52 protein-coding genes (1 of these 52 cut by a window edge) are annotated in these 56,509 nt (G+C 59.9%); 32 read left to right on the top strand and 20 right to left on the bottom strand.

Going from position 1 to position 56,509, the window contains the following annotated elements; genetic code table 11:
* Positions 1-806: the 5' portion of a cation diffusion facilitator family transporter gene (locus GIR22_RS20275; protein ID WP_154745049.1), read on the bottom strand. It extends 88 nt beyond the left edge of the window; the window shows 806 of its 894 coding nt (coding positions 1-806); its start codon is at positions 804-806; its stop codon lies beyond the left edge, outside the window.
* A 15-nt stretch (positions 807-821) separates the two neighbouring features.
* Complete coding sequence (locus GIR22_RS20270; protein WP_154745048.1) at positions 822-1,241, bottom strand: polyribonucleotide nucleotidyltransferase; 420 nt, start codon at positions 1,239-1,241, stop codon at positions 822-824.
* Between the two features lie 121 nt (positions 1,242-1,362).
* Here GIR22_RS20270 and hrpB point away from each other — a divergent pair, with 121 nt between their 5' ends.
* On the top strand, positions 1,363-3,870 hold the full coding sequence (gene hrpB / locus GIR22_RS20265) for an ATP-dependent helicase HrpB (protein WP_154745047.1): 2,508 nt from the start codon (positions 1,363-1,365) through the stop codon (positions 3,868-3,870).
* 29 nt (positions 3,871-3,899) lie between these two features.
* Here hrpB and GIR22_RS20260 read toward each other — a convergent pair whose 3' ends face one another.
* Both GIR22_RS20260 and GIR22_RS20255 read right to left on the bottom strand, forming a co-directional pair.
* Positions 3,900-4,988, bottom strand: coding sequence for an endonuclease/exonuclease/phosphatase family protein (locus tag GIR22_RS20260; protein WP_154745046.1), 1,089 nt, complete (start codon positions 4,986-4,988; stop codon positions 3,900-3,902).
* Positions 4,989-5,028: 40 nt separating this feature from the next.
* A complete protein-coding gene (locus GIR22_RS20255; protein ID WP_154745045.1) occupies positions 5,029-5,688 on the bottom strand; it encodes a YciC family protein in 660 nt (219 codons plus the stop codon).
* A gap of 170 nt (positions 5,689-5,858) precedes the next feature.
* Between GIR22_RS20255 and GIR22_RS20250 the strand changes: the two genes are divergently transcribed.
* The 3 genes from GIR22_RS20250 (at position 5,859) to GIR22_RS20240 (ending at position 7,854) form a co-directional block, all read left to right on the top strand.
* On the top strand, positions 5,859-6,611 hold the full coding sequence (locus tag GIR22_RS20250) for a DUF2076 domain-containing protein (protein WP_154745044.1): 753 nt from the start codon (positions 5,859-5,861) through the stop codon (positions 6,609-6,611).
* A 129-nt stretch (positions 6,612-6,740) separates the two neighbouring features.
* Positions 6,741-7,217 (top strand): NYN domain-containing protein, encoded by a 477-nt coding sequence (locus tag GIR22_RS20245; protein ID WP_169997627.1) that lies wholly within the window; start codon positions 6,741-6,743, stop codon positions 7,215-7,217.
* Between the two features lie 25 nt (positions 7,218-7,242).
* Complete coding sequence (locus GIR22_RS20240) at positions 7,243-7,854, top strand: 3'-5' exonuclease (protein WP_154745043.1); 612 nt, start codon at positions 7,243-7,245, stop codon at positions 7,852-7,854.
* A 139-nt stretch (positions 7,855-7,993) separates the two neighbouring features.
* Here the strand turns inward: GIR22_RS20240 and GIR22_RS20235 are convergent, their stop codons facing one another.
* Positions 7,994-8,455: an Lrp/AsnC family transcriptional regulator gene (locus GIR22_RS20235; protein ID WP_154745042.1), complete on the bottom strand. Its 462-nt coding sequence runs from the start codon at positions 8,453-8,455 to the stop codon at positions 7,994-7,996.
* Positions 8,456-8,615: 160 nt separating this feature from the next.
* On the opposite strand from GIR22_RS20235, the gene yedA reads away from it, so the two are divergent.
* Positions 8,616-9,512, top strand: coding sequence for a drug/metabolite exporter YedA (yedA, locus tag GIR22_RS20230; protein ID WP_154745041.1), 897 nt, complete (start codon positions 8,616-8,618; stop codon positions 9,510-9,512).
* Positions 9,513-9,560: 48 nt separating this feature from the next.
* Entirely contained in the window at positions 9,561-10,892 is a 1,332-nt protein-coding gene (gene rhlE1, locus GIR22_RS20225) for an RNA helicase RhlE1 (RefSeq protein WP_154745040.1), read from the top strand.
* 60 nt (positions 10,893-10,952) lie between these two features.
* Here the strand turns inward: rhlE1 and GIR22_RS20220 are convergent, their stop codons facing one another.
* Together GIR22_RS20220 and GIR22_RS20215 are read right to left on the bottom strand one after the other, a co-directional pair.
* The gene (locus GIR22_RS20220) at positions 10,953-12,215 is read right to left on the bottom strand and encodes a TIGR03862 family flavoprotein (protein WP_154745039.1); all 1,263 of its coding nucleotides are present in this window, start codon (positions 12,213-12,215) and stop codon (positions 10,953-10,955) included.
* Between the two features lie 117 nt (positions 12,216-12,332).
* Positions 12,333-13,253 carry a histone deacetylase family protein gene (locus GIR22_RS20215; protein WP_154745038.1) on the bottom strand — a complete coding sequence of 307 codons (921 nt, stop codon included), beginning with the start codon at positions 13,251-13,253 and terminating at the stop codon, positions 12,333-12,335.
* Between the two features lie 75 nt (positions 13,254-13,328).
* Here GIR22_RS20215 and GIR22_RS20210 point away from each other — a divergent pair, with 75 nt between their 5' ends.
* Genes GIR22_RS20210 through GIR22_RS20200 form a run of 3 tightly spaced genes read left to right on the top strand, consistent with a single transcriptional unit; the run spans position 13,329 to position 15,428 of the window.
* The gene (locus GIR22_RS20210) at positions 13,329-13,898 is read left to right on the top strand and encodes a GNAT family N-acetyltransferase (protein WP_154745037.1); all 570 of its coding nucleotides are present in this window, start codon (positions 13,329-13,331) and stop codon (positions 13,896-13,898) included.
* 43 nt (positions 13,899-13,941) lie between these two features.
* Positions 13,942-14,811, top strand: coding sequence for an acyl-CoA thioesterase II (gene tesB, locus GIR22_RS20205; RefSeq protein WP_154745036.1), 870 nt, complete (start codon positions 13,942-13,944; stop codon positions 14,809-14,811).
* Positions 14,808-15,428: an HAD family hydrolase gene (locus GIR22_RS20200; RefSeq protein WP_154745035.1), complete on the top strand. Its 621-nt coding sequence runs from the start codon at positions 14,808-14,810 to the stop codon at positions 15,426-15,428. Before tesB ends, GIR22_RS20200 begins: the two co-directional genes overlap by 4 nt.
* Here GIR22_RS20200 and GIR22_RS20195 read toward each other — a convergent pair.
* The 3 genes from GIR22_RS20195 to GIR22_RS20185 all read right to left on the bottom strand — a co-directional run bounded on the left by GIR22_RS20195 (position 15,391) and on the right by GIR22_RS20185 (position 17,777).
* A complete protein-coding gene (locus tag GIR22_RS20195) occupies positions 15,391-16,365 on the bottom strand; it encodes an alpha/beta hydrolase (protein ID WP_154745034.1) in 975 nt (324 codons plus the stop codon). The two genes, GIR22_RS20200 and GIR22_RS20195, sit on opposite strands and share 38 nt — an antisense overlap.
* Entirely contained in the window at positions 16,366-17,256 is an 891-nt protein-coding gene (gene ypfJ / locus GIR22_RS20190) for a KPN_02809 family neutral zinc metallopeptidase (protein ID WP_154745033.1), read from the bottom strand.
* Between the two features lie 95 nt (positions 17,257-17,351).
* Positions 17,352-17,777 carry a membrane lipoprotein lipid attachment site-containing protein gene (locus GIR22_RS20185; protein ID WP_154745032.1) on the bottom strand — a complete coding sequence of 142 codons (426 nt, stop codon included), beginning with the start codon at positions 17,775-17,777 and terminating at the stop codon, positions 17,352-17,354.
* A 184-nt stretch (positions 17,778-17,961) separates the two neighbouring features.
* Here GIR22_RS20185 and GIR22_RS20180 point away from each other — a divergent pair, with 184 nt between their 5' ends.
* The gene (locus tag GIR22_RS20180; RefSeq protein WP_154745031.1) at positions 17,962-18,840 is read left to right on the top strand and encodes a DMT family transporter; all 879 of its coding nucleotides are present in this window, start codon (positions 17,962-17,964) and stop codon (positions 18,838-18,840) included.
* Between the two features lie 6 nt (positions 18,841-18,846).
* Here GIR22_RS20180 and GIR22_RS20175 read toward each other — a convergent pair whose 3' ends face one another.
* Positions 18,847-20,181: an MFS transporter gene (locus tag GIR22_RS20175; protein WP_154745030.1), complete on the bottom strand. Its 1,335-nt coding sequence runs from the start codon at positions 20,179-20,181 to the stop codon at positions 18,847-18,849.
* Between the two features lie 254 nt (positions 20,182-20,435).
* Here GIR22_RS20175 and quiC point away from each other — a divergent pair, with 254 nt between their 5' ends.
* Together quiC and GIR22_RS20165 are read left to right on the top strand one after the other, a co-directional pair.
* Positions 20,436-22,340 (top strand): 3-dehydroshikimate dehydratase QuiC, encoded by a 1,905-nt coding sequence (quiC, locus tag GIR22_RS20170; protein ID WP_154745029.1) that lies wholly within the window; start codon positions 20,436-20,438, stop codon positions 22,338-22,340.
* 71 nt (positions 22,341-22,411) lie between these two features.
* Positions 22,412-23,077: a TetR/AcrR family transcriptional regulator gene (locus GIR22_RS20165; RefSeq protein ID WP_154745028.1), complete on the top strand. Its 666-nt coding sequence runs from the start codon at positions 22,412-22,414 to the stop codon at positions 23,075-23,077.
* A gap of 37 nt (positions 23,078-23,114) precedes the next feature.
* Here the strand turns inward: GIR22_RS20165 and GIR22_RS20160 are convergent, their stop codons facing one another.
* The 4 genes from GIR22_RS20160 to GIR22_RS20145 all read right to left on the bottom strand — a co-directional run bounded on the left by GIR22_RS20160 (position 23,115) and on the right by GIR22_RS20145 (position 26,958).
* Positions 23,115-23,966: a shikimate dehydrogenase gene (locus GIR22_RS20160; RefSeq protein WP_154745027.1), complete on the bottom strand. Its 852-nt coding sequence runs from the start codon at positions 23,964-23,966 to the stop codon at positions 23,115-23,117.
* A 5-nt stretch (positions 23,967-23,971) separates the two neighbouring features.
* Entirely contained in the window at positions 23,972-24,412 is a 441-nt protein-coding gene (aroQ, locus tag GIR22_RS20155; RefSeq protein WP_154745026.1) for a type II 3-dehydroquinate dehydratase, read from the bottom strand.
* 174 nt (positions 24,413-24,586) lie between these two features.
* Positions 24,587-25,666, bottom strand: a complete 1,080-nt coding sequence (trmA, locus tag GIR22_RS20150) for a tRNA (uridine(54)-C5)-methyltransferase TrmA (RefSeq protein ID WP_154745025.1) — start codon at positions 25,664-25,666, stop codon at positions 24,587-24,589.
* Positions 25,663-26,958, bottom strand: coding sequence for an NCS2 family permease (locus GIR22_RS20145; protein WP_154745024.1), 1,296 nt, complete (start codon positions 26,956-26,958; stop codon positions 25,663-25,665). Before GIR22_RS20145 ends, trmA begins: the two co-directional genes overlap by 4 nt.
* Before the next feature lie 200 nt (positions 26,959-27,158).
* On the opposite strand from GIR22_RS20145, the gene GIR22_RS20140 reads away from it, so the two are divergent.
* From GIR22_RS20140 to GIR22_RS20125, 4 genes are all read left to right on the top strand, one after another.
* Positions 27,159-27,605 carry a DUF4879 domain-containing protein gene (locus tag GIR22_RS20140; RefSeq protein ID WP_154745023.1) on the top strand — a complete coding sequence of 149 codons (447 nt, stop codon included), beginning with the start codon at positions 27,159-27,161 and terminating at the stop codon, positions 27,603-27,605.
* Positions 27,606-27,711: 106 nt separating this feature from the next.
* Complete coding sequence (locus GIR22_RS20135; protein ID WP_154745022.1) at positions 27,712-28,236, top strand: (2Fe-2S)-binding protein; 525 nt, start codon at positions 27,712-27,714, stop codon at positions 28,234-28,236.
* Positions 28,233-29,222 (top strand): FAD binding domain-containing protein, encoded by a 990-nt coding sequence (locus tag GIR22_RS20130; RefSeq protein ID WP_154745021.1) that lies wholly within the window; start codon positions 28,233-28,235, stop codon positions 29,220-29,222. The genes GIR22_RS20135 and GIR22_RS20130 overlap by 4 nt, the downstream gene beginning before the upstream one ends.
* The gene (locus GIR22_RS20125) at positions 29,219-31,402 is read left to right on the top strand and encodes a xanthine dehydrogenase family protein molybdopterin-binding subunit (protein ID WP_154745020.1); all 2,184 of its coding nucleotides are present in this window, start codon (positions 29,219-29,221) and stop codon (positions 31,400-31,402) included. The genes GIR22_RS20130 and GIR22_RS20125 overlap by 4 nt, the downstream gene beginning before the upstream one ends.
* A 91-nt stretch (positions 31,403-31,493) precedes the next feature.
* On the opposite strand, the gene GIR22_RS20120 is transcribed toward GIR22_RS20125, so the two are convergent.
* Positions 31,494-33,743 carry a membrane-targeted effector domain-containing toxin gene (locus GIR22_RS20120; protein WP_343039657.1) on the bottom strand — a complete coding sequence of 750 codons (2,250 nt, stop codon included), beginning with the start codon at positions 33,741-33,743 and terminating at the stop codon, positions 31,494-31,496.
* 399 nt (positions 33,744-34,142) lie between these two features.
* The gene (locus GIR22_RS20115) at positions 34,143-35,381 is read right to left on the bottom strand and encodes an MFS transporter (RefSeq protein WP_154745019.1); all 1,239 of its coding nucleotides are present in this window, start codon (positions 35,379-35,381) and stop codon (positions 34,143-34,145) included.
* Positions 35,382-35,759: 378 nt separating this feature from the next.
* On the opposite strand from GIR22_RS20115, the gene GIR22_RS20110 reads away from it, so the two are divergent.
* Genes GIR22_RS20110 through GIR22_RS20100 form a run of 3 tightly spaced genes read left to right on the top strand, consistent with a single transcriptional unit; the run spans position 35,760 to position 38,390 of the window.
* Positions 35,760-37,199 carry a cytochrome ubiquinol oxidase subunit I gene (locus GIR22_RS20110; protein ID WP_154745018.1) on the top strand — a complete coding sequence of 480 codons (1,440 nt, stop codon included), beginning with the start codon at positions 35,760-35,762 and terminating at the stop codon, positions 37,197-37,199.
* 3 nt (positions 37,200-37,202) lie between these two features.
* Positions 37,203-38,210, top strand: a complete 1,008-nt coding sequence (cydB, locus tag GIR22_RS20105) for a cytochrome d ubiquinol oxidase subunit II (RefSeq protein WP_154745017.1) — start codon at positions 37,203-37,205, stop codon at positions 38,208-38,210.
* 12 nt (positions 38,211-38,222) lie between these two features.
* Complete coding sequence (locus GIR22_RS20100; protein WP_010174906.1) at positions 38,223-38,390, top strand: DUF2474 domain-containing protein; 168 nt, start codon at positions 38,223-38,225, stop codon at positions 38,388-38,390.
* A gap of 63 nt (positions 38,391-38,453) precedes the next feature.
* Here GIR22_RS20100 and GIR22_RS20095 read toward each other — a convergent pair whose 3' ends face one another.
* Positions 38,454-39,578 (bottom strand): methyltransferase, encoded by a 1,125-nt coding sequence (locus GIR22_RS20095; protein WP_154745016.1) that lies wholly within the window; start codon positions 39,576-39,578, stop codon positions 38,454-38,456.
* 310 nt (positions 39,579-39,888) lie between these two features.
* On the opposite strand from GIR22_RS20095, the gene GIR22_RS20090 reads away from it, so the two are divergent.
* Positions 39,889-40,665: a ferredoxin--NADP reductase gene (locus GIR22_RS20090; RefSeq protein WP_154745015.1), complete on the top strand. Its 777-nt coding sequence runs from the start codon at positions 39,889-39,891 to the stop codon at positions 40,663-40,665.
* Positions 40,666-40,712: 47 nt separating this feature from the next.
* Here the strand turns inward: GIR22_RS20090 and mscL are convergent, their stop codons facing one another.
* Complete coding sequence (mscL, locus tag GIR22_RS20085; RefSeq protein WP_154745014.1) at positions 40,713-41,126, bottom strand: large-conductance mechanosensitive channel protein MscL; 414 nt, start codon at positions 41,124-41,126, stop codon at positions 40,713-40,715.
* A 287-nt stretch (positions 41,127-41,413) separates the two neighbouring features.
* On the opposite strand from mscL, the gene katB reads away from it, so the two are divergent.
* The 12 genes from katB to GIR22_RS20025 all read left to right on the top strand — a co-directional run bounded on the left by katB (position 41,414) and on the right by GIR22_RS20025 (position 55,029).
* Positions 41,414-42,955 (top strand): catalase KatB, encoded by a 1,542-nt coding sequence (katB, locus tag GIR22_RS20080; RefSeq protein ID WP_154745013.1) that lies wholly within the window; start codon positions 41,414-41,416, stop codon positions 42,953-42,955.
* A gap of 65 nt (positions 42,956-43,020) precedes the next feature.
* On the top strand, positions 43,021-43,560 hold the full coding sequence (locus GIR22_RS20075; RefSeq protein WP_154745012.1) for an ankyrin repeat domain-containing protein: 540 nt from the start codon (positions 43,021-43,023) through the stop codon (positions 43,558-43,560).
* A 35-nt stretch (positions 43,561-43,595) separates the two neighbouring features.
* The gene (gene radA / locus GIR22_RS20070) at positions 43,596-44,963 is read left to right on the top strand and encodes a DNA repair protein RadA (protein ID WP_154745011.1); all 1,368 of its coding nucleotides are present in this window, start codon (positions 43,596-43,598) and stop codon (positions 44,961-44,963) included.
* A gap of 162 nt (positions 44,964-45,125) precedes the next feature.
* Positions 45,126-47,192 carry a carbon starvation CstA family protein gene (locus GIR22_RS20065; RefSeq protein ID WP_154745010.1) on the top strand — a complete coding sequence of 689 codons (2,067 nt, stop codon included), beginning with the start codon at positions 45,126-45,128 and terminating at the stop codon, positions 47,190-47,192.
* 15 nt (positions 47,193-47,207) lie between these two features.
* Positions 47,208-47,405 carry a YbdD/YjiX family protein gene (locus tag GIR22_RS20060; protein WP_003182142.1) on the top strand — a complete coding sequence of 66 codons (198 nt, stop codon included), beginning with the start codon at positions 47,208-47,210 and terminating at the stop codon, positions 47,403-47,405.
* A gap of 150 nt (positions 47,406-47,555) precedes the next feature.
* Positions 47,556-48,515, top strand: a complete 960-nt coding sequence (yjiA, locus tag GIR22_RS20055; RefSeq protein ID WP_154745009.1) for a GTPase — start codon at positions 47,556-47,558, stop codon at positions 48,513-48,515.
* Between the two features lie 142 nt (positions 48,516-48,657).
* Positions 48,658-49,575, top strand: a complete 918-nt coding sequence (locus GIR22_RS20050) for a LysR family transcriptional regulator (protein ID WP_154745008.1) — start codon at positions 48,658-48,660, stop codon at positions 49,573-49,575.
* Between the two features lie 116 nt (positions 49,576-49,691).
* Positions 49,692-50,750: a hydroxyacid dehydrogenase gene (locus GIR22_RS20045; RefSeq protein WP_246208450.1), complete on the top strand. Its 1,059-nt coding sequence runs from the start codon at positions 49,692-49,694 to the stop codon at positions 50,748-50,750.
* Positions 50,747-51,445 (top strand): RraA family protein, encoded by a 699-nt coding sequence (locus GIR22_RS20040; RefSeq protein ID WP_154745007.1) that lies wholly within the window; start codon positions 50,747-50,749, stop codon positions 51,443-51,445. Before GIR22_RS20045 ends, GIR22_RS20040 begins: the two co-directional genes overlap by 4 nt.
* 111 nt (positions 51,446-51,556) lie before the next feature.
* Entirely contained in the window at positions 51,557-52,843 is a 1,287-nt protein-coding gene (locus GIR22_RS20035) for a CitMHS family transporter (RefSeq protein WP_154745006.1), read from the top strand.
* 39 nt (positions 52,844-52,882) lie between these two features.
* Entirely contained in the window at positions 52,883-53,821 is a 939-nt protein-coding gene (locus GIR22_RS20030; RefSeq protein WP_154745005.1) for a hydroxymethylglutaryl-CoA lyase, read from the top strand.
* A 2-nt stretch (positions 53,822-53,823) separates the two neighbouring features.
* Positions 53,824-55,029, top strand: a complete 1,206-nt coding sequence (locus GIR22_RS20025; RefSeq protein WP_154745004.1) for a CaiB/BaiF CoA transferase family protein — start codon at positions 53,824-53,826, stop codon at positions 55,027-55,029.
* Positions 55,030-55,144: 115 nt separating this feature from the next.
* Here the strand turns inward: GIR22_RS20025 and glyA are convergent, their stop codons facing one another.
* Positions 55,145-56,398 (bottom strand): serine hydroxymethyltransferase, encoded by a 1,254-nt coding sequence (glyA, locus tag GIR22_RS20020; protein ID WP_154745003.1) that lies wholly within the window; start codon positions 56,396-56,398, stop codon positions 55,145-55,147.
* Positions 56,399-56,509 lie beyond the last annotated feature (111 nt).

The raw sequence follows: 56,509 nt of genomic DNA, 5'->3' as shown, positions 1-56,509 counted from the left end.
GCCTGGTCGCTGATGCTGTGGGCCACGGACAGGCTCAATTCCCCCGGCAACTCCAGATGCAACTGCACGAACCAGTGGCTGCCGGAGATACGCGTGCGCAAGTCATGGGCGCCGAGCACGCCGGGTACGCTGCAAGCCAGCTCCAGCATGTGTTGGCTGATGTCTGGCGGCAGTTCCTCATCCATCAGCACCGCGAAACTTTCCCGCGCGATCTGGATCGCGCTCCACAGGATATAGGCGGCAATTCCCAGGCCGAACCAGGCGTCCACTTGCTGAAAACCAAACCCGGCCAACACCAGCGCCACCAGGATGCTGCCATTGAGCAACAAGTCCGAACGGTAGTGCAGCGAATCGGCACGCACCGCCGTCGAGCCCGTCTCGCGAATCACTCGGTGTTGCAGGATCAGCAGCGCCACCGTCAGCACCAGGGCCAATAGGATCACCGCGACACTCAACCACGGTGCGCCCACCGGTTCCGGATGCTGCAAACGCTGGAACGCCTGATACGCGATCAACACCGCACTGCCGGCGATGAACAAGGCTTGTGCCATGCCCGACAGCGATTCCGCCTTGCCGTGGCCATAACGGTGATCGTCATCGGCCGGGCGCAGGGCGTAATGCACCGCCAGCAAGTTGAGCAGCGAGGTCACACCATCGAGCAACGAGTCGGTGAGCCCGGCGAGCATGCTCACCGAGCCGCTGAGCCACCAGGCGATGGCCTTGGTCACGATCAGAACACAGGCCACACCGACTGACGCGCGGGTGGCCAGGCGCAACAGGCGGGCGTGTTCGGGACTGCTGGTCATAACGCGATCACGTCCTTAAGCGGCAGGTTGCAGGCCCAGGGTAGCCAGCTGTTGAACGCTGCCCTTGAACTGAATCATGCGTGGATCGTCCAGCGGCAGGTGGCGGCCGGTTTCCTTCTGGATGATGGTTTGCAGCTTGGCATTGTCGACTTTGCCGTCGACGCCGATGGCTTGTTGCAGTTTTTCCGGGGCCACCTGGGCGGTCTTGCCAGGCTCGAAATAAATGGCGCCGGTAGCGAAGTCGACACCGAAGGCGATCAGGCCGGGAATCACGTAGAACAACAGGCCAACTGCGTCGAGCACAGCGATTGCCGGGTCGATCTTGCCGTCGATCTGGCCACGGCGCTCGGGGTAGAAAATCGACCCGCAGGCCGTCAATTGGCTCAGCAGGGTGACGGCCAGAACACCGCCGATGACACGGGAAGCAATACGCATGGAACTCTCCTGAACACGCTTGAAAGGTGACTATATCCTGTGGGGACCCGGTATGCCTCTGAGACCACCACCGACACCCGGCAGTTCGCCGTTATACTCGCTGCTCTGCTTTGGAGCCAGTATGAATTCGTTGCCAATCGATGATGTTTTACCCGCCTTGCGTGAAGCCTTGGCGATACGCCATGAAGCCGTGCTCGAAGCACCGCCCGGGGCCGGTAAAACCACGCGAGTGCCCTTGGCGCTGCTGAATGAAACCTGGCTGGCCGGGCAAACCATCCTGATGCTCGAGCCCCGGCGTCTGGCCGCGCGTGCGGCGGCTGAGCGGCTGGCCAGCGAGCTGGGCGAAAAGGTGGGTGAGACTGTCGGTTACCGGATTCGCCTGGACAGCAAGGTCGGCCCCAACACCCGTATCGAAGTGGTCACCGAAGGCATCCTCACTCGCCGTTTGCAGGATGACCCGGCGCTGGAGGGCGTGGGCTTACTGATCTTCGACGAATTCCATGAGCGTAGCCTGGACGCCGACCTGGCCCTGGCCCTGAGCCTCAACGGTCGTGACCTGTTTCGTGACGAGCAGCCGCTGAAGATCTTGCTGATGTCGGCCACCCTCGAAGGCGAACGCCTGGCTGGCCTGCTGGGTGACGCGCCGATTCTGCGCAGCGAAGGCCGCATGTATCCGGTGCAGATGCGTTGGGGCCGGCCGTTCCAGCCCGGTGAGTTCATTGAGCCACGGCTGGTGCAGACCATTCTTGAGGCCTTGCATGATGAGGCCGGCAGCGTGTTGGTATTCCTGCCGGGCCAGGCGGAGATTCGTCGAGTCAACCAGCAATTGGCTGATGCCCTGGGGGATCGCGGCGATGTGCTGCTGTGTCCGCTCCATGGTGAATTGGACCTGGCGGCGCAACGGGCAGCCATCGATCCGGCGCCAGCGGGTAAACGCAAAGTGGTGCTGGCGACCAATATCGCCGAGACCAGCCTGACCATTGATGGCGTGCGGGTGGTGATTGATGCCGGGCTGGCGCGAGTGCCGCGTTTCGACCCAGGCAGCGGCATGACCCGCCTCGACACCCAGCGCATATCCCGCGCCAGCGCCACTCAGCGTGCCGGTCGGGCTGGGCGACTGGAGCCAGGGGTGTGTTATCGGTTGTGGTCCGAGGACCAGCATGAAGCGCTGTCGGCCTATGCCAGCGCGCAAATCCTCGCGGCAGATCTGGCCGGGTTGGCCTTGCAACTGGCGCGCTGGGGTGTGGCGCCGGGCCAACTGGTATGGCTCGATGTCCCGCCGACGGCCGCCTATGCCCAGGCCCAGGATTTGCTGGTGCGCCTGGGGGCGTTGGATGACGGCACGTTAACCAAGCATGGTCAGAAGATGGCCGAACTGCCAGCCCATCCGCGCATCGCCCATTTACTGTTGCGCGGCCAGGACCTGGGGTTGGCGAGCATGGCCTGTGACGTGGCTGCACTATTGGGCGAGCGCGATATTTTGCGTGGTGCCGGTGCGGACTTGCACAGTCGTTTGGCGTTGTTGTCTGGCGAAGAGCGCGCGCGTGGCACTCAAGGCGGTGTGCAGCGGGCCAAACAACTGGCTCGGCAATACCGGAGTTATTTACGGGGCAAGGCCGAACAAGCGGTCGTCGACCCGGATCACCCACGCTGGCTCGGCGCGTTGCTGGCCCTGGCTTACCCCGACCGCGTTGCGCAACAACGGCGAGCCGGTGGCGCCGAATATCGCTTGGCCAATGGTCGCGCCGCGTTGTTTGCCGAGGCCGACAGCCTGATGAAACAGCCGTGGCTGGTGATCGCTGACCTGGGCAGCCGCCAGGGCCAGCGGGAAGAACGGATTTACCTGGCAGCAGAATTTGATCCGGCGCTGTTTGACTCGGTGTTGGCCGAGCAAGTACGGGTGATCGATCAACTGGACTGGGACGAACGTGAAGGCGTATTGCGCGCCGAACGCCAGCGCAAGGTGGGCGAACTGGTGCTCGGCCGCGAACCCCTGACTGGCCTGGACGAAGCCGCTCGCAGCCAGGCGCTGGCCAGTCTGGTGCGCCGCAAGGGCCTGGAGTTGTTGCCCTGGACCCCCGAGTTGCGCCAGTGGCAGGCGCGGGTGATGTTGTTGCGCCAACTGGACGCGGGTAAAGACAGCCTGTGGCCGGATGTCAGCGACAGCGCCTTGCTCGCCAGCCTTGAACACTGGTTGATGCCCTACTTGGGCAGGGTCTCGCGCTTGAGTCATTTTGCCAACCTGGACTTGTCCAGTTTCCTGCATAACCTGCTGCCTTGGCCGTTGCCGCAACGTCTGGACGAGTTGGCGCCCCATCATCTGAAAGTGCCCTCGGGCTCCTCGGTGCGCCTGGACTACAGCGAGCAGCCACCGATTCTGGCGGTACGCTTGCAGGAGCTGTTCGGCCTGGCTGACACTCCGCGCATTGCCGGTGGCCGGCAGGTGGTCAAGCTGCACCTGTTGTCGCCTGCGCGGCGGCCGGTGCAGGTGACACAAGACCTGGCGAACTTCTGGCGCAGTACCTATGCCGAGGTAAAAAAGGATTTAAAAGGGCGGTACCCCAAGCATTACTGGCCGGATGATCCGTTGGTGGCAGAAGCGACGGCGCGGATCAAACCCAGAAAGTAAGGGGCACGAAGCCCATTGAATCGTGGTGGTTACTGCGCTGCTGGCAGCAGGAACCGTCCGATCACCGGTAAGTGGCTGGAAGTGCGCAAGGTGTCGTCCTGCCGTACCCGGGCCTCGACCCGTTTGATCCGCGAGCTGTAGAACAGATAGTCCAACGTCCGATCCGGCCCGTCGACACTTGGGTCATTGGGGAAGTATGTCAGCCATTTGCTCCGATCTATCCCGCTGGATTCACTGTTGCTCGGGATCATCGGGTACTTGCCCCACAGCAGGTGCAGCTCACTGTCCGGCGAATACGGCCCGCGCTTGTCCGCGTCCAGGCGCAGGAATTGCCCAAGGGGCAGTAGCTTGAAGTCGCCACCAATCAGCCATGGAGTGCCGCGGCTCTCGAATTTATCCAGCAGCTTGACGGTCGTTTGTACCTGTTCTTGCACGGTGCTGCTTCCCGGAGCTGCGCGGTCCAGACGGGTGTTGAGCACTGCCAGTTGGCCGCCGTCACTCAGCGGCAGGTAGGTCAGTAGCAGGGCCGGCTTTGGTTGGAACTGGCGACTGACAAGGTTGGCCGTGGCCGCGGGCAAATGAAGGCGCTCGGCGTGTTCGACCTGGTAGCGGCTCAGGGTCACCAGCTTGCGGCCGACGCTGCCGAATATATGCAGGTCGGGGACAAAATCAGCCTTCCAGTCGAAGGCCTGGACGCTGCAAGGGTAGAGGTCGACCAGCCGTTCCTGGAGTAACGCCAGTTGGTCCTGATAATGGGAGCGCTTGGCCCCTTCGTCCAGTTCTTGCAGCAGTAGAATGTCGGGCTTCTCATCGCGAATCACCCGGGCCACTTCGTCAAGGCTGAAGGCCATGTCTTCGACGGTGGGACGATCGTCAGGGCCGCTGCCGTCCTGGGTGTCATACCAGAACACATAGTTCTTGCCGGCCAGGTACTGCACGTTCCAGGTCATCACCTTGAGTGCCTGGCCTGGCAGTAGGGTGGGTGCCCGAGGCGCGACACAGTGGATGGGCAGGGTTTCCTTGTCGGCGGGGCGCCACGTCAGGTTGTAGGTCAGGGCGGCCAGCAGGCCCGTGATAATCAGCAGGCCCAACAGGGAGAGGCGCAATAAACGGGTCATCGGCTCGGCTTATGGCATTCCAGGACAGGGAGGGAGCATATCACTGCGCGTCGGCATCTCCACCGATCAACATGAATAGGCGGAACAGCACCACGCTGGTAAACAACTGCAGGAAGCTTTGGGCGCTGTCGACCAGCACTCCCAGTACCGGATTCGGGTCCGGATACACCGACAGCGTGGCGCCTTTGAGCAGCCACAAGGGTGTCATCACACACAGTATGCACACCAGGATCCGCCAAAAATGCCCACGGGTCAGGCGAAAGCTTTCCTTCATGGCGGAAAGCGCCGGCATGCCTCGTAGTACCAGCAGGTACTCGGCAAAGGCGAGCGTGACCATCAGCCACAACCCCGGCAGGAAGTACAGCGATAACCCCAGCAGGATCAGCAGCGTGCTGATGGCTGTCAGCAGGGCAAAGCGTGGCCACAGGGTCGCGGCCATTGCCAGCACGTCCAGGGTTCGCGGTGATTCACCACGGGTGCGGGCGTCGAGGAGCAGGATCAGCGCGCCGGTGTACAGCGGATAAACCAGCAAACCCACCACCACGCTATAGCCGGGAAACGCATCCGGCCCCAGCGAGCGGTCGAGCACCTGTTGCAGCAGGGCCTCGAAGATCACGAGCGGCAGGCACAACTGAACGATGGCGCCCAGGTTGCGCTGAAAAAAGTAGAACGAGTCGCGCAGTACGTTTAACGGATTCATCAAGGTCATCACAGGCCGAAAAAAGCAGGGGGACACTTTAACCGATCACCGGCAAACGTAAACCTTGGGTAAAGACTGTTGAAACCCTGGAAGGCAGCCCCATTACTGAGGCGTACCTTACCTACTTTGGGCAAGGCGAAGATTTCTACCGGCAATCTAACGAGGTCGCCATGAACAGCGAAGAGCAAACCCTGATCGATGGACTGTTTTCACGGTTGCAGCAAGCCGAAACGGACTCAGGCCCCCGCGACGCCCAAGCGCAAGCGCGGATCAAGGAGCACATCATTCGCCAGCCGGATGCAGGGTATTTCATGACCCAGGCGATTTTGGTGCAAGAGGCTGCCATCAAGAGCCTCGATGCGCAGAACAGACAGCAGGCGCAGCAACTCCAGCAATTGCAGGATGAACTGCTGCTGGCCAAGGCTCAGGTCGTGCAACCTGCACCGAGCAGCGGCGGGTTCCTGTCGGGTATTTTTGGCGGTGGCCCACGGGATTCGCAGCCAGCGGCGCCTTCGGGGGGTGGCTGGCGCGAGCCGGCTCGCCCTGGCTTTAACAGCCAACCGGCGCCACAACAGAATTTTGGTACGCCACAGCAGAACTACCAGCAGCCCCAGCAACCGGCAGCCGCGCCCGTTGGCAGCGGTTTTTTGGGTGGCGCACTAAAAACGGCCGCTGGCGTAGCCGGTGGTGTGATGCTGGCTCAAGGCATCAGCAGCTTGTTTGGCCATAACCAGCAACCGCAGGTGGTGGAAGAGATCGTTCGCGAAGAGCCCGCTCCCGTCAGCGACAGCAGTGGTTGGGGCAACGATGACCAGCGCGTGGCCGGCAATGACAGCTGGAGCAACAATAACCAGGACAGCTTCGCCGACAGCGACTATTCCGACGACTCCTCCTCCTTTGGCGATGACGATTCCTTCGTCTGATGCGTCCTCATCCGGGGCGCTTCGTCGCCCCGGGCCGATTTTTCTCGGAAACTTCCTCGTGGCTGGCATACTGGCAGCCTTTCCAGCCCCTTGAATCTGGGGTTCCAGCCTGCGCCATGAGGATTTGCGGTGAAAAAAATTGCAGTGTTCGCCGATGTCCAAAACCTCTATTACACCGTGCGCCAGGCGTATGGCTGCCACTTCAACTACGCCGCCCTGTGGGCTGATATCAGCCAGCGCGGGCAGATTGTCGAGGCATATGCCTATGCCATCGACCGTGGCGACAGCAAGCAGCAGCAGTTCCAGCAGATCCTGCGCAATCTCGGTTTTACCGTGAAGCTCAAGCCCTACATCCAGCGCAGCGACGGATCGGCCAAGGGTGACTGGGATGTAGGCATCACCATCGATATCATGGACGCCGCCGACCATGTCGATGAAGTGGTGCTGGCCTCCGGCGACGGCGATTTCGATATGTTGCTCGACCGCATCATCCATAAGCACGGCGTCGAAGCCGTGGCCTACGGTGTGCCGGGGTTGACGGCCAATTCGTTGATACGCGCTGCCAGCCGCTACGTGCCGATCGAAGGCGCGTTGTTGCTCAAATAGATTTTAAGATGGGGTGGGAACAGGTTTGGAACGTATAGCGGTCATCGACTTTGAAACCACCGGCATCTCGCCGAGCAGTAGTTGCAGGGCTACGGAAATTGCCGTGGTTATCCTGGAACAGGGCCAGATCGTGGACCGTTACCAGAGCCTGATGAATGCAGGCGTCAGGGTGCCAGGGTTTATCGAGCAACTGACTGGCATCAGTAACGCGATGCTGCGCACCGCGCCGCCAGCCGAGCGGGTGATGAACGAGGTCAATGAGTTCGTCGGAACCACGCCACTGCTGGCCCACAACGCGGCGTTCGACCAGAAATTCTGGGACTTTGAACTGGGACTGATTCGCCGCACCCGTCTGCAGAGGTTTGCCTGCTCGCTGTTGCTGGCTCGCCGCCTGATGCCCGCGGCGCCGAACCACAAGCTCGGCACCTTGACTTCATTTGCCCGGTTGCCCCACACCGGCAAGGCTCACCGGGCCATGGCCGATGCCGAAATGGCGGCTAACCTGACGGCTCACCTGGCCCAGGAACTGCGCGGTACCCACGGCTTGCGCGAGCTGTCACACGACTTGCTGTGCAGCTTGCAGAAAGTGCCAGCGGCGAAAATCAATGATCACCTGAAGAAGCATCGAGGGTTCTAACCGACAGCTCTTGGACTTGTCGAAAACCTGTAGCCGCTGGCGCAGCCTGCGATCGGCTGCGCAGCAGTCGCCTGGGTTTTGAAATTGTCGAAGGTCCTGCGGCGAGGTTAAGGTTTATGTAAATACCGCCGCCTGGGGCTCACCCACCACTCTTCCCATTCCCCCCCAACTGCCCCAACGGCACCCGCCGCTCTATCGCGCTGGACAGGATGATCGAGGTCTTGCTGAAACCAAACTTCGCCACACGGTTGATCAGCGCTTCCAGCTCCGGCATCGCCCCTACCGCCGCTTGCATGATCACGCAGGGATCGCCGGTAACCCGGTGGCACTCGGTCAGTTCGGGGATTTTGCTCAGTTCGTCGTAGACCTTCTGGCTGCCATGATTGGTCAAGCGCAGTTCGATCACGCATTGGATGGGCAGGCCTATCTTGGACAGGTCGACCTTGGCCTGGTAGCCGGTGATCACGCCACTGGCTTCCAGCTTGGCCACCCGCTCGGCCACGGCCGGGGCAGAGAGGTTTACCGTGCGGGCCAACTGCGCGTAGGACGCGCGACCATCTTCCAGCAGTGCGCTGAGAAGCATGCGGTCGTATTTGTCCATGATAAGGCTCCGGGAACATGTGGCTTTTGAAAGCATGGTTTATAGCCTTGATAACCATGGTTTGAAAAGTGTACCGGCGCTTTAAACAGGTTTTGTAACTTATGTTTACGAAGCTGACTTTCTAGAATAAGCCTCCCTTGTCCTGCCGCAGAGCTGCCCCATGCCTGGCCCACGCCGCTTTCCCTTACCGTTGATCGCTGCTTTTTTTGCGCTGTACGTGATCTGGGGGTCTACCTACCTGGTGATTCGTATTGGTGTCGAGTATTGGCCACCGTTGCTGTTGGCGGGGATTCGCTTCTGTGTGGCAGGGGCGTTGATGTATGGCTATTTACGGTGGCGCGGCGTGCCAGCGCCGACTTGGGAGCAGTGGAAGGCGGCGGGTAAGATCGGCATTTTGCTGCTGACCTTCGGCAATGGCGCGGTCAGTGTTGCTGAACACACCGGCGTGACCTCCGGCGTGGCAGCATTGGCCGTGGCGACGGTGCCGCTGTTTACCTTGCTCTGCGGTTATTTCTGGGGCGCGCGTAATACGCGTCTGGAGTGGGCGGGGGTGACGTTGGGGATCATCGGCATCGCCATGCTCAATATGGGCTCCAACTTGCAGTCGAGCCCCCTCGGGGCGGCCTTGCTGTTGTTCGCCGCGGCGTCCTGGGCCTTTGGCTCGGTGTGGAGCCGGCACCTGCCGCTGCCCCAGGGCGCGATGGCCAGCGCCGCTGAAATGCTGATCGCGGGTGTCATGCTGCTGGTCGGCAGCGCGCTCAAGGGTGAGCACCTGCCCGCCATGCCGCCGCTGGAAGGCTGGCTGGCCCTGGCGTATCTGGTGGTGTTCGGTTCAATCATCGCCTTCAACGCCTACATGTACCTGCTCAAGCATGTACGCCCGGCAGCGGCCACCAGTTATGCCTACGTCAACCCGGCGGTGGCGGTGTTGCTGGGGATTGTGTTTGTCGGTGAGAGCATTGGCGTGGAAGAGGCGCTGGCGATGCTGGTGATTATTAGCGCCGTGCTATTGATCAGCCTGCCACAGTGGCGCAAGCCGAAACCGGAAATAAGGTAAACTGCCGCGCATTGCGCTCTTACGCTGAATTTTTCCTACGGTACTTCCATGACTTTCGCCACCCTTGGCCTGATCGAACCCTTGCTGCGCGCCCTTGAGACGCTTGGCTACCAGACCCCGACGCCGGTGCAGGCGCAAGCCATTCCGGCGGTGCTGGCCGGTCGCGACCTGATGGCCGCAGCCCAGACCGGCACCGGCAAAACCGCAGGTTTCGCCGTGCCGCTGCTGCAACTGCTGGCCATGGAAGGGCCGAAAGTCACCGCCAACTCGGTACGCGCGCTGATCCTGGTACCCACCCGCGAACTGGCCGAGCAAGTTCACGAAAGCGTGGCCCAGTATGCGCAAAACCTGCCGCTGAGCACGTACGCGGTGTATGGCGGCGTCAGCATCAACCCGCAGATGATGAAGCTGCGCAAAGGCGTCGACTTGCTGGTGGCAACGCCAGGTCGTTTGTTGGATCTGTTCCGCCAGAACGCGCTGAAGTTCAACCAACTGCAAACCCTGGTGCTGGACGAGGCCGACCGCATGCTCGACCTGGGCTTCTCGGAAGAACTGTCGAATATCTACCGCGTACTGCCGAAAAAACGCCAGACCCTGCTGTTCTCCGCGACTTTCTCCGATGAGATCCGCCTATTGGCCGGGCAGATGCTCAATGATCCGCTGAGCATCGAAGTCAGCCCGCGCAACGTCGCCGCCAACACCGTCAAGCAATGGGTGGTGCCGGTGGACAAAAAGCGTAAGGCAGAGTTGTTTGTGCACCTGATGCGCAAGGGCCGCTGGAAGCAGGTGTTGGTGTTTGCCAAAACCCGCAATGGCGTGGATGCGCTGGTGGAAAAACTCCAGGGCCTGGGCGTCAATGCCGACGGCATTCATGGCGACAAGCCACAAGCTACCCGTCAGCGCGCCCTGGACCGTTTCAAGACCAGCGATGTACAGATCCTGGTGGCCACCGACGTGGCGGCCCGTGGCCTGGACATTGAAGACTTGCCGCTGGTGGTCAACTTTGACCTGCCGATCGTCGCCGAAGACTACATCCATCGTATCGGCCGTACCGGTCGTGCGGGCAACACCGGTGAGGCGATTTCCCTGGTGTGTGCCGATGAAGTGAACATGCTGTCGGCCATTGAAATGTTGACCCGTCAGACGCTGACCCGGCACATGGAACAGGATTTTGAACCGGAGCATCGGGTGCCGGATACCGATGCCAGTGGCCAGGTGGTGAAGAAACCGAAAAAGCCGAAGAAACCCAAAACCACAGGTGGCGGCAAACGCAACCTGGGCAAGTGGGTGGAAAGTGGCGAGGTGTCGGTGGCGGAGCCTTCACTCAAGCCGGTGCGCAAAGTGCCGGTGTTCAATACCGGGCCGCGAAAGAAGAAGTGAGGCAGCTTTAAGCGGCAAGTGTTCTGCATCTGAGCGTTCCCACGCAGAGCGTGGGAACGCTCAGTTAGGTGAGGTCGCTTTAAGCTTGCAACTGCTCCTAAGCCACTCCAGAACTCCGCGCCCAGCCACTCGCCCACTGGCAAAACATCCCGTCAGCAAATACCCGCCGGTGGGTGCCTCCCAGTCCAGCATCTCGCCTGCGCAAAACACTCCCGGAACCCGTTTGAGCATCAAGCGCTCATCCAGCGCCTCAAACGGCACGCCGCCTGCGGTGCTGATGGCTTCGTCCAGGGGCCTGGCTTTCACGAGTGTCAGGGGCAGCGCCTTGATGTCGACAGCCAATCGATCCGGATCGTTGAAGTGTCCGGCAGGCGCCAGCTCCCGCAGCAGTGCGGCTTTCACCCCATCCAAACCCAACTGACTGTGCAAATGCTTGCTCATCGAGCGCGACCCGCGTGGTTTGGCCAGTGCCGCCAAGACTTTGTCCAACGGCTTGCTCGGCAACAGGTCGATATGCACCGTAGCGGATCCATCCCGGTTGATCGCTTCACGAATCGACGCCGACAGCGCGTAGATCAAGCTGCCCTCGATACCGGTGACAGTGATCACGCATTCCCCCAGTCTTGGCTTGTGATCCGCCAGGCCAATGGCGACGTTTTTCAACGGCGCACCGGCGAATTTACTGACCATCAACTCGCTCCAGGCTGACACTTCGAAGCCACAGTTACTCGGTTGCAGGGGGGCGTAGGGGACGCCTTTATCTTCCAGTAACTTGAGCCACGCCCCATCGGATCCCAGGCGCGACCAACTGCCGCCACCCAGGGCCAGCAGCACCGCGTCGCCGCGCAGGCGTTTATCGCCCTCGGGGCTGTGCATAAGCAGGCTGCCATCGTCATTCCAACCCAGCCAGCGATGGCGGGTGTGGATAACTACACCTTGGTCTCGCAAGCGCTTGAGCCAGGCGCGCAGCAGCGGTGCGGCTTTCATGTCTGTGGGAAAGACTCGGCCGGAGCTGCCGACAAAGGTCTCAATCCCTAGCTCATGAATCCACTCGCACAACGCCTCGGCACCGAACTGACGCAACAGCGGCGCCATCTGCGGCGCCCGGTCGGCGTAGCGCGAGAGAAACGCCGGATAGGCTTCGCTATGGGTGATGTTCATGCCGCCCACGCCCGCCAGCAGGAACTTGCGGCCCACCGAGGGCATGCCGTCATACAGGTCGACCTTGGCGCCCGCTTGGCTCAACACTTCGGCAGCCATCAGCCCGGCGGGGCCGCCGCCAATGATGATGACGTGGTGAGGGTGGGCGTGGGTCTGAGGCATGGGGATGACTGCGGTTCGGCAAAGTAGGTCGAGCATTCTACCCGAGGACGGTAATGACGGTCGCAACCGCGTTCCACTCGCCAGCGGGCAATGAGTTATCCACAGGCCACTCACCCATCAATGGCAACCGGAGGACGTCCAGACCCGCTGCGCGCTGTGATGCAGAATGCCGTGGCGGCGGGCGAGGGCCGGGCGATCCTTGCTGTAGCCGCCGCCGATCACACCAACCACCGGTATATCGCGGCCCAGGCAATGACGCATCACGCTTTCGTCTCGGGCGGCCACGCCGGCGTCTGTCAACTTGAGGTAGCCGAGGGCGTCGTCCTTGTGCACATCGACGCCGGCGTCGTACAGCACCAGGTCGGGTTGGTAGAGCGGCAGCAGGTAGTTGAGGGCATCGTCCACCACCTTGAGGTACTCGGTATCGCCCATGCCCATCGGCAGCGGGATATCCCAGTCGCTGCGGGCCTTGCGCGCCGGGAAATTTTTTTCACAGTGCAGGGACACGGTGATGGCGTCCGGGGTGTGTTCCAGGATGCGTGCGGTACCATCACCCTGATGCACGTCGCAGTCGAAGATCAGCACCCGGTTGACCCGGCCGCTTTCCAGCAGATAGTGACTGATCACCGCCAGGTCATTGAAGATGCAGAAGCCCGCCGGGTAGTCGTAATGGGCGTGGTGGGTGCCACCCGCCAGGTGGCAGGCCAGCCCGTGTTCCAGCGCCTGTTCGGCTGCCAGCAGTGAGCCGCCGACAGCCCGCACGGTGCGTCTCGCCAAGGCTTCGCTCCAGGGCAGGCCGAGACGTCGCTGGTCTTCGCGGGACAACTCGCCGCTCATATAACGCTCGATATACCCAGGTTCATGGGCCAGTGCGAGAATCTGCGCCGTACACAGTTGCGGGCGCAGCAATTGGCTGTCCAGTGTCAGGCCACTGTCCACCAGGTGGTCGCGCAGCAGGCGGAACTTGTCCATGGGGAAACGGTGGTCCGCCGGGAACTCGGGGCTGTAGTCGTCGTGGTAGATCAATGGTAAAGGCATGGCAATTTCTGACGGGAACCAGCGACGGATCTTAACAGCGCGGTACACTTACGCACATGGCAAGGGAGGGGCCCCATGGAGCCGATACTGGAATTGGAAAGCGCACGCCTGGTGCTGCGCCAATGGCGCGATACTGACCTGCCGGAATTTGCGCGCATGTGCGCCGACCCGCAGGTGATGCGCTATTTTCCGGCCAAACTGAGCCACCTGGAAAGCGCCGCGCTGATTGGCCGGGTTCGCGGCCACTTCGCCGAATATGGCTTTGGCCTGTGGGCCTTGCAGCGCAAGGATACTGGCGAGTTTATCGGCCTTACCGGGTTGCTGAATGTCGGCTTTGAAGCGGACTTCACCCCGGCGGTGGAAATCGGCTGGCGGTTGGCCAAGGAGCATTGGGGCCTGGGTTACGCCAGTGAGGCGGCCTGGACTGCATTGCGCTGTGGTTTCGACCGGTTGCAGCAGGATGAAGTCGTCGCCTTCACCACCCAGGCCAATCTGCCATCACAAAAGGTCATGCAGGCTATCGGTATGCATTACGATCCCCTGGCAGATTTTGAACACCCCAAGGTCGCAGCCGATGATCCGCTGCGCCATCATGTTTTGTACCGCATCACCCGCGCCCAATGGTTGGATACGCTGCACGGATAGGCAGCCCGGAATGCCTAATAGATTGTTGTAGGAGTGTTGCTCTATGAGCCAAGTGTTGGAAGACCTGGTGGACCTGCTGACCCTGGAGCCGATCGAGGAAAACCTCTTTCGCGGCCGTAGCCAGGATTTGGGCTTTCGCCAGTTGTTCGGTGGCCAGGTGCTGGGCCAATCGTTGTCGGCGGCCAGCCAGACCGTTGAAGAAGCGCGGCATGTGCATTCCCTGCATGGCTATTTTTTGCGGCCTGGTGATGCGGCGTTGCCGGTGGTCTATCAAGTCGACCGGGTACGCGACGGCGGCAGTTTCAGCACGCGCCGGGTGACGGCGATCCAGAAAGGCAACCCGATTTTTACCTGCAGTGCCTCGTTCCAGTACGACGAAGAAGGCTTCGAGCATCAGACAACCATGCCGCAGGTGGTCGGCCCGGAAAACCTGCCGTCGGAGTTGGAATTGACCCAGCAGCGGGCGCACCTGATTCCCGAGCATATGCGCGACAAGTTGTTGTGCCCCAAGCCCATCGAAGTGCGGCCAGTGACCGAGAAGGATCCGTTCAATCCGCAGCCGGCCGATCCGATCAAGTACGTGTGGTTCCGTGCCGATGGCGCGCTGGCCGACTCGCCGGCGTTGCACAAGTACCTGCTGGCCTATGCTTCGGACTTCGGCTTGCTGACCACCTCGTTGCTGCCCCATGGCAAGACCGTATGGCACAAGGATATGCAAGTCGCCAGCCTCGACCACGCGCTGTGGTTCCACGCCGACCTGCGGGCCGATGACTGGTTGCTCTATGCCATGGACAGCCCGTGGGCTGGCAATTCCCGTGGTTTCTCCCGGGGCAGCGTGTACAACCGCGCCGGCCAACTGGTGGCCTCGGTGACCCAGGAAGGCTTGATCCGCCATCGCAAGGATTGGGCATGAGCCTGACGGACATCAAGCACTGGGTATTCGACATGGACGGTACCCTGACCGTCGCCGTGCATGACTTTGCGGCGATTCGCGTGGCCCTGGATATTCCGGCGACCGACGACATTCTCACGCACCTGGCGGCATTGCCGCCGGCTGAAGCGGCGGCCAAGCATGGCTGGTTGCTGGAGCATGAGCGGGAATTGGCCTTGGGTTCGGTGGCGGCCGAGGGCGCGGTGGAACTGGTGCGGGGGTTGGCCGGGCGCGGCTACCGCCTCGGCATCCTGACTCGCAATGCCCGGGAACTGGCCCATGTGACGCTGCAAGCCATTGGCTTGGCGGACTGCTTTGCGGCCGAGGATGTGCTGGGGCGCGATGATGCGCCGCCCAAGCCTGATCCGGGCGGCCTGCTGAAACTTGCAGAGGCCTGGGACGTGATGCCGGGCGAGATGGTGATGGTGGGTGACTACCGTTTTGACCTGGATTGCGGCCGGGCGGCGGGGACTAAAACCGTGCTGGTCAATCTTCCCGACAATCCATGGCCTGAACTGGCCGATTGGCATGCCGAGGATTGTGCGGTGTTGCACCGGATGATCATTGAAACAACACCTCCTGCCCCTCAGGCGAGGTAAACATCCTGTCCCCGTCATGCCCAACCCCCGGCACCTCAACCAGTTTATGAGTCAACTGCGGATGCCGTTGCTTGAGGTAGTCGAAATAGTTGTGCCCACGAATCAATCGATACGCCCCTTGGGTTTGCGCCTCACAGCGCTTGTCCAGGGCCGGGTGGTTGGGGTCGGTGTCTTTCTGGCCCAGCAGGTAGGTGATGTCCCGTGACACATAAGCCTTTTCCAGTTGCCCGGCACCTTGCCCCTTGGTGTATTGCGGCAGCTTTTGCATCCCGTACTTCCAGTCATTGAAGCCCGGGCAACTGGCTACATCGAATTTCACTGGGCGTTGTGGGCTGAAGTAGGCATAGGACGACGGGTTGGCAACCACGTAGCGCAGGCTGATGCCTTGGGCTTGCAAGGCCGGATGATCGTGGCCTGCCAGGGCAAAGCGCTGCACCACCTGGCCACCGCCGGAGTGGCCGGCTACGACGATTTCCTTCAGGGCCGGGAACAGTTTGCGGTTGGTCAGGTGCTCGATGATCTGGTCCAGTGCGCCGTAGGAGCTGACTTGGCCTGGACCGATTGATGGTTCACCGGCCATCCAGGCATTGCCCTGCCAGCGCAACACCTGAGTGTTCAGTTGGTTGCGCTTGATGTCGGACTTGTTGAGAAACTGTGGCGCAATGACCAAGGTATTGGCGCTTTGTCCTGCGTGCTCGGCAGACGTTTCGCCGCTGAGCAGGTAGGTCTGTGCATTGCGCAGTCGGCCATGAACGATGATCAGCACACGGGTAACCCGCGGTAGCGGCTGACGCCAGTCCTGGCTCAGGCCAAGGCTCAGGTCACCGGCCTCCAGGTGAAACCGATCGGGACTGACAACCTTGACCCCTTGCCCGGCAGCCCAGGTGGAAAAACCTGCCATTAGCAGACTCAACAGTAATCCCGATCGTTTATGCATTTAAAGACTCTTGGCGCTGAAGGTGTCGCACTGGTTGATTTGGCCATTGGCGAAGCCGGTCTTGAACCAGCGGACTCGCTGTTGCGAAGTACCGTGGGTAAACGAGTCAGGCACTACACGGCCTTGGCCCTGTTGCTGCAGGCGGTCGTCGCCAATGGCATTGGCCGCGTTCAAGGCCTCTTCAATGTCACCGGGTTCCAGCCAGTTCAGGCGCTTTTGCGCACGGTTGGCCCAGACGCCGGCAAAACAGTCGGCTTGCAGCTCCTGGCGTACCAACAGGCCACCGTCGCCTTCCATCTGCCGACCTTGCTGGCGTGCGGCCTGAATTTTCGACGAAATCCCTAATAAGGTCTGCACGTGGTGGCCGACTTCATGGGCGATCACGTAGGCCTGGGCAAAGTCGCCGGCCGCCTGGAAGCGCTGTGACATTTCCCGAAAGAAATCCAGGTCCAGGTAGACCTGCTGGTCAGCCGGGCAATAGAACGGGCCGCTGGCGGATGTGGCACCACCGCAGGCGGAGTTCACTCGGCCTCGGAACAGGATCAATTTGGGGTTCTTGTAGGTCAGGCCGTTTTCCTGGAACACCTGGGCCCAGGTGTCTTCATTATCACCGAGCACCGCGCGGACGAAGTCGGCCTGTTCATCATTGGCCGGCGGCGCCTGGCGTGTCTGCGGGCTGACCGAAGGCGCTTGCTCGGTCATCTGGCCGGTGAGTTGCCCGAGGATCTGCATCGGGTCCTGGCCGGTGAGCCAGCCGACACCCACGATCAGCACAATGGCCGTCAGGCTCAGGCCCTTGCCGCCGCCAAAGCGCATGCCGCCACCACCACCGCCGCTGTCATTGCGGGCATCGACTACGTTGTCGCTGCGTCGGCCTTTTTTCCATAGCATGTGGCAATCCTCTTGATAAGCGTGCAGATCAGTGTTGTTGGTGAGTCGGGTTGGCGCCAGTCCGGCTGTCTGGACGCTATCTAAGCCTAGAGAGGTTACGGACGGCAATAACCTTCGCCAGTATTGACCACCAGGCAGTCCTTTTTATCGGCCAGCCATTTCAGGCCCGTGGCTTCACCGTCGCCGGCACGCAGAACTTGCGGGCCGTCCGGGCGGGTAAAGCTGATGCCGTCTTCGCTGGCCACGCCTTTGAAGGTCCCGGTGGCGTCGGCGTCGAGGCCGTATTGCATGCTCAGCACGTAGTGGCCGCGCCCGATGGTGGCGTCCTTGCTGATGGTCAGGTTCAGGCCTTCGACGCCAATCCACTTGCCAACCCATTGGTCGGTGGGCAGGGTTTCGGGAACCAGAGTGGCTTGAACGGAAGCTGGCGGTGTTTTCTGGGTGACCTTACTGTCCTGGGCTTCTTTGTTGCAGGCGCTGAGCAGGGCAAGGGTTGAAAGAATGAACAATGTTTTTTTCATGAGCGAAAGGCCTTGGTTAAAACGTGCGAAATGGTGGGGCTGCGTGGAGTGTTCGACTCGATTCCCACAATTTAGTGCGCCGTTCGAGCAGTGTTTGGTTATGCTCTTTAGGTAGATGTATGCACGGCTCTAGATTGTGCCCCGTTTGCGGCGCTCATTTCAGCCTGCCATTCAAGAGAACACAATGGCTCTTAGCACACCACTATCGGGCGTCAATCATCCCCTCAAAGGCATTTTGCTGATTGTGGTGGCGACGTTTCTGTTCTCCAGCCACGACGCCTTGTCCAAATACCTGGCCGGGTTCTATCCGATCGTGATGGTGGTGTGGGCCCGCTACGTGGTGCATACCCTGCTGATGGCCGGGATCTTCCTGCCGCAGTCGGGGCTGCGGGTGTTACGCAGTAAACGGCCAGGCCTGCAGGTAGTACGGGCCTTGTGCCTGCTGGGCACCAGCCTGTTTTTTACCACGGCCCTGCAGTTCATTCCGTTGGCAGAAGCCACGGCGGTGAACTTCCTGGCGCCGATTCTGGTGACGGCATTATCGGTACCGTTACTGGGCGAACACGTGACGCGTGGTCAATGGCTGGCGGTGATTTGTGGCTTTGTCGGGGTATTGATCATTGTTCACCCGGGCGGTGAGTTGTTCACCCCGGCGGTGTTATTGCCATTGTGCTCAGCGCTGCTTTTCTGTTTTTACCAACTGCTGACCCGCATCCTCAGCCAGTACGACAGCCCCACCACCAGCAATTTCTTCGCCGGCCTGTGCAACACCCTGGCGATGAGTGCGCTGGTGCCGTTCTTCTGGCATGTGCCGAGCTTGGGGCATGGGGTGTTGATGCTGGCGCTGGGAACCTGCGGGATGACGGCGCACTTGTTGCTGACCAAGGCGTTCCGCTTCGCTGCCCCGGCCTTGCTGGCGCCCTTTGGCTATTGCCAGATCGTGTTTGCAGGGCTGTTGGGCTGGCTGGTGTTTGCCGATAGCCCGAACCTGACCACGGTGATCGGGATCGGGGTAATCTGCCTGAGCGGCCTGGCCGCTGCCTGGCAGCAGCGGCGCAGTTGAGGCGAATCAGGCGTCGACGCTAGGAATCTTGCGCGGGGCCATGAAGTACATCCAGATCAGGGCAATGAAGTACATCGCCGGAATCAGGGTGAACAGCACCGCGTAGTTGTTATTCGTCACCGTCAGGATATGCCCGACGATCTGCGTCATGAACATCCCGCCGATGGCTGCGCACATGCCGCCAAAACCAAACACTGTGCTCATCATGTGCTTGGGCGTGTAGTCCATCACCAGGCTCCAGATATTAGCGGTCCAGGCCTGATGCGCGCCGATGGCCAGGGAGATGGCAAACACCGCGACCCACAGCTGGCTGGAACCGGCGGCCAGGATCACACCGATGATGCAGCAGGCAAACAGCAGCATCGACACAAGCCGCGCCTTGATCGGATTCATCCCGCGCCCGATGAGGAACGAAGACAGGATCCCGCCGCCAATGCTGCCGAAATCTGCCGTCAGGTAAATGATGATCAGCGGGATGCCCATCTGGGTCACGTTGATTCCCAGGTTGTATTGTTGGTTGAGAAACGGCGGCAGCCAATACAGGTAGAACCAGAACACCGGCGCGGTCATCGAGTAGGCGAGGGCGAACGCCCAAGTGCCGCGCATGCGCAGGATACGGCTGAAGGGTACGCGGGGTTGCTCCGGCTCCACCTGCTGTTGCACGTAGTCCAGCTCTGATTGCTTAACGCTCGGATGCTCTTGCGGGTCGTAGTATTTCAAACCCCAGAAGATCAGCCAGATCGCCCCCAGCGCCGCCATGCACAGGAACGCCGCCTGCCAGCCCCACACGTGAAGGATCAGCGGCAACAACATGGGCGTGAGCATGGCACCGACGTTGGTGCCAGCATTGAAGATCCCGGTGGCCACTGCCCGTTCGCCGGCGGGGAACCACAGGCGGGTGGTTTTGACACAGGCCGGGTAATTGGCGGCTTCGGTCAGCCCGAGGATGAAGCGACAAACCATAAAGCCCACCGCCGAGGTGGCCAGGCCGTGGGCGCCGGTAGCGATGCTCCACAACAGCACCGCACAGAAGAACACGCGCTTGACGCCGACACGGTCGATCAACCGTCCTTGCAGCACAAAACCGATGGCGTAGCCGACCTGGAACCAGAAGTTGATGTTGGCGTAATCCATCGACGTCCAACTCATTTCCTTGGCCAGGATCGGTTGCATCACCCCGAGGGCTGCGCGGTCGATGTAGTTCAAGGTAGTGGCGAAAAATACCAGGGCCAGCATGCCCCAGCGGGTCTTGCCGACGGCCAGGGCACCGCGAATCTTGTCGCCGATGCCGCCATGGGGAATGCCAGGGCGCGCGGCCACGGCGGAGTTTTGCAAAGGCATGATGAGGTACCCGTTTTTTGAAATTTTTATGGTGTGTTCTGGGTCTTGGTCCCTTGAGCCTGTTCAATGAAGGCACGACTCAAGGTGTAAGCGATGGTGCGCAGCGACTAAAAAATCGTCAATTCGCCAATGGCCATTGTGTTCGATAATCGCCCATAAAACTAACCGGATAGTACATTTTAAATTGCTGCAAAGAAGCGTGAGGCCAATAATTTGCCGCAAGCAAGACCTGCCTATATTGCCGGGAGTTACCCATGCAACGTTCCATCGCCACTGTTTCCTTGAGCGGTACTCTGCCAGAGAAGCTCCAAGCCATTGCCGCTGCCGGGTTTGACGGCGTGGAGATTTTCGAGAATGACTTGCTGTATTACGACGGCAGCCCTCGGGAAGTCAGGCAGATGTGCGCTGACCTTGGTATTGCCATAACCCTCTTCCAGCCTTTTCGTGATTTTGAAGGCTGCCGCCGCGAGCGTCTGGCGCGCAATCTGGAGCGGGCTGAACGCAAGTTTGATTTGATGCAGGAGTTGGGCGCCGACCTGGTGCTGGTGTGCAGTAATGCTTCGACCGATTCCCTGGGCGATGAGCGGATTCTGCTGGATGACTTGAGCCTGCTGGCCGAGCGCGCCGGCCGCCGTGGCTTGCGCATCGGTTACGAAGCCCTGGCCTGGGGCCGGCACGTGAATACCTGGCAACAGGTATGGAACCTGGTGCGCCAGGTCGATCACCCAAGCCTTGGGGTGTTGCTGGATAGCTTCCATACCTTGTCCCTCAAGGGCGATCCCACTGCCATCGCCGAGATCCCGGGGGACAAGATTTTCTTCGTGCAAATGGCTGACGCACCAATCCTGGCCATGGATGTGCTGGAGTGGAGCCGGCATTTTCGTTGCTTCCCCGGCCAGGGTGAGTTCGACCTGCCGGGCTTTCTCGCGCCCATCATCAAGAGTGGCTACACCGGGCCCTTGTCCCTGGAGGTCTTCAACGACGGCTTTCGCGCCGCGCCTACCCGGGCCAACGCGGCCGATGGGTTGCGCTCGCTGCTGTACCTGGAGGAGAAGACCCGCCAACGCCTGGCGCAGGAGGCCGTGCCGGTCGCTCAACCCCAGACCTTGTTTGAAACACCGGCCGCCAGTGAGTACGACGGCATCGAATTCCTGGAGTTTGCGGTGGATGAAAACCTTGGCGCCAAGCTCACGCAATGGTTGCAGCGCCTGGGCTTCGTCAAGGTCGGTGAACATCGCTCCAAGAGCGTCAGCCTGTTGCGCCAGGGCGATATCAATCTGATCCTCAACTGCGAACCCTATTCCTTTGCCCACAGTTTTTTCGAAGCCCACGGGCCGTCGTTGTGCGCCACGGCGATTCGGGTCAAGGACAGCACCAAGGCCCTGGAGCGGGCAGTGGCCTTCAAGGGCCAGCCCTATCGCGGCCTGGTGGGGCCCAACGAACTGGAACTGGCGGCGGTGCGTGCCCCCGATGGCAGCCTGATTTACCTGGTAGACCAGCATGAAGGCGGGATCTACGACACCGATTTCAACCTGCAAACCCCGGCACTGACCGGCGGCGGCTTGCTGCGTATCGATCACATGGCCATGGCCCTGCCGGCTGACAGCCTCGACAGCTGGGTGCTGTTCTACAAAAGCCTGCTGGATTTCGAGGCCGACGACGAAGTAGTGCTGCCCGATCCCTACGGCCTGGTGAAAAGCCGGGCACTGCGCAGCCGCTGCAGTTCGATTCGCCTGCCGCTGAATATTTCCGAGAACCGCAACACCGCGATTTCTCACGCCCTGTCCAGTTATCGCGGCTCGGGCGTGCATCACATTGCCTTCGATTGTGCGGATATTTTCGCCGAAGTCAGTCGGGCCAAGGAGGCCGGTGTGCCGCTGTTGGATATTCCGCTCAACTACTACGATGACCTGGCGGCACGTTTTGATTTCGATGATGAGTTCCTCAGCGAACTGGCCTATTACAACGTGCTCTACGACCGTGACGCCCAGGGCGGCGAGTTGTTTCACGTGTACACCGAGCCGTTCGAAGGGCGGTTTTTCTTCGAAATCATCCAGCGCAAGAATGGCTATGCCGGCTACGGTGCGGCCAACGTGGCGGTGCGCTTGGCGGCCATGGCCAAGTCCCGCAGTGGCGCAGTACGCCAGGCCAAGTTGTAAGGCCTTGGTGCTTCCTTCGTCGCGCGCGGCAGCCCATAATCACCGCCTGCATAAATGGCCGTGAGCGCACCATGAACTCGACTTCCGAACTCCCCGCAGCGTCATCGGCGCCGCGTAAGGGGCGCAAGAACAACCCGGAAAAGACCCGCGAGAACATTCTTCAGGAAGCCATTGTCGAGTTTGTTCAGCAAGGCCTTTCCGGCGCCCGGGTGGACGCTATCGCCGAGCGCATCCACACCTCCAAACGCATGATCTATTACTACTTCGGCAGCAAGGAACAGTTGTACGTCGAGGTGCTGGAGAAGCTCTACGGTGATATTCGCAACACCGAAGCGCGGATGAACCTGACGGCCCTGGAACCACGGGAAGCCATCCGGCGGCTGGTGGAGTTCACCTTTGATCATCACGATCAGAATGTGGATTTTGTGCGAATCGTCAGTATCGAAAATATCCACAACGCCGAGTACGTGAAGCAATCCGATGCGATCAAGGCGATGAACAGCAATATCCTTGAGGCGTTGGGTGCGACCTTGCGCCGGGGGGTGGAGTTGGGAGTGTTTCGCGAGGGCCTGGAACCGCTGGATGTGCACCTGCTGATCAACTCGTTCAGCTTTTACCGGGTGTCCAACCGCCACACCTTCAGTGAAATCTTTCAGATTGAATTGTCGGACGAGGCGATCAAGCAACGGCATCGGGCGATGATTTGCGAGTCGGTGTTGCGCTACCTGCAGAGCTGACTGATTGTTCCCACTCTGCGTGGGAACGATCAGTCGATCAGGTATTCATGCTTTGGAAATGCTCGAGCATCCGCCCTGAATTCGCTGTCTCCCCGCTGAACAGTTCAAACGCCTTCACGGCCTGGAACACCGCCATGTTGCCGCCATCCAGCGTGCGGCAACCCAACGCCCGGGCGTTGCGCAGCAGTTCGGTTTCCAGCGGGAAATAGACAATCTCCGCCACCCATAACCCGGGCCGCAACGTCGCCAGTGGCACTGGCATGCCAGGTAATTTCAGCATGCCCATGGGCGTGGTGTTGACCAAGCCGTCGGCCTTGGTCATGGCGCGATGCAAGTCGTTGCCCGACTGGGCGCGGCCGGCGCCGAAATGCTGGTTGAGGTTGTCGGCCAGGCTGCGGGCGCGGTCTTCGTCCACATCGAAAATGCTCAGATGCTCGACCCCTTCACCGAGCAACGCATGAGCCACCGCGGCTCCAGCACCACCGGCGCCCATCTGCACCACACGCTGACGTGCGGCATCACTCAAGCCTCGGCGAAACCCTTCGGCGAACCCCAGGCAGTCGGTGTTGTGGCCAATGCGTTTGCCGTCCCGGAACACCACGGTGTTGACCGCGCCGATTCCGCGCGCCTCGGGCGACAGTTCGTCGAGCAGCGCCAGGATTACCTGCTTGCACGGATAGGTGATGTTCAAACCTGTGAAGTTCAGTTGCTCGGCCGCTGTCAGCAGGTCGGGCAGGGCGCTGCTGTCCAGATGCAACGGGTCCAGATCGATCAGGCTATACAGGTAGCGCAAGCCGTGGGCATCACCTTCGCGCTCATGCAGTGCAGGCGTGCGCGAAGCCTGGATACCGGCGCCGATCAGGCCGGCCAGAATTCGGCGTTGGGGCATGCAGCTCATCCTTTCAGCGCCTGGCTGAAATGTTCCAGGGCCAAGTGATAGCCATGGCTGCCGAAACCCGCTAGCACAGCCTTGGCAATCGGTGACACGAAGGAGTGATGACGAAACGTTTCCCGGGCGTGCACGTTGGACAGATGCACCTCGATGACCGGTACTTCACTGGCCACCAGTGCATCGCGGATCGCCACTGAGGTGTGGGTCCAGGCCGCCGGGTTAATCACTATCCCGGCACAACGGGCGCGGGCGCCGTGGATCCAGTCCAGCAGTTCGCCTTCATGGTTGGTCTGGCGAAACTCCACGTTCAAACCCAGCTGCTGCGCGCTGCGGCCACACAGGGCGGCGATGTCGGCCAGGGTTTCATGGCCGTAAGTGGCGGGCTCGCGGGTGCCGAGCAGGTTCAGGTTGGGGCCGTTGAGTATCAGTACGATGGGAGGCATCAGAGGTTCCACAATTGTTTTTGGCATGGGCTGACGGGGTGATCAACCTGTGGAGATAAAATGTACTGAATAGTTACTTTGGTCAATTGACGGGAACAAAACCGGGCGATCATCGAACGCTAAACGCAAAAAGGCCGTCTCTTGGACGGCCTTTTTGCGTTTATGCCAGAGCGTTTACCGGCGGGTCAACAACACACCCGATTCCATGTGGTGGGTCCACGGGAATTGGTCAAACAAGGCGCAGCGTACAATGCGGTGGCTGTCATGCAGTTGCGCGATGTTCGCCGCCAACGTCTGCGGGTTGCAGGAGATGTACAGGATGTTGTCGAAGCGTCGGGTCAACTCGCAGGTGTCCGGGTCCATGCCGGCGCGAGGCGGGTCGACGAACACGCTGCCGAACTCGTAGCTCTTGAGGTCGACGCCGTGCAGGCGGCGGAATGGGCGTACTTCGTTGAGGGCTTCGGTCAGCTCTTCGGCGGACAAACGCACCAGGGTGACATTATTCAGCGCATTTTCTTCGAGGTTGCTCAAGGCGGCATTGACCGAGGTTTTACTGATCTCGGTGGCCAGCACTTTGCGCACGCGGGTCGCCAGGGGCAGGGTGAAGTTGCCGTTGCCGCAATACAGCTCCAGCAAGTCATCGGGGCGATCGCCCAGCGCGTCATATGCCCAGTTGAGCATCTTCTGGTTCACCGTGCCGTTGGGCTGGGTGAATGCGCCTTCCGGCTGGCGATAACTGAAGGTGCGGCCACCGACATCGAGTTTTTCCACCACGTAATCGTGGCCGATCACATCGCGCTTGCCCTTGGAGCGGCCGATGACACTGACGTTCAGGTCGGTGGCCAGCTTGCTTGCCGCTGCGTGCCAGTGCTCGTCCAGCGGGCGGTGATAACACAGGGTGATCATCGCATCGCCTGCCAGGGTGGTCAGGAACTCCACCTGGAACAGCTTGTGGCTGAGGGCTGCGCTGGCTTGCCAGGCGGCCTTGAGTTGCGGCATCAACTGGTTGATGCGCTTGCTTGCGATGGGGAATTCTTCGATGAGAATCGGCGTGCGTTTGTCGTCCTGGGAGAACATAGCGTAATGGCGCTGGCCTTCTTCGCGCCACAGGCGGAACTCGGCCCGCAGGCGGAAGTTCTGCAGGGGCGAGTCGAATACTTGCGGTTCGGGCGCGTCAAAAGGTGCCAGCAGGTCACGCAAGCGCGTGACCTTTTCATCCAGTTGAACGGTGTAGTGTGCGGCGTCAAAAGTCATGCGTTGAACCAGCCCAGCTTGATCACAAACAGAATCGACAGAATCACCAGCGCCGGGTTCAGCTCACGGTAGCGGCCCGAGAGCAGCTTGATGGCGGTCCAGGCGATGAAACCGAAGGCAATGCCGTTGGCGATGGAGTAAGTGAATGGCATCGCCAGGGCGGTGATTACCACCGGCGCGGCGACGGTGATGTCGTCCCAATCGATTTCTGCCAGCCCCGAAGTCATCAGCACCGCCACGAACAGCAATGCCGGTGCGGTGGCGAAGGCCGGTACGCTGGCGGCCAGTGGCGAGAAGAACAGGGCCAGCAGGAACAGGACCGCCACCACGATGGCGGTCAAGCCGGTACGGCCACCGGCACTGACGCCTGCGGCCGATTCGATGTAACTGGTGGTGGTCGAGGTGCCCAGCAGCGAGCCGGCCATGGCGGCGGTGCTGTCGGCGATCAGCGCCCGGCCCATTTTCGGCATGTGGCCATCCTTGCCCATCAGGCCGGCGCGCTTGGCGACGCCGATCAGGGTGCCGGAGTTGTCGAACAGGTCAACGAACAGGAAGGCCAGGATCACGCTTACCAGCCCGATATCCAGGGCGCCCATGATGTCCAGTTGCAGAAAGGTCGGGGCCAGGGACGGCGGCATCGAGGTAATGCCGCCGAACGGGGTGAAGCCCAGGGCGATGGAGGCGACGGTCACGCTCAGAATGCCGATCAGCACCGCACCGCGCACTTTCAGGGCTTCCAGCGCGACGATCAGCGCGAAACCGAGGGTGGCAAGAACCGGTGCCGGTTGTTTCAGGTCACCCAGGCCAACCATGGTGGCCGGGTTGCTCACCACGATCCCGGCGTTGTGCAGGGCGATCAGCGCGAGGAACAAGCCGATACCGGCGGCAATTGCCGAGCGCAGGGGCAGCGGGATGCTGTTGATGATCCATTCGCGGATGCGAAAGATCGACAACAGGAAGAACAGCACCGCCGAGATGAATACCGCGCCCAGCGCCACTTGCCAGGTGTGGCCCATATGCAGGACCACGGTGTAGGTAAAGAAGGCGTTCAGGCCCATGCCCGGTGCCAGGGCAATCGGGTAGTTGGCGATCAGGCCCATCACGGCAGAACCGATGGCTGCCGCCAGGCAGGTGGCGACAAACAGCGCGCCCTTGTCCATGCCGGTCTCGCCGAGGATGCTCGGGTTGACGAACAGGATGTAGGCCATGGCCAGGAAGGTCGTGATGCCAGCGAGAATCTCGGTGCGCACGTTGGTGTTGTGTGCTTTGAGTTGAAACAGCTTTTCCAGCATTTCTGCTCCCTGTGACGCTATTTTGCGTCGTTATTTGTTGACCTCTAAGTCAAAGCACAAACTGCGCCAAGCGCCTGTGGTTCCAGAGAGGATCGGAAAAAGCGGCGCATCATACCAGCAGCCGAGGGCCAGTGGCGCATAGGCTTGATCATGGCCTTGAGGCATACTGCGCCGACGTTTACTACAGGGTCATCGACAGCATGAAAAAAGCCAGCGCCTGGAGTCTAGCTCTGTTCGGTTGTGTCGGCCTGTGGCTGGGTGCGGCACCGGCGTGGGGCGCGCCTGCACCGGCGTTGAGCGAGGTGCGGGTGTTCAAGGTCGAGTCGCCCGGTTGTACGGAAACCATCCCTGAACGGGCGAGCCGCACCCAAATGTGCACTCATCGTGGGACGACCAAGGTGTATGTGATGGAAGTTGGCCTGGGTAACAGCTCCCAGGGGTTCTTCGATGGCGCACCGGTTTCGGGCAGCAGCACCGCCATCTGCCAAGTGGGCTCCGTCAGCCAGGCTTGCAGCAATGCAGGCACACTGATGGGCTACATCCATGTGTTTGCGTTGAATATCGAGGCTGGAGGCACATTCCAGTACAGCAACACCTCGATCAACTCACCCCGCAACACCCTGGTCACCACCCTCAGCATTCGCTGATCGCCACCTATCAATTGCCTTGAACGCTCATAACCCTGCGAAGTCGTACCGCTAAGACGGCGACTTCCCTGAACGCCGCGATTGCACACCAATCCGTGAGGTGTTTATGAGCGCGACCCCCGTAAGCGCAGCGACCAAGCCGTTCGTCAGCCATCCGATACGCCTGATCCTCAATCGTCGAGCAATCCAGCTGGATGTATTGCCCTGGACCACCCTGCTGGACCTGCTGCGCGAGCAGTTGGACCTGACCGGCAGCAAGAAGGGCTGCGACCACGGCCAGTGCGGCGCCTGCACCGTGCTGCTCAACGGTAAACGGGTGAATGCCTGCCTGACGCTGGCGGTGATGTGCGACGCTGCCGAGTTGATCACCATCGAAGGCCTGGCCTCGGGCGAGAGCCTGCACCCGATGCAACAGGCCTTTATCAAGCACGATGCCTTTCAGTGTGGCTACTGCACGCCTGGGCAGATCTGTTCGGCGGTGGGCCTGGCCCGTGAAGGCCGCGCCCACGACACTGCGCAGATCCAGGAGTCGATGAGCGGCAACCTGTGCCGTTGCGGCGCGTACAACAACATCCGCGATGCCATCGAAGAAGCCTTGCCGGCGTGCCGTGAGCCGGGAGGTGAGCAATGAATCCCTTCCATTACAGCAAGCCTGCCGACGTACAGGAGGCGGTGCACCTGGCCAGCCCGGCGTCGCGCTTTATCGCCGGCGGCACCAATTTGCTGGACCTGATGAAAGAGAACATCAGCCACCCCGAACACCTGATCGATATCACCGGCTTGCCGCTGCGCGAGGTCGAAGAAACCACCGAAGGCGGCCTGATGATCGGTGCCCTGGTGAGTAACGCCGACCTGGCCTGGCACCCGCTGATCGAGCAACGCTACCCGCTGCTGTCCCAGGCCATCCTCGCGGGCGCCTCGCCGCAATTACGCAACATGGCCAGCACTGGCGGCAACCTGTTGCAGCGCACCCGTTGTTACTACTTCTATGACGCCGCCGTGCCCTGCAACAAGCGCGAGCCTGGCAGCGGTTGCCCGGCGCGGGCTGGGTTGAACCGTATTCACGCGATTCTTGGTGCCAGCGAGCAGTGCGTCGCGACCCATCCCTCGGACATGTGCGTGGCCCTGGCCGCCCTGGATGCCCGGGTGCATGTGCAAGGCCGTGGCGCTGCGCGCGTCATCGAGTTCGCCGACTTTCACCGACTGCCGCAGGATACGCCCCAGCGGGATAACCAGTTGGCCGACGACGAACTGATCACCGCCATCGAGCTTCCTGCAGACCACCTTGCTGGCCACAGCCACTACCTGAAAATCCGCGACCGGGCGTCTTACGCGTTCGCCCTGGTGTCTGTTGCCGCGGCGCTGGAGTTGGAGGGCGAGGTGATAGTCGACGCCCGCCTAGCCCTGGGTGGTGTCGCCCACAAACCCTGGCGCGACCGCGCGGTGGAGGCCCGGCTGATCGGCCAGGCAGTCAGCCGCGAAACGTTCAGCGTCGCCGCCGAGGCCATGCTGCAAGACGCCGAGCCTTTGGAGCACAATGCTTTCAAGATCAAGCTGGCACGCCGCGCGATCATTCGCGCCTTGAGCGATGCCGCTGTCGCAGGAGCCACGTCATGAGTGCGATCGGCAAACCGTTGGACCGGGTCGACGGTCTGCTCAAGGTGACCGGGCAAGCACGTTATGCCGGTGAGTTCGCCGAAGATGGCCTGCTGCACGCCAGCGTGGTGTCGAGCGATATAGCCAAGGGCCGAGTCATCCGCATTGATGCTTCCAAAGCCTTGGCGTTGCCGGGTGTGGTGATGGTGCTTGACCACCTCAATCGCCCGAAACTGGCCAGCTACGATGAAAGTTATGCCGACGCCGATGCAGCGGACGGTTCACCGTTTCGCCCGCTGTATAACGACCGCGTTCTCTACAGCGGTCAGCCGTTGGCCCTGGTGATTGCCGACAACCTGGAATTGGCGCGCCACGCCGGCTCCCTGGTTGTCATCGAATACGCAGCCGAGCCCGCCGAGACCGATCTACTGGCCTTGCAGGACCAAGCGCACCCGTCGCCGCAAACGCCGCCCGCGCCTCGCGGCAACTTCCAGGCCGAATGGGCCGGCGCCGCCACCCGCCTTGACCTGCACTACAGCACACCCATCGAACACCACAATCCCATGGAGCCCCATGCCAGTACCGTGCTGTACCAGCCGGACGGCACGCTGCATATCCACGACAAGACCCAAGGCCCGCAGAACTGCCAGGCCTACGTGCAAAAAGTCTTCGGCCTGGATAAAAGCCAGGTGCGGATTTTTGCCGCATTTGTCGGCGGTGCCTTCGGTTCAGGCTTGCGTCCGCAGTACCAACTGCCGCTGGCAGTGATGGCCTCCCTGGCGCTCAAACGTTCAGTTCGTGTCACCCTGACGCGCCAACAGATGTTCACTTTCGGCTACCGTCCGCGCACCTTGCAACGCCTGCAAATAGGCGCCTCCGCCAATGGCCGCGTGCTTGCGCTGGGCCATACCGCTGTCGGCCAGACCTCGCGTTTCGAGGACTTCAGTGAACACGTGGTGGAGTGGAGCGGCATGCTCTATCACTGCGACAACGTGCAACTGACTTACAAGCTTGTACCGCTGGATGTGTTCACACCGTTGGACATGCGCGCGCCCGGCGCGGCCCTTGGGCTGATCGGCCTGGAGTGCGCCATGGACGAACTGGCCTGTGCCCTGGGCATCGACCCGGTGCAACTGCGGCTGATCAACTACGCCGAACGCAATCAGAACGAAGACAAACCTTGGTCAAGCAAGGCCTTGCGCGAGTGTTACAGCGAAGGTGCCGAGCGTTTCGGTTGGAGCCAGCGCAACCCGGAACCGCGCAGTATGCGTGAGGGGCGCCAGTTGATCGGTTGGGGCATGGCCGGCGGCGTGTGGGAGGCCTTGCAGATGAAGGCCAGCGCCAGGGCACGGATCGACGTCGATGGCAAACTGACCGTCAGCAGCGCCACCACCGATATCGGCACGGGTACTTATACCGTGATGACCCAAATTGCGGCGCAGGTCAGTGGCGTTGCCATGGCCGATATCAGTTTCTTGCTGGGGGATTCCTCACTGCCCACTGCGCCGTTGCAGGGGGGCTCGTTTACCGTGTCCTCCGTCGGCACTGCCGTGCAACAAGCGTGCGAGGCTTTGAATGCCAAGTTGCTGAAAATCGCTCGGCAGACTTACCCGGCTTTCAAGGATGCCGAGACGGCACGTTTCGACAATGGCCAACTGCATGTGGGCGACCAGCGCGTGTCGCTGGCGCAGTTGGTTAAAGACAGCGGTGAAGACGCGTTGCAAGTGCAGGTCGACAGCGAACCCGACAAGAAGCGCGAGGGTTATGCCACCGCCACCCATTCGGCGGTGTTCGTCGAGGTGCGGGTGGATGAAGACTTGGGCACGATCAGGGTGAGCCGGGTGGTCAGCGCGATTGCCGCCGGGCGGGTGGTCAATCCGAAGATGGCCCGCAGCCAAATCCTCGGCGCGGTGGTGTGGGGCATCGGCATGGCGTTGCATGAAGAGACCCAGGTCGACCATCAGTTGGGGCGCTACATGAACCACAGTCTGGCGGAGTACCATATTCCAGTGAACGCGGATATCGGCGAGATTGACGTGGTTTTTGTCGAAGAATACGACGAAATCGTCAATGCCTTGGGGTCCAAGGGCGTGGGTGAAATCGGCATTGTCGGGGTGGCGGCGGCGGTGGCGAATGCGATTTATCACGCCACCGGCAAGCGGGTGCGGGAATTTCCCATCACCCTGGACAAGGTGCTCTAACGCAAACCTTCAAGCCACCGGCTTTTTGACTTCCCAGTGGCGGTCGGACAAAAAGTCGGTGGGGCTATAGGCTTTTTCTACTAAGCCCGACTCACTGTCTTTTCATGTCAATAAATAGTTCTGTTTTGTCTGGAGATTGAGTGACAGAAGTTCCTTTGTTTGCAGGCGCTTCGTCAACGGAAACCCCTGTTGCGCCTGTCAGCTCAGAAATGCCTCGGACAGGCGGTTCACCGTCATATGAAAACACATGGTCGCTGCCGACGCGTGCTACCCATTTTGCCTGGGGGTTCATGGCCTGATCTCTCTCGATCATATTGGCCGCATAATAGTTCATGTTTTTAAGGCGTGTGGTTTTTGGCTCCACAGAGGGCACATCAATTGCTTTAACTCGAATACCATTCTTTCGCATCGTTTCAAGAAGGTTTCTATTCGTATAAGGCCCATGTTCTCTATGGGCGCGGTCAATTAGTTTTAAATTCTCCCTTAACGGTTTTGTAAACTCACCCGTCTCGAAAAAATGATCCAGATCGGGCTGAAGTGAATGTTCGAACCCTTCCGAATACAACGTGGTCACATTATTGCTCTTGAGCTCTTGCACATTATCAATAAGAACTCGCAATCCAGAAGACTGTGAGTGGTCTTCGCCAACGATCATGCCGGATGATGTTTTGTATACGTTATTGATGGCCTCTTTTGGCGAAGCATTGCTTGGCATTTTCGGAAGCTCGGGCCTAGCCTTCGTCATGGCTTTTTTATGATATTTATTAGCATCCTGCCTCAACTGTTTATCGATTTTATCGGTCGCCTTCGACGACGAAGCTTTCCCTTCTGCAGGATAATCATAAGCGCCGGGGTCAAACTCTGGAGTTCTGGAGTTTCCCGATTTCCATGGCCATATACCGCCAGGCCCATTGATTGGTTCCCATGCCCCGTCACCGGTAGAATGTACTGTCATGACAGGCTTTTTAGTGTAAGGGTCAATAATCTGTGCATAACCGTCACGCAGTTTAAACTTGCCATCGATCTCATGCACCCGGCTGACATTGTTGTCATCGGTCAGCCGAATAAACCATCGGTCTTCGCCGTTGGACCCCTTGGTTTGATAAATGCCTTTGGCGTTTCGCGTAGCGCCTGAGATCAGTTGTTCACCCTCCGTGACGGCGTAGTTGCTGATATCGTGGGATTGTGACGGGCGTAGGCGATTTACCTCAGGTTCAGCAGGCTCCGTGGGGGCCGCTGGATCTGACGGGAGGGAGTTCGGTGTGGGTTCCTCGCCTGTCACCTGGCTCTGTCCTGCCGGTTTGGCTTCAGGCGCGGGCTTATTATTGATGGGGGCTTCGTAAGGCTTGCTTGAGATTTTGGAGGTGGGCAAGTTTTTCCTTACCGGACTATTAGGTTTCAAGGCGAGGCCATCAGCAAGGTCGCGTTTTTCTTGATCCGAAAGAGGCTCGTTCCTCAGACCCTTGGCAACCAACGATGCCATCGACCTCGCCTGACCGTAATAGGGGACAAACCCTTGGGCATAGTCTCCAACTTTTTTTAGATCTGCATCCATGGTCTGCTTCTCGACGCCAAATATTTTGCCTATCTGATTGTCTTTGTTGAGATCGAGCAGCAGTGCACTAAACGGATTGTCAAAGTACCGTTCAACGGTGTCGGCCGTATTTTTATTCACGCCGAAAACCTGCAAGGCGTCCCCGATACCGGAAAAGGGATGTTCAAGGTGAGTGAGAAACTCCTCGTAAAGCCCCCTGATATCGTTCGCACCTACATTGTCGGCAGCCTCGTTCTGAACCTTGCTTTTGAACTCACTGGCCGTCATCGGTACAAGCGGCTTGTAATTATCCAAGCCGTTTTTCACAAAGTAAAAGTTTCCCTTTTTATCTTCGCCTAGGAAATTTCCATAGGCGTCATATTCATAGAGTACTTTTTCTCCGTCAGATCGCAGACCTGAATAAAGCACGCGCCCCTCAGGGGTAATGCGTTCTTCGTTAAGATTCGCCAAACCGTTAACCGACGCCGGCGGTGCGGATGTGTCTTTATCCAGTCGCCCGAAAATATCGTTCCCTTCATTGGCATAGGGCCGGACGATGGCGTTGATATCTTTGTCTTTGAACCGCGTCATCGTATCGATGACGCGCGCCGTTCTTGCAGGAGACCCTCCCTCTGCGAAGTGTTGGCTGAATGTCTCCAGTTGCTTGGGGTCGTTGGCCTGTGTTTTTAACCACGTATTCATTTCTTCGACGGTTTTGAAGGATTGAAATGAGCTCCCTTCTTTTTCCGGAATAAAAAGCACGATATTGGGGCCTTCAGGCACAGACGGTACGCGTTCTATGAAAATGATGTCCTTGGCTTGAATACCATCTACGGCAAAGGTTTTGACTTGTACGTGAGGGGGGGGGTTTTACCCGGCCACATCACAGCATCGACCATCTTATTGACTTCAGGGCTCATGCGCCCCTCATTCAACTCTTTTACTACGCTCTCCGTGAACCGAACCTTGATGGTCTTCAGGGTGTAGCTGTCGTCAGGGGTATCCCAGGATGAAGCCTGCAATTGATGGGTGTTCGTTGTCCGGATGGATACGCTAGCAGTGTTCATGTTCATCATCAGCCGAGAGTAGGTCGAAAGGTTCCGGTATCGCGGGAAGTTTCTAGCGATGCCGTAACGTTTGTGTGATCTCGGCGTAAGAATTCGTTCCGTCTTTAGCTGATACGAAGTAAATGAACAGACACAGTACTTAGGTGCTTTTCTCTTCCACCGGCACATGCATACGGTCACGGTTGGCCAGGGTCGGGAACAGTTTGATCCAGACCCCGGTCACCAGTAGCGTACCGATCCCGCCCATGACCACGGCGGGAACAGTGCCGAACCAGTGGGCGGTTATCCCGGACTCGAATTCGCCCAATTGGTTGGACGCACCGATAAACAGACCGTTGACCGCACTGACCCGACCGCGCATTTCATCCGGCGTTTCCAACTGCACGAAGGAGGCGCGGATCACCATGCTGATCATGTCCGCCGCGCCCAGCACCACCAGCACCGCCAGGGAAAACCAGAACGAGGTGGACAGGCCGAAGGCGATAGTTGCTACGCCGAATACACCGACAGCGGTGAACATGATGCGTCCGACCTTGCGCTCCACGGCAAATCGCGCCAGCCACAACGACATCAGCAATGCCCCCACCGCCGGCGCCGACCGCAACAGCCCGAGCCCCCACGGCCCGGTCAGCAGAATATCCTTGGCAAACACCGGCAGCAGCGCCGTGGCGCCGCCCAGCAACACCGCAAACAGGTCCAGGGAAATCGCTCCGAGAATGTCCTGCCGGCTGCGGATAAAGCGAATCCCCGCCAGCAACGAATCCATGGTTGCCTTGGCCTTGCTCAGCGGTGTCTGCCGGGCAGGCAGGTTCAGAGTCAGTACGCAGGCGATCAGGTACAGCACCACTGTCGGCCCATAGACCCAGACGCTGCCAAAAGCGTAGAGCAAACCGCCCAACGCCGGAGCAACGATGGTCGCCAATTGCTGCGCTGACTGCGACGACGCCACCGCACGGGGAAACAGCGCAGTCGGCACGATGCTCGGCAGCAGCGCCTGAGTGGTGGGCATTTCAAAAGAGCGCGCCGCGCCCAGCAGGAAGGCCAGGATAAAAATCATCTCGCGGGTGACGTTACCGGTCAGGCCGCCGATGGCCAGGGACAGGGCAATCAGCGCCTGTACGGTCTGGCAGATGGCCGCGACTTTGCGTCGTTCATAACGATCCGCCACATGGCCGGTGTGCAGCATGAACAACACCCGGGGCACGAACTCCACCAACCCCACCAATCCCAGGTCCAACACGTTGCCGGTCAGTTGGTAGAGGTTCCAGCCGACGGCCACGGTGAGCATCTGGAAGCCGCTGGCGGTAAAGATCCGGGCCAGCCAGAACGCGACGAATGGACGGTGATGGCGTAACAGTAGCGCGGGATCGTTGGGCATCGCAAAGACAGATCTGGGCCGTGGGAGAAGCGAGGTTATCACCAAATTGTAACTAATAGTTGCTGGGGTGAGGATGTCAATCTGAATCACCGGTAGGCCGGTGGGGAGCAAGCCCTCAACCGGTCTGCCACAGTGAGGCAACCTGTCACGCGTCAATAGACCACACAGTCCTGTATCGAAAATGGGACTACTCTTTCAACAACGCTTGATCCAGATCAAAACCTGCCCAGGGATTGGTTTGGCGGCCACAAGGCCAGACTCCCTGCGTGGCTGGTTAAAAAAAGAAACGAATTTGGATTCGCCACACTCCATATCCGTGGGGCCAGTGGGTGCTGGACTTGCCGCCAGCATTCGGTATTACCTGACAGAGGAAGACTTATGTTCGGTTTGGAGGCGCTAGATCTCGCCCGAATTCAGTTCGCGTTCACCATCTCATTCCACATCCTGTTCCCGGCCATCACCATCGGCCTGGCCAGTTACCTTGCGGTACTGGAAGGCCTGTGGCTGAAGACCCACAACGACACCTACCGTGATCTCTACCATTTCTGGTCGAAGATATTTGCCGTCAACTTCGGCATGGGGGTGGTGTCCGGGTTGGTCATGGCCTATCAGTTCGGCACTAACTGGAGTCGTTTCTCGGACTTTGCCGGCGCCGTCACTGGCCCGCTGCTGACCTATGAAGTGCTCACGGCATTCTTCCTCGAAGCCGGGTTCCTCGGAGTGATGCTGTTTGGGTGGAATAAGGTGGGGCGCAAGCTGCACTTTTTCTCTACGGTGATGGTGGCCGTCGGCACGTTGATCTCGACCTTCTGGATCCTCGCCTCCAACAGTTGGATGCAAACGCCCCAAGGCTTTGAAATCATTGATGGCCGAGTGATCCCGGTGGATTGGCTGGCGGTGATCTTCAACCCCTCGTTCCCCTATCGCCTGATGCACATGGCGACTGCAGCCTTCGTTGCCACTGCGTTTTTCGTCGGTTCCTCGGCGGCCTGGCACTTGTTGCGCGGCAAGGACAACCCGGCGATTCGCACCATGCTGTCAATGGCGATGTGGATGGCGCTGATCGTCGCGCCCATTCAGGCGGTCATTGGTGATTTTCATGGCCTCAATACCTTGAAGCACCAGCCGGCGAAAATCGCGGCAATTGAAGGGCATTGGGAAAATATCGGCAACGAGCCAACGCCGTTGATCCTGTTCGGCTGGCCGGACATGAAAGCTGAAAAAACCCGGTTCGCGGTGGAAATTCCCTATCTGGGCAGCCTGATCCTGACCCATTCCCTGGATAAACAGGTGCCGGCCCTCAAGGAGTTCCCGCCTGAGGATCGCCCCAACTCGACCATTGTATTCTGGTCGTTCCGGATCATGGTGGGGCTGGGTTTGCTGATGATTTTCACTGGCCTGTTCAGCCTCTGGCTGCGCAAGGGCGGCAAAATTTACAGCTCACGGCCGTTCCTGTACCTGGTGCTGTGGATGGGCCCTTCGGGCCTGATCGCGATTCTCGCCGGCTGGTTCACCACCGAAATAGGCCGTCAGCCGTGGGTGGTCTACGGCCTGATGCGCACGGCGGATGCCTCTTCCGGGCATAGCTTTGCGCAGATGAGCATCACCCTGGCGCTGTTTGTGGTGGTGTATTTCACGCTGTTCGGTGCAGGCCTTGGCTACATGATGCGCCTAGTGCGCAAAGGCCCTGTCACTCACGAAAGCATTGAGCCGACCCACGGTGGCCCCGGGCAACAACGTACGCCGGCCCGCCCATTGTCGGCTGCCGATGACAGCACCGACGCCGATCACGGCGACAGCCTGAAGAAGGGGAACTGAGTCATGGGTATTGATCTTCCGCTGATCTGGGCCGTGATCATCATCTTCGGCATCATGATGTATGTGGTCATGGATGGCTTTGACCTGGGGATTGGCATTCTCTTCCCCTTTATCCCGGGCAAGACTGACCGTGACGTGATGATGAACACCGTCGCTCCCGTCTGGGACGGCAACGAAACCTGGCTGGTACTGGGGGGCGCGGCGTTGTTCGGGGCCTTCCCGTTGGCTTACTCGGTGGTGCTCTCGGCGCTGTACCTGCCGCTGATCCTGATGCTGATCGGGCTGATCTTCCGCGGCGTGGCCTTTGAGTTCCGCTTCAAGGCCAAGGACGACAAACGTCACCTTTGGGACAAGGCCTTCATCGGCGGTTCACTGGCGGCGACGTTCTTCCAGGGTGTGGCGCTGGGAGCGTTCATTGACGGTTTTCCAGTGGTTGACCGTCAGTTTGCCGGTGGCTCCCTGGACTGGTTCACGCCATTTACCCTGTTCTGCGGCGTGGCGCTGATCGTGGCGTATGCGCTGCTCGGCTGTACCTGGCTGATCATGAAGACCGAGGGCAAGTTGCAGGAGCAGATGCATAATCTGGCCCGGCCCCTGGCGTTAGTGGTGCTGGCGGTGATCGGCATTGTGAGTATCTGGACGCCGCTGTCTCACCCGGAAATTGCCTCGCGCTGGTTCACACTGCCGAACCTGTTCTGGTTCCTGCCGGTGCCGATCCTGGTGCTGGTGACCTTGTACGGCTTGTTGCGCGCCGTGGCCCGCAATGCCCACTACACGCCATTCCTGCTGACGCTGGTGCTGATATTTCTCGGCTACAGCGGCCTGGGGATCAGCCTGTGGCCGAACATCGTGCCACCATCGATCTCGATCTGGGACGCTGCCGCACCACCGCAAAGCCAGGGTTTCATGCTGGTGGGGACGTTATTCATTATCCCGTTCATCCTGGGCTACACCTTCTGGAGCTACTACGTGTTCCGCGGCAAGGTGACCCATGAAGACGGTTATCACTAGGAGGATTGATCCATGTCCGGCAAACCTTCGTTACATGACATCGAACAGGCCGAGAAAAAGCCGCTCTGGCAGCGCCTGGGCTGGCTGGCGATGATCTGGACTGGCAGCGTCGTGGCCCTGTTCGTGGTGGCCAGCCTGATGCGCATGTTCATGAATGCCGCAGGCCTGACCACCCACTGATAGCCCATTGCGGAGCCTTGCGGCACGGCTTCGGAACCCTCCTTGCGGAGGGTTTTTTTCAGTTTATTTTCGCGCTTTGAGAATCACGAACTTCGGCGTGGCGGCAACCTGCTCGACGCCGCGGAACAAGCGCGTCAACTTGCTGTGATAACCCAGGTGACGGTTGCCGACGATATACAACGCACCGCCCACCACCAATGCTTCCCGGGCTTGTTGGAACATGCGCCAGGCGAGGAAATCCCCCACTACCTGTTGTTGGTGGAACGGTGGATTGCACAGCACCACGTCCAGAGATTGCGGTGCCTGATCGGCCAGGCCATCGCCGGGTCGAATCACCACCTCCCGCTCGCCCAGCGCTGCCTGCCAGTTCTCGGCTGCTGACTGCACGGCCATGAACGACTCATCCACCAAGGTGTAATGCGCGTCGGGATTTTGCAGTGCGCTGGCAATCGCCAGTACGCCATTGCCGCAGCCCAGGTCCGCAACCTGCGCACTCCCCAGGTTTTGTGGCAGGTGCGGCAGGAAAGCCCGGGTGCCGATGTCCAGGCCTTCGCGGCAAAACACATTGGCATGGTTCAGCAATTCGATGGCTGGCGAGTCCAGGCGATAACGGGTGGGGTAGGGGGAGGTCGCCCGAGGCCGATCAGCCACGCTGGCGATCAGCAGGCGAGCCTTTTTCACGGCCAGGGAGGCATGCATCGGCCCTATGTAGCGTTCCAGCAATTCACCGGCCGCGTGCGGCAGGTGCTTGACCATGGCCCCGGCGATCACTTGGGCACCTGGTGCCAACTGGTCTTGCAGGCGAATCAGTTGCTCTTCCAGCAACGCCAGGGTTTTGGGTACGCGGATCAGCACACGGTCAAAAAGCCCGGCCAATGCCTGGCTGGCTGGCACGGTTGGCACCGCGTCGAACGCCTTGCCATTGCGCACCAGGTTTTTCTCCAGCGCCAAGGCCCCCAGGAACGAGTCGCCGCTGGAGGTGACGTGCACCTTCCCCTCAAGGCTGGCCGCCAAAGCGCCAAAACTGTCATTGAGCACCAGCACGCGGGTTGCGACGCTTGGCTGTTGCTCGGCCAAGTAGTTGAGCAAGTACTCATCGGCCGCATCAAAGGCCTGCAGCGGTTCATTTTGCTGCTCTGGCTGGCGGATCAGATCGAGTTGGGCGAAGGGGCTGTCGAGCAGGGGCATGGCGGGGGAGACTCTGGGTAATCGACGGATGTTGCGCCGGTTTGGCCGTGGGGCAACTTGCGCAACCATCTGAGTGAACTGCGCCGAAGGGGCCTTGACGCGGGCGTCATCACTCAGGACTGGCGGTAAATGTTACTTTTTTTTCGGCTAGATTACATTCGGTGTTTTTAGTTGCCCTAAAACGGTCAGGCTTTCATCGCTTATCTGGGTTCGGCGAGGCAAACAACCTGGGTGATGTCACTACAAACCATCGGTGTTTCCAGGCACTGCTTTGAGGGACACTAGGGGCACCTGTGAAACGGAGCCCCTCATGACGGCCAGTGCTGAAAAATACACACGCCAGACTTTGCTCGACGTGCAATCCCTTACTCCCAGCCTGTTCACCTTGCGTACCACCCGCGACCCGGGCTTTCGCTTCCGAGCTGGTCAGTTTGTGCGCCTGGGTGTGGTCAAGGCTGATGGCAGCACCGTGTGGCGTGCCTACTCGGTGGTGTCTTCACCTTTTGATGAGTATCTGGATTTTTTCTCTATTGTCGTGCCGGGCGGGGAGTTCACCAGTGAACTGAGCCGCTTGCGCGAGGGTGACACCTTGCTGGTGGAGCGTCAGGCCACCGGCTTTCTGACCCTGGACCGGTTTGTCGATGGCCGGGACCTGTGGATGCTGGGCACTGGCACTGGGGTTGCGCCCTTTTTGTCGATCCTGCAGGACTTCGAAGTCTGGGAAAAATTCGAGCGGATTATCTTGGTCTACAGTGCGCGTGAAGCCAGTGAGCTGGCTTATCAGTCGCTCATCCATGAGTTGGGTGAGCGTGAGCACCTGGCCGAATATGCCCATAAACTCACCTACATTCCCATCGTCACCCGAGAACAGTATCCAGGAGCGCTCAATGCGCGAATCACCACCCTGATCGACAATGGTGAGTTGGAAAAGGCCGCAGGTGTAGCGCTTACACCCGAACATTCCCGGGTGATGATCTGCGGCAACCCGCAGATGATCGATGACACCCGCCAGGTGCTTAAACAACGGAACATGCAGTTGAGCCTGACCCGGCGGCCGGGACAGGTAGCGGTGGAAAACTACTGGTAATAAAAAGGCGCCTCAAGGGAGGCGCCTGGTTTTTGCTCAACTGTTTGCTAAGGTTGGTTGTTCTGGGCCTTGAGCAGGTCGCGGATCTCTCCCAGCAACTCTTCTTCCTTGGTTGGAACAGGCGGCAGGCTAGGTGCCACGGCCTCTTCACGCTTGAGGCGGTTGATGGCCTTGACCCCCATGAAGATCGCAAACGCGACGATCACAAAGTCGATGAGGCTTTGGATAAACTTGCCGTAAGCAAGAACGACTGCCGGGACGTCGCCCTGGGCGGCCTTGAGGGTCACTGCCAAGTCACCAAAATCCACCCCGCCGATCAACAGACCGATCGGGGGCATCACCACATCCCCTACAAAAGAAGAAACAATTTTGCCGAAGGCGGCACCGATGATAATACCAACGGCCATGTCGACCACATTGCCTTTGACCGCAAAGGCCTTGAACTCACTGAGTACGCCCATAGGTTATTCCTTGTTACAGTTGAGATGAGGTAGGAACAGTGTAAGTCAGTCTTGTCAGGCTTGCGCGACACAGCTGTTAACATTGTTCGATGTTATCGACACATTAAATCGCAAATAGTTTGCAGAGTGCCATCATTCCTGCGCGGTATACCCGCTATTTCATGGGGTTTCCACACTATTTTCTTAATGGGGACGGTATGGGTTTTCTATTTATCTTCTGACTCCCGGGTCACTAGCCTCTAGCAAGCACAACTGAATGTGCATTAAAAAAACTAGAGGACACCTCGATGAAAGCCCCTATTAGCCGCAGGCCTATTGCTGCACGACATGTACTGCTCCTGGTAACCGCCAGCGCGCTTTCACTGTCGGTACAAGCCGCCAACCTGACCCGCGATAATGGCGCGGCGGTTGGCGACAATCAGAACTCGCAAACCGCCGGCGCCACGGGCCCGGTATTGCTGCAAGACGTGCAACTGATCCAGAAACTGCAGCGCTTTGACCGGGAGCGCATTCCAGAGCGTGTCGTACATGCCCGTGGTACCGGAGCCCATGGCACATTCACCGTCACCGATAACCTGAGTGACCTGACCAAAGCCAAGGTATTTGCTGCCGGCGAGGCTACCCCCGTATTTGTGCGTTTCTCTGCGGTCGTTCACGGCAATCATTCTCCTGAAACATTGCGCGACCCTCGTGGTTTCGCTACCAAGTTCTATACCGCCGACGGTAACTGGGACCTGGTAGGCAATAATTTCCCGACGTTCTTTATTCGTGACGCCATCAAGTTTCCGGATATGGTGCATGCCTTCAAGCCTGACCCGCGGACTAATCTGGACGATGACTCCCGTCGTTTTGATTTCTTCTCCCATGTTCCTGAGTCCACCCGCACCCTGACCGAGTTGTATTCGGACGCCGGCACCCCGGCCAGTTACCGGGAAATGGACGGCAATGGCGTTCACGCCTACAAGTTGATTAACGCCAAAGGTGAAGTGCACTACGTCAAGTTCCACTGGAAGAGCCTGCAAGGCATCAAGAACCTGGAGCCTAAGCAAGTCACTGAGGTCCAGGGCCGTGACTACAGTCATATGACTAATGATCTGGTCACGCATATCAACAAGGGTGACTTCCCCAAGTGGGACTTGTATGTGCAAGTCCTCAAGCCGCAAGACCTTGCCACGTTTGATTTCGACCCATTGGACGCCACCAAGATCTGGCCGAATGTCCCTGAGCGCAAAGTCGGGCAGATGGTACTGAACCGCAACCCGGCCAACGTCTTCCAGGAAACCGAACAGGTAGCAATGGCCCCGGCCAACCTGGTACCGGGTATCGAGCCGTCGGAAGACCGCCTGTTGCAAGGGCGCGTGTTCTCCTACGCCGATACGCAGATGTACCGTCTCGGTGCCAACGCCCTGCAACTGCCAATCAACGCCCCTCGGGTGACCGTCAACAACGGTAACCAGGACGGCGCGATGAACTTCGGCAAAACCACCAGCGGCGTGAACTACCAGCCAAGCCGCCTGCTGCCACGGGAAGAGCCGCAAAGCGCCCGTTACAGCCAGATGGCCCTGTCGGGCAGCACCCAGCAGGCGAAGATCCAGCGTGAGCAGAACTTCCAGCAGGCGGGTGAGCTGTACCGTTCATACAGCAAAAAAGAGCGTCAGGATTTGATCGAAAACTTCGGCGGCTCCCTGGCCACCACCGATGACGAGAGCAAGCACATCATCCTGTCGTTCCTCTATAAGGCTGATCCAGAGTACGGCACCGGCGTGGCCAAGGTCGCCAAGGGTGACCTGGCGCGTGTGAAAGCACTGGCCGAGAAACTGGCTGACTGATCCTTTTGGTCCTGTCGACGCTCGGCAACCCCGCTGGGCGTCGACACTTGGCAGGGAGTCCTCCCATGCGTATCTGCATCGGTTTACTAATAGCGTGGCTGGCCTTTGCCGCCCACGCCGAGACGCCAGAGCCGCAAACGCTCAAGGCGCAACTGCGAGACTACTATTTCGACGCGGCCCGTCGAGGTGACGTGGAAATGCTCAACACCTTTATCGATGCAGGCTATTCGCTTAACACCCAGGACGAAAAGGGCTACACCGCATTGATCCTGGCGGCTTATCACGGCCAGGCACCATTCGTGGAGCGCTTGCTGGCAGCCGGAGCCGATGCCTGTGTGCAGGACAACCGCGGCAACAGCGCACTGATGGGCGCCATTTTCAAAGGCGAGCTGAACATCGCCCAGCGGTTGCTGGCCACCGACTGCAACCCGGACCAGCGCAATGGCGCTGGGCAGACGGCAGCCATGTACGCCGGTTTGTTCAAGCGGCTCGAGCTGCTGGATGAACTGAAGGTCAAGGGCGCAGACCTCAATGCCGAAGACCCACTCGGTAACAGCGCTTCACGCTTGGCCAAAGGTGAAATCCGGACCCCGACGCCGCGCTGAGCTATCATCGCGGTTTTTCGGTTGGAGGTTCTCGAATGGCAAAGGCCAAGCGCATGTACGGCTGCACGGAGTGCGGCGCGACCTTTCCCAAGTGGGCCGGCCAGTGCAGCGAATGCGGTGCGTGGAACACCCTCACCGAAACCATGATCGAAAGCGGTGGTGCCGTCGCGCCCAGCGGTCGCTCGGGTTGGACTGGGCAACAGACGCAGATCAAGACCCTGGCCGAAGTCAGCGTCGAAGAGATTCCGCGTTTCTCCACCGCTTCCGGTGAGCTGGACCGGGTGTTGGGCGGTGGCCTGGTGGATGGCTCTGTGGTGCTGATCGGCGGCGACCCTGGCATCGGCAAGTCGACCATCCTCCTGCAAACCCTGTGCAGCATTGCCAGCCGCATGCCGGCGTTGTACGTCACGGGTGAAGAATCCCAACAACAAGTGGCCATGCGCGCCCGTCGCCTGGGGTTGCCCCAGGACCAACTGCGGGTCATGACCGAAACCTGCATCGAAAGCATCATCGCCACGGCTCGCCTGGAAAAACCCAAGGTCATGGTGATCGACTCGATCCAGACGATTTTCACCGAACAACTGCAATCGGCACCCGGTGGCGTGTCCCAGGTGCGGGAAAGTGCAGCGTTGCTGGTGCGTTATGCGAAACAGAGCGGTACGGCGATTTTCCTGGTAGGCCACGTGACCAAAGAAGGCGCGCTGGCCGGGCCGCGGGTGTTGGAGCATATGGTCGACACTGTGCTGTATTTCGAAGGTGAGTCCGACGGTCGCTTGCGTTTGCTGCGGGCGGTGAAGAACCGCTTTGGTGCGGTCAACGAACTGGGCGTGTTCGCCATGACTGACCGGGGCTTGAAAGAGGTCTCCAACCCGTCGGCGATTTTTCTTACCCGCGCCCAGGAAGAGGTCCCGGGCAGTGTGGTGATGGCGACGTGGGAAGGCACTCGGCCGATGCTGGTGGAAGTTCAGGCATTGGTGGACGACAGTCACCTGGCCAACCCGCGCCGGGTAACCTTGGGCCTGGATCAGAACCGTCTGGCCATGCTGCTGGCAGTCCTGCACCGGCATGGCGGAATTCCTACCCATGACCAGGATGTGTTCCTCAACGTGGTGGGCGGGGTCAAGGTGCTGGAAACCGCGTCCGACCTGGCCTTGATGGCCGCCGTGATGTCCAGCCTGCGCAACCGGCCGTTACCCCATGACTTGTTGGTGTTTGGCGAAGTTGGCCTGTCCGGCGAAGTGCGTCCGGTGCCCAGCGGCCAGGAGCGCTTGAAAGAAGCGGCCAAGCACGGTTTCAAACGCGCCATCGTGCCCAAGGGTAATGCGCCGAAGGAGTCGCCGCCGGGGTTGCAGGTGATTGCGGTGACTCGGTTGGAGCAGGCGTTGGATGCACTCTTCGAGTAGTACCTGGCCCTGGTGGGGAAAGGGATTGTGGCTCAGCGCCATTATTGGGTAGTTTTTTCGCCTCAGAGAGGCTCTAGACCAACGTAGGGGGCTGGCCTTTAGGGCCAGTAACGCTAAACTCGCAATGGCTGTCCTTCTGTCCACCCTGGCTGGAATATAAAAATGAAAAATAATAATAGCCTGCTACGCCATTTACCCTGGCTGCTGCTGGCAATTGTAGGCGCGTGCGCCTTGGGCGTAGTGGCTTTGCGCCGCGGCGAGGCAATCAACGCATTGTGGATCGTGGTCGCGGCAGTGGCCATTTATCTGGTTGCGTACCGTTACTACAGTCTGTTCATCGCCAATCACGTGATGCAAATCGACCCACGGCGGGCCACCCCCGCAGTGGTCAATAACGATGGTCTGGACTTTGTACCGACCAACAAACACATTCTTTTCGGTCACCATTTCGCGGCGATTGCCGGTGCCGGGCCTCTGGTCGGGCCGGTATTGGCGGCGCAGATGGGCTATCTGCCCGGTACCCTGTGGCTGATTGCCGGTGTGGTGCTGGCCGGTGCGGTACAGGACTTCATGGTCCTGTTCCTGTCCACTCGTCGCAACGGCCGTTCCCTGGGGGATATGGTCCGCGAAGAAATGGGCCGCATTCCCGGGACCATCGCTCTGTTTGGCTGCTTCCTGATCATGATCATCATCCTCGCGGTGCTGGCGCTGATCGTGGTCAAGGCCCTGGCTGAAAGCCCGTGGGGTATCTTCACGGTAATGGCGACCATCCCGATCGCGATGTTCATGGGCATCTATATGCGCTACATCCGCCCGGGCCGCATCGGTGAAATCTCCATCATCGGCGTATTGCTGCTGCTGGGTTCGATCTGGTTGGGCGGGCAGATTGCCGCTGATCCGGTCTGGGCCAAGGCCTTCACCTTTACCGGGATCCAGATTACCTGGATGTTGATCGGCTATGGCTTTGTCGCCGCCGTGTTGCCGGTATGGCTGATTCTCGCCCCACGTGACTACCTCTCTACGTTCCTGAAGATCGGTACCATCATCGCCTTGGCGATTGGCATCCTGGTCACCATGCCCGACCTGAAAATGCCGGCGTTGACCCAGTTTATCGATGGCACCGGCCCGGTTTGGAAAGGTGGTTTGTTCCCGTTCCTGTTCATCACCATCGCCTGTGGCGCGGTATCCGGTTTCCATGCGCTGATCTCCTCGGGCACCACGCCCAAGTTGCTGGCCAATGAGGGCCACGCCCGCTATATCGGCTACGGCGGCATGCTGATGGAATCGTTCGTGGCCATCATGGCGATGGTTGCCGCTTCGGTGATCGAGCCTGGTGTGTACTTCGCCATGAACAGCCCGGCAGCGATTGTCGGCAGTGACGTGGTGACTGTGGCGCAAACCGTCAGCAGTTGGGGCTTTGCCATTACACCTGAAGCGTTGCAGGCGGTAGCCAACGACATCGGTGAAACCACTATCCTGGCCCGTGCCGGTGGCGCGCCGACCCTGGCGGTGGGTATTGCGCAGATCCTGCACAGTGTCCTGCCGGGTGAAAACACCATGGCGTTCTGGTACCACTTTGCGATCCTGTTCGAAGCGCTGTTCATCCTGACGGCAGTCGACGCCGGTACCCGTGCCGGTAGGTTCATGTTGCAGGACTTGCTGGGCTCCTTTGTTCCGGCGTTGAAGCGCACTGAATCCTGGACCGCCAACCTGATTGCCACCGCAGGTTGCGTGGCGATGTGGGGTTACCTGCTGTATCAGGGCGTGATCGACCCACTGGGCGGCATCAACACCTTGTGGCCGCTGTTCGGTATCTCCAACCAGATGCTGGCCGGTATTGCGCTGATGCTCGCCACCGTTGTGCTGATCAAAATGAAACGCCAGCGCTATATCTGGGTGACCATGCTGCCAGCTGTCTGGTTGCTGATCTGTACCACCGCTGCCGGCCTCATCAAGCTGTTCGACGCCAACCCGGCGATTGGCTTCCTGTCGCTTGCGAAGAAATACAGCGATGCCCTGGCCAACGGCCAGATCCTGGCCCCGGCCAAGAACATCGACCAGATGCAACACGTGATCTGGAATGCCTACACCAACGCAACGCTGACGGCGCTGTTCCTGTTCGTGGTATTCAGCATCCTGTTCTATGCGCTCAAGGTCGGCATTGCCGCCTGGGGCAAAAAGGAACGTACGGATAAAGAAGCCCCGTTCCAGGCGATGCCGGATGCGTGATAGAGGGATGCAACCATGTTCAATGACCTGAGTCGCCTCGGTAAATACCTCGGTCAGGCCGCGCGCCTGATGGTCGGCATGCCCGACTACGACAACTACGTCGAGCATATGCAAACCAAGCACCCCGACAAGCCGATGATGGACTACGAAGCGTTCTTCCGGGAACGCCAGGAAGCCCGTTACGGCGGCAAGGGTGGGCCCAAGTGCTGTTAAGTTGGTAAACCCTCTGTAGGAGCGAGCTTGCTCGCGAAGAACTTAAGGACACCGCGTGCATTGAGCATGAACGCGGCGTCCGAGGGTTTTTCGCGAGCAAGCTCGCTCCTACAGTTGTTTTTGCATGCCTATTTTCAAGGAGAACCGCTTTTGTCCTCTCCCATTCCCGTTACCGTCCTCAGCGGCTTCCTTGGCGCTGGCAAGACCACCTTGCTGCGCCACCTGCTCAAGGCCGAACACGGCTTGAAAATCGCCGTGATCGAAAATGAATTCAGCGACGCCGGCATCGATACCCAACTGCTGGGCACCGAACCGGTACAAGTCATGACCTTGTCCAACGGCTGCGTGTGCTGCACCATCCACACCGACCTGACCAAGGCGCTGTACCTGCTGCTGGAACGCCTCGACAGCGGTGAAATCGCCTTCGACCGCCTGGTGATCGAGTGCACCGGCCTGGCCGACCCAGCCCCGGTGGCCCAGACGTTTTTTATCGATGAAGAACTGCGCGAGCGCTACATCCTCGACGGCATCATCACCCTGGTAGACGCCGCCCACGCTGAACACCACCTGACCCAGACCATCGCCCAGGCACAAATCGGCTTTGCCGACCGCCTGCTGGTGAGCAAGCGCGACCTGGTGGACGACACTACCTTTACGGCCTTGAGCGAACGCCTGACCCGCATCAACCGCCGTGCGCCGATCCGTGTGGTAGAACACGGCAAGATTGATCTGGCCGAATTGCTGGACGTGCGCGGCTTTAACCTCAACGCGGGCATGAGCCTGCGCCCGGTGAGCCAGGCCCCTTCCATCGACCGGATTTCCAGCCTGGTGCTGCGTACCGACCAAGCGCTGGATATCGACCGCCTCAGCGAGTTCATGAACGAACTGCTGGAAGACCATGGCAAGCAACTGTTGCGCTACAAGGGCGTGTTGAACATTGCTGGCGAAGATCGGCGCATGGTGTTCCAGGGGGTGTTGAAACTCTACGGTTTCGACTGGGACACCGAATGGGCCGAAGGCGAGGCGCGGGAAAGTGTGATTGTGTTTATTGCTGACGAGTTGCCGGAAGAAAAGATTCGCGCAGGATTTGCGCGGGTCTACCAACCCTGACTTGAAATGTCAGCCCGCATAACACAGCAATTGGCGACTCGGGCAGGTTGAAGTTCGTCAGGCCGGGCCAGTAGGGTTGGCGAATGTCTGGAGGATAGATCATCCTCCAGCTAATCCTCTAGCTGCGCCATGGAACCCCCCGATGGACCTGCGAGACCTTTACTACTTCGAAACGATCGCCGAACTGGGTAACCTCGGCCGTGCCGGTGAAAAGCTCCATCGCACTCAGCCGGCGCTGTCAAAAAGCATCCAGCGCCTGGAGGAAAACCTGGGCACTGCATTGTTTCTGCGCGAGGGCCGGCGCATGCGCCTGACGCCTGCCGGCGAATTGCTGTTGATGCGCGCCCGCCACCTGCGCCAGGGCGTGCAGGAAACCCGCCGCGAGATCCAGGACTTCGCCAAAGGCATCGTCGGTAACGTGCGCCTGGGCTGTGGGCCAACCGCTGCCGAATACCTGTTGCCGAGCCTGGTGTCACTGCTGCTGGATACCGTGCCCGAGTTGACTCTGGAGCTGGTCACCGGGCAAAACGACATACTCCTGAATGCCTTGCGCACTGGCCAGCTTGATCTGCTGATCTGCCCGTTGTCGGCAGTGGACGTGGCACAGTTCGAGACCTTCGCATTGCTCCAGGACGAAGTGGTAGTGGTCGCCAGCGCCGACCATGTGCTGTTTGAGCAGGACATCTGCATGGCCGACCTCTGTGCCTGGCGCTGGGTCTTGGCGGCGCCGACCGTGGCTACCCGGCGCTGGCTGGACAACGCCTTTTTCAATCATCGCCTGGACCCGCCGCGAACTCAGATCCAGACCAACTCGATCAACATGATGCCGCGTTTGATCGCTCATACGCCGCTCCTGAGCTTCATCTCCCGGCACAATCTGGGGGTGGGGAAAATCGGCGCCACCTTGCGCGAAGTACCACTGCCCGAAACCACCATGCGCCGCAGTTTTGGCGTGGTGATGCGCCGCGAAGCGTATGTTTCGCCACCCACCGTCTTTGTGGTTGAGCTGCTCAAGCGCGAAGGCGCAGCGCTGTTTTCCGATCACGCCGATCCCAGCTGAATCCCTCCAAGTGTTACCCAACGCCTCAGCGTTATGTCGCTGCGGCATAAACTATAAATTAAATTCATAGTTTGATAAAAAACCGGAAATAGATTTATACGAGGCTTGGGTTGACCATGGTTGGCATAGCGGTTGAGCACGCAGCTCATCCCAACGCCAACAATGAGAACAAGGCATCGATCATGGCCTACACCATCCTTGTGACCGCCGAGCGCCTGGCGCCTGCGGGCCTGGACCTTCTTCAGCAGCACGACTGCCGTGTGCTCTTCGTCAGAAAAGGCCAGGAAGTTGCCGACATCGAGCGGCTGCTGACGACCCAGCCAATTGATGCAGTCATCTCCCGCACCTTCGAGCTCAGCGAAAAGGCCATCGCCAGTTGCCCAACCCTCAAAGTCATCTGCAAGCACGGTGTGGGCGTCAGTAATATCGATGTCACTGCAGCCACTGCGCGGCGCATTCCGGTGTACGTGACGCCGGGAGCCAATGCGCAATCGGTGTGCGAGATGACGCTGGCACTGATGTTCGCCGCCGCTCGCAAGGTCTGCTGGATGGACCGCGAGATCCGTGACGGGCGCTGGTCGCGGGCCCAGGACGGCCTTGAGTTGCGTGGTCGCACCTTGGGCCTGCTGGGTTTCGGCCAGGTGGCGCGCAAGGTGTCGACGGTGTGCCAGGCCCTGGGCATGAGCGTGCGCGTCTACGACCCGTTTCTGCACGACGACAGCGACCTTGACGGTGCCGAACGCCTGCCATCCCTTGAGGCATTGCTGCGCGCCAGCGACGTGCTGAGCCTGCACGTGCCGCTCACCGCGCAGACTCGCGGCCTGATCGGCGCTGCCGAACTGGCGCTGCTACCGGCCAACGCCGTGCTGATCAACACCGCGCGCGGCGAAGTGGTCGATGAGGCGGCGCTGGTGCAGGCCTTGAGCACGGGCGGGTTGTACGCCGCCGGTCTCGACACCATGGCCATCGAGCCGCTGCCGGCCAATAGCCCGTTGCCTGGCCTGGCCAACATCGTGTTGACCCCACACGTCGGGGGTTCTACGCCAGCGGCCTTGAACGCGATGGCACGAGATGCCGCCAGCAACGTCCTGGATTTTTTAAGCAGCAAGCCCATTTCGCGCTCGTCGTGTGTCAACCCGGATGTTTTTTTTCCTCTGACTGGAGAAGCCTTATGACTGCCCCTGTTCTCAACGACTGGCCCACTGGCTACCGGATCAACCCGCGCCAAAACGGCGTCAGTCGCCAATTGATCGAGGCCTTTCGCTGCATCCCGGTGGCGGTGGCGGGCGACTGCCTGGGCCGCAGCATCGGCGCCCGCGGCCTGCATATCTATCATGGTGACCTGGGGCTAAAACTCTGCGGCCCGGCGTTCACCTTGCGTGTGCGCCCTGGCGACAACCTGATGGTGCACAAGGCACTGATGATGGTGCAGCCGGGCGACGTGTTGGTCATCGACGGTGCCGGCGACCTTAGCCAGGCGGTGATCGGCGGGTTGGTCAGAACCACCGCCCTGCGGGTGAAACTCGGCGGCATCATCATCGACGGCGCAGTCCGCGATCTGGAAGAGCTGGCTGAGGGCATCCTCCCGGTCTTTGCCGCTGGGCACACCCACCGTGGGCCAAGCAAGGACGGCCCCGGTGAAATCAACGTACCCATTGCCTGCGCCGGGCTCTGCGTGATGCCCGGCGACTTGATGCTCGGCGATGCTGACGGCGTGCTCGCGGTGCCCCAGGCCGATGTCGCGCAACTGCTGCCCAAAGCCCTCGCGCACCTTGAGCGGGAAGCCGCCATCCGCGAGACCAATCGCCTCGGTACCGCCGACCCGGAGCGCTTTGACGCGCTATTGCGAGGCAAGGGCCTACCGGTTTGACCACGCATTACTGACTTCCTTTTCGACCGGTGCGTGCGTCCATCACTTGAGGGTAGTGGCTGTGCACCGGTCAGAGAGTCACCCAAATAAAACAAGAAAAAGAGGGAACCCATGCTGACTATCCTCAGCTATACGATGATCACCTGTTTCATGTACCTGGTCATGAGCCGTCGCCTCTCGCCGTTGGTGGCGCTGATGTTGGTGCCGGTGGTTTTCGCCTGCATCGGCGGCTTCGCCAGCGGCCTCGGCCCGATGATGATCGACGGCGTGAAAATGCTCGCGCCAACCGGGATCATGCTGACGTTTGCGATCCTCTACTTCTCCATGATGACCGATGCCGGGCTGTTCAATCCGCTGGTCAAGATGATCCTCAAGGTGGTCCAGGGCGACCCGCAAAAAATCGTCATCGGCAGTGCCATTCTTGGCATCTGTGTGGGCCTGGACGGTGATGGCGCAACCACCTACATCATCACCACTGCGGCACTGTTGCCGCTGTACCGGCGCACCGGAATCCGCCTGCAGGTCATGGCCACAGTACTGCTGCTGAGTAACGGGGTGATGAACATGCTCCCCTGGGCCGGCCCCTTCTCGCGCGCCGCCAGCGCCATGCACGTGGATGTCGCCGACCTGTTCATGGAAATGCTGCCGATGATGCTCGCAGCCCTGGCCTGGGTGCTATTCGTTGCGTTTTTGCTGGGACGCATGGAGAAGCGCCGGTTGGGGGTGGTCGAGCTGCGCGAAGGCGAGGGCATGGATCACTTCAAGGAGGCCAAGCCGGGGGACTGGCGCTTTGCATTCAACGCGGTGCTGACCGTCACTCTAATTGCCTGCATGGTGATGAGCGTATTGCCCCTGGCGATTCTGTTCATGTTGGCATTTGGCCTGGGTGCGGTGGTCAACTTCCCGAAGATCGAAGAGCAAAAAGCGTTGATCGCCCGCCACGCCGACAATGTCATGTTGGTGTCGCTGCTGATTTTCGCTGCTGGGATCTTTGTCGGCATCATGACCGGCACCGGCATGATCAAGGCGATTTCCGAAAGCCTGATCTACATCATTCCGCAATGGGCCGGGCAGTACATGTCGTTGATCACTGCGCTGATCAGCATGCCTGGTACCTACGTGCTGACCAACGATGCATTTTACTTCGGCATTCTGCCGATTCTCGCTGACACCGCCAGCCACTACGGCATCGGCCCGATGGAGATGGCTGTCGCCGGCCTGATCGGGCAGCCAGTGCACATTCTCAGCCCTCTGGTGGCGTCGACTTATCTATTGTGCGGTTTGCTGGACGTCGATTACGCGAATAACCAGCGTATTTCCCTGAAGTGGTCAGTGGGCACGGTGGGGGTGATGTTCATCACATCGCTGTTGATCGGCGCGCTGGCCGTGCTGCATTGATCGGCTGTGGCCAGTGCCCCAACTACCGAGGTGAACCTGATGCATGACAACCACGATATCGACATATTGATCAGCGAAGTCGGTCCCCGCGATGGCTTGCAAAGCGTCAAGGCGACGATGCCAACCGCGCTCAAGACGGCCTGGATTTCGGCACTGGCCGGTGCCGGCCTGCGTGAGATCGAAATCGGCTCGTTCGTGCCGGCCAAGTTGCTGCCGCAGATGGCCGACGCGGCGCAACTGGTCGCCCATGGGCGGACCTTGCCGGGGCTATTTGTCACGGCCCTGGTACCCAACCTCAAGGGTGCGCAGGCGGCTTTCGAGGCCGGAGTACAGAAAATCACCGTGCCGGTGTCGGTGAGCGAACCGCACTCGCTGGCGAACATTCGCAAGACCCACGCACAAGTGATCGAAGAGGTGCGCGGGGTGATCGCCCTGCGCAATCAGCACTACCCCCATGTGCAAGTGGAGGCGGGGCTCTCGACTGTGTTCGGCTGCACGATCCAGGGCGTGGTGCCGGCCGATGAGGTGATTCGCCTGGCGTTGGTCATGGCTGGACTGGGGGTTGATGAAGTGGGGCTGGCCGACACCGTTGGTTACGCCAATCCGACCCAGGTGCGCCAGCTGTTCAGCCGCTTGCGCAATGAGCTGGGCACCGTGGCTGGCAGTGCGCACTTTCACAATACCCGCGGCCAGGGCTTGGCCAATGTGGTTGCCGCCTTGGATGTCGGGGTTACCACCATCGATGCTTCCCAAGGCGGTATTGGCGGCTGCCCGTATGCACCAGGGGCCTCGGGAAATATCGTCACCGAGGACCTGGTCTACCTGCTGGAGTCCATGGGCCTGCGCACCGGTATCGACATCGACCGCCTGGTGGCCGCCCGTGAGTGGCTGCAGCAGGGTTTGCCGGGAGAGCCGCTGTACGGGTTTATTCCCGATGCCGGTGTCGGCAAGAACTTCCATTACGCAAAGGATCTTTGAATATGTTGCAGCCCTCGGAAAAACCTTTGCCCCTGGCCGGTATCCGCGTCATCGAGTTCGTCCACATGGTCATGGGCCCCAGCTGTGGCTTGGTGCTGGCGGATCTGGGCGCCGAGGTGATCAAGGTCGAGCCGGCACCGGCCGGTGACAACACCCGGCGCCTGAAGGGCTCGGGCGCAGGCTACTGGATGACGTATAACCGCAATAAAAAAAGCTTTGCGGTCGACATGAAGACCCCGGAGGGTATGGCCGCAGTACTTAAGCTGATTGCCAGTGCCGATGTCGTGACCGAGAATTTTCGCCCCGGCGCCATGGAAAAGCTCGGCTTGGGCTACGAGCACGTCAAGGCGCTCAAACCATCGATTATCTACAGTTCCATGAAGGGCTTTTTGCCGGGCCCTTACGATCAACGCACCGCCCTGGACGAGGTGGTGCAGATGATGACCGGCCTGGCCTACATGACCGGCCCGGTGGGTAGGCCGCTACGCGCCGGGGCCTCGGTGAATGATGTGATGGGCGGGATGTTCAGTGCCATCTCGATTCTTGCCGCCTTGTACCAGCGCAACTCCACTGGGGCAGGCCAGTTTGTGCAGACGGGGCTGTTTGAAAACTCGGCCTTTCTGGTGGCCCAGCACATGATGCAGAAAGTCGTCACCGGTAAGGCTGCGGCGCCTATGCCCAATCGTCTGTCGGCCTGGGCGATCTATGATGTGTTCGCCACGGCTGATGATGAACAGGTGTTTTTAGGCGTGGTCAGCGACGGTCAATGGCAGGCCTTTTGCTCGGCCTTCGAGTTTGCCGAATGGGCGGTCGACCCTGATTTGGCTCAGAACAATCAGCGGGTGCAGGCTCGCGAACGGATTCTGCCATTGGTCATCGAACGCCTGGGGCAACTGGGTAAAGCCGAAGTGATGGCGCGTTGTGAGGCGGCGGGGCTGCCGTTTTCGCCGATCCAGCGGCCTGAAGATCTGTTTGAGGATCGCCACCTCAACGAGTCGGGCGGCATGGTCGACCTCACCCTGGCCGATGGCGAAGCAGTGAAGGTGCCGATGTTGCCACTGCAAATGGATGGCCAGCGCTTCGGTGCACGACTGAACGTCCCGGAATTGGGAAGCCATACCGTTGAGTTGTTGCGTGAGATGGACTATAGCCCTGAGCAGATTGTCGCGTTGCAACAGGCGAGAGTGGTGAGGCAGCAAGAGTCGTAGGCCGCTTCACGTAATGAAAAAAGCGCCGACGTTGCCGTCAGCGCTCGGGAGTTGCGAGGCATTGCGCTGTATAAAACATCGCAATGCCCTGATGCTTTTATGCAAGCAACTGCAATCAGGCGCCGTATACCGGCAGCTTTTTGCAGATGGCCTTGACCTTTTCACGAACGGCATCGATCACCGCTTCGTTGGAAAGGTCTGCCAGGATGTCGCAGATCCAGCCAGCCAGTTCCTTGCAGTCAGCCTCTTTGAAGCCACGAGTGGTCACGGCCGGGGTACCGAAGCGCAGGCCCGAGGTGACGAACGGCGAGCGTGGGTCGTTTGGTACCGAGTTCTTGTTGACGGTAATGAATGCCTTGCCCAGGGCGGCGTCAGCGTCTTTACCGGAGATGTCCTGCTTGATCAGCGACAGCAGGAACAGGTGGTTTTCAGTACCGCCGGACACCACATCAAAACCGCGCTCGATGAACACGCCAGCCATGGCCTTGGCGTTTTTCACCACTTGTTGCTGGTAGGTCTTGAACTCAGGTTGCAGGGCTTCCTTGAAGCAGATCGCTTTAGCGGCGATCACGTGCTCCAGCGGGCCACCCTGGGCACCCGGGAATACCGCGGAGTTCAGCTTCTTTTCGATCTCGGCGTTGGCGCGAGCCAGGATCAGGCCGCCACGTGGACCGCGCAGGGTCTTGTGGGTGGTGGTGGTGACCACGTCAGCGAATGGTACCGGGTTCGGGTAGACGCCAGCGGCGACCAGCCCCGCAACGTGGGCCATGTCAACAAAGAGATAGGCGCCAACCTTGTCAGCGATTTCACGGAAACGTGGGAAATCCAGGATCTGCGAGTAGGCAGAGAAACCGGCCACGATCATTTTTGGCTTGTGCTCGACTGCCAGGCGCTCGACTTCGTCGTAGTCGATCAGGCCGTTGGCATCGATACCGTATTGAACGGCGTTGTACAGCTTGCCGGAGGAGGAAACACTGGCGCCGTGGGTCAGGTGACCGCCGTGGGCCAGGCTCATGCCCAGGATGGTGTCGCCGCCTTGCAGCAGGGCCAGGTACACCGCGCTGTTGGCTTGGGAGCCGGCGTGTGGCTGGACGTTGGCGTAATCGGCGCCAAACAGTTCCTTGGCGCGGTCGATGGCCAACTGTTCAACGATATCGACGAATTCGCAACCGCCGTAGTAACGCTTGCCCGGATAACCTTCGGCGTACTTGTTGGTCAGAACCGAACCTTGAGCCTCCATCACGGCGGGGCTGGTGTAGTTTTCCGAAGCGATCAGCTCAATGTGCTCTTCCTGGCGCTGAGCTTCTTGCTCCATGGCGGCAAAGAGATCGGCGTCGTACTTGGCAATAGTCAAATCACGGCTGAACATGGCGGTCCTCAAGGATCGGGGGCAGAAAAGAAGCGCATTCTAACCCAATGGGTTTTAGATGGCATATGAAAGGACATCATCTCGCGGACAAGTGGCGCTCATACCCGTAGC

Source organism: Pseudomonas karstica (assembly GCF_009707515.1).
In the GTDB taxonomy this organism is placed as follows: Bacteria; Pseudomonadota; Gammaproteobacteria; order Pseudomonadales; family Pseudomonadaceae; genus Aquipseudomonas; species Aquipseudomonas karstica.
Note: the sequence above shows the minus strand (reverse complement) of the source record. Positions and strands in the feature narration are given on the sequence as shown.

Excerpts from the sequence above, each read along its gene's own strand:
- quiC (WP_154745029.1), top strand. The coding sequence starts at position 20,436 with ATGCAACGTTCCATCGCCACTGTTTCCTTGAGCGGTACTCTGCCAGAG.
- tesB (WP_154745036.1), top strand. The coding sequence starts at position 13,942 with ATGAGCCAAGTGTTGGAAGACCTGGTGGACCTGCTGACCCTGGAGCCG.
- GIR22_RS20100 (WP_010174906.1), top strand. The coding sequence starts at position 38,223 with ATGTCCGGCAAACCTTCGTTACATGACATCGAACAGGCCGAGAAAAAG.
- GIR22_RS20210 (WP_154745037.1), top strand. The coding sequence starts at position 13,329 with ATGGAGCCGATACTGGAATTGGAAAGCGCACGCCTGGTGCTGCGCCAA.
- GIR22_RS20095 (WP_154745016.1), bottom strand. The coding sequence starts at position 39,578 with ATGCCCCTGCTCGACAGCCCCTTCGCCCAACTCGATCTGATCCGCCAG.
- GIR22_RS20220 (WP_154745039.1), bottom strand. The coding sequence starts at position 12,215 with ATGCCTCAGACCCACGCCCACCCTCACCACGTCATCATCATTGGCGGC.
- GIR22_RS20200 (WP_154745035.1), top strand. The coding sequence starts at position 14,808 with ATGAGCCTGACGGACATCAAGCACTGGGTATTCGACATGGACGGTACC.
- GIR22_RS20215 (WP_154745038.1), bottom strand. The coding sequence starts at position 13,253 with ATGCCTTTACCATTGATCTACCACGACGACTACAGCCCCGAGTTCCCG.
- GIR22_RS20115 (WP_154745019.1), bottom strand. The coding sequence starts at position 35,381 with ATGCCCAACGATCCCGCGCTACTGTTACGCCATCACCGTCCATTCGTC.
- GIR22_RS20090 (WP_154745015.1), top strand. The coding sequence starts at position 39,889 with ATGACGGCCAGTGCTGAAAAATACACACGCCAGACTTTGCTCGACGTG.
- GIR22_RS20050 (WP_154745008.1), top strand. The coding sequence starts at position 48,658 with ATGGACCTGCGAGACCTTTACTACTTCGAAACGATCGCCGAACTGGGT.
- GIR22_RS20075 (WP_154745012.1), top strand. The coding sequence starts at position 43,021 with ATGCGTATCTGCATCGGTTTACTAATAGCGTGGCTGGCCTTTGCCGCC.
- GIR22_RS20160 (WP_154745027.1), bottom strand. The coding sequence starts at position 23,966 with ATGCCCCAACGCCGAATTCTGGCCGGCCTGATCGGCGCCGGTATCCAG.
- GIR22_RS20255 (WP_154745045.1), bottom strand. The coding sequence starts at position 5,688 with ATGAATCCGTTAAACGTACTGCGCGACTCGTTCTACTTTTTTCAGCGC.
- katB (WP_154745013.1), top strand. The coding sequence starts at position 41,414 with ATGAAAGCCCCTATTAGCCGCAGGCCTATTGCTGCACGACATGTACTG.
- GIR22_RS20125 (WP_154745020.1), top strand. The coding sequence starts at position 29,219 with ATGAGTGCGATCGGCAAACCGTTGGACCGGGTCGACGGTCTGCTCAAG.
- cydB (WP_154745017.1), top strand. The coding sequence starts at position 37,203 with ATGGGTATTGATCTTCCGCTGATCTGGGCCGTGATCATCATCTTCGGC.
- GIR22_RS20025 (WP_154745004.1), top strand. The coding sequence starts at position 53,824 with ATGTTGCAGCCCTCGGAAAAACCTTTGCCCCTGGCCGGTATCCGCGTC.
- GIR22_RS20185 (WP_154745032.1), bottom strand. The coding sequence starts at position 17,777 with ATGAAAAAAACATTGTTCATTCTTTCAACCCTTGCCCTGCTCAGCGCC.
- GIR22_RS20140 (WP_154745023.1), top strand. The coding sequence starts at position 27,159 with ATGAAAAAAGCCAGCGCCTGGAGTCTAGCTCTGTTCGGTTGTGTCGGC.
- GIR22_RS20045 (WP_246208450.1), top strand. The coding sequence starts at position 49,692 with ATGGTTGGCATAGCGGTTGAGCACGCAGCTCATCCCAACGCCAACAAT.
- radA (WP_154745011.1), top strand. The coding sequence starts at position 43,596 with ATGGCAAAGGCCAAGCGCATGTACGGCTGCACGGAGTGCGGCGCGACC.
- mscL (WP_154745014.1), bottom strand. The coding sequence starts at position 41,126 with ATGGGCGTACTCAGTGAGTTCAAGGCCTTTGCGGTCAAAGGCAATGTG.
- GIR22_RS20260 (WP_154745046.1), bottom strand. The coding sequence starts at position 4,988 with ATGACCCGTTTATTGCGCCTCTCCCTGTTGGGCCTGCTGATTATCACG.
- rhlE1 (WP_154745040.1), top strand. The coding sequence starts at position 9,561 with ATGACTTTCGCCACCCTTGGCCTGATCGAACCCTTGCTGCGCGCCCTT.
- GIR22_RS20060 (WP_003182142.1), top strand. The coding sequence starts at position 47,208 with ATGTTCAATGACCTGAGTCGCCTCGGTAAATACCTCGGTCAGGCCGCG.
- trmA (WP_154745025.1), bottom strand. The coding sequence starts at position 25,666 with ATGACTTTTGACGCCGCACACTACACCGTTCAACTGGATGAAAAGGTC.
- GIR22_RS20030 (WP_154745005.1), top strand. The coding sequence starts at position 52,883 with ATGCATGACAACCACGATATCGACATATTGATCAGCGAAGTCGGTCCC.
- GIR22_RS20195 (WP_154745034.1), bottom strand. The coding sequence starts at position 16,365 with ATGCATAAACGATCGGGATTACTGTTGAGTCTGCTAATGGCAGGTTTT.
- ypfJ (WP_154745033.1), bottom strand. The coding sequence starts at position 17,256 with ATGCTATGGAAAAAAGGCCGACGCAGCGACAACGTAGTCGATGCCCGC.
- GIR22_RS20250 (WP_154745044.1), top strand. The coding sequence starts at position 5,859 with ATGAACAGCGAAGAGCAAACCCTGATCGATGGACTGTTTTCACGGTTG.
- GIR22_RS20110 (WP_154745018.1), top strand. The coding sequence starts at position 35,760 with ATGTTCGGTTTGGAGGCGCTAGATCTCGCCCGAATTCAGTTCGCGTTC.
- GIR22_RS20040 (WP_154745007.1), top strand. The coding sequence starts at position 50,747 with ATGACTGCCCCTGTTCTCAACGACTGGCCCACTGGCTACCGGATCAAC.
- GIR22_RS20145 (WP_154745024.1), bottom strand. The coding sequence starts at position 26,958 with ATGCTGGAAAAGCTGTTTCAACTCAAAGCACACAACACCAACGTGCGC.
- GIR22_RS20065 (WP_154745010.1), top strand. The coding sequence starts at position 45,126 with ATGAAAAATAATAATAGCCTGCTACGCCATTTACCCTGGCTGCTGCTG.
- GIR22_RS20035 (WP_154745006.1), top strand. The coding sequence starts at position 51,557 with ATGCTGACTATCCTCAGCTATACGATGATCACCTGTTTCATGTACCTG.
- GIR22_RS20175 (WP_154745030.1), bottom strand. The coding sequence starts at position 20,181 with ATGCCTTTGCAAAACTCCGCCGTGGCCGCGCGCCCTGGCATTCCCCAT.
- glyA (WP_154745003.1), bottom strand. The coding sequence starts at position 56,398 with ATGTTCAGCCGTGATTTGACTATTGCCAAGTACGACGCCGATCTCTTT.
- yedA (WP_154745041.1), top strand. The coding sequence starts at position 8,616 with ATGCCTGGCCCACGCCGCTTTCCCTTACCGTTGATCGCTGCTTTTTTT.
- aroQ (WP_154745026.1), bottom strand. The coding sequence starts at position 24,412 with ATGCCTCCCATCGTACTGATACTCAACGGCCCCAACCTGAACCTGCTC.
- GIR22_RS20180 (WP_154745031.1), top strand. The coding sequence starts at position 17,962 with ATGGCTCTTAGCACACCACTATCGGGCGTCAATCATCCCCTCAAAGGC.
- hrpB (WP_154745047.1), top strand. The coding sequence starts at position 1,363 with ATGAATTCGTTGCCAATCGATGATGTTTTACCCGCCTTGCGTGAAGCC.
- GIR22_RS20165 (WP_154745028.1), top strand. The coding sequence starts at position 22,412 with ATGAACTCGACTTCCGAACTCCCCGCAGCGTCATCGGCGCCGCGTAAG.
- GIR22_RS20235 (WP_154745042.1), bottom strand. The coding sequence starts at position 8,455 with ATGGACAAATACGACCGCATGCTTCTCAGCGCACTGCTGGAAGATGGT.
- GIR22_RS20270 (WP_154745048.1), bottom strand. The coding sequence starts at position 1,241 with ATGCGTATTGCTTCCCGTGTCATCGGCGGTGTTCTGGCCGTCACCCTG.
- GIR22_RS20130 (WP_154745021.1), top strand. The coding sequence starts at position 28,233 with ATGAATCCCTTCCATTACAGCAAGCCTGCCGACGTACAGGAGGCGGTG.
- GIR22_RS20135 (WP_154745022.1), top strand. The coding sequence starts at position 27,712 with ATGAGCGCGACCCCCGTAAGCGCAGCGACCAAGCCGTTCGTCAGCCAT.